This window comes from Allobosea sp. 05T438 (assembly GCF_056396025.1).
Genome location: NZ_JBFTKQ010000009.1, coordinates 109,924 through 167,594, shown reverse-complemented (window position 1 = coordinate 167,594; position 57,671 = coordinate 109,924). Strand labels below are relative to the sequence as shown.

Below are 57,671 nucleotides of genomic sequence, written 5' to 3'. Positions count from 1 at the left end.
GTAGAAGATCGAGAGGATGTAGGCCGGCAGAAGCGCGATGAAGACGGTCACGTTGGGGTATCCGCTTTGGCTGCTAAGCCGGTGACGCCCGGCTCGCCCGGAACCACACGCCATCCCCGGTTCGACCCGGTATCCATGCCGGAGCACCGCCGAAGCAGGTTCAGGCATGGATCCCGGCTCTTCGCTTCGCTACGGCCGGGATGACGCAAACTTCCGGGCAGACCGAACAAGCACCTGCCCGAGGTGACTCACTTGATCCGTTCGAGCACGGAGACGTAGTTCGCGACTGCCGCCCCGCCCATGTTGAAGATGCCGCCGAGGCGGGGATCGCTGAGCTGCATGCCTTCCGGTGCCTCGCCAGTGAGCTGCATGGCCGAGAGCACATGCATCGAGACGCCGGTCGCGCCGATCGGATGGCCCTTGGCCTTGAGACCGCCGGAGACGTTGACCGGCAGCTTGCCGTCCTTCTGCGTCCAGCCTTCCTTGATGGCGCGGGCGCCGTCGCCTTCCTTGGTCAGGCCCATCGCCTCGTATTCGATCAGCTCGGCGATGGTGAAGCAGTCATGCGTCTCGACGAAGGAGAGGTCGTCCAGCGTGACGCCGGCCTGAGCCAGTGCCTTCTGCCAGGCGAGCGCCCCGCCTTCGAACTTCAGGATGTCGCGCTTCGACATCGGCAGGAAGTCCTGGACATGGGCCATGCCGCGGAAGCCGACGGCACGGCGCAGCTGCAGCGCGGTCTCCTCATCGGCCAGCACGAGCGCGGCGGCGCCGTCCGAGACCAGCGAGCAGTCGGTGCGCTTCAGCGGCCCGGCGACATAGGGGTTCTTCTCGCTTTCCTCGCGGCAGAACGCGTAGCCGAGATCCTTGCGCATCTGCGCATAGGGGTTCTCGACGCCGTTCTTGTGGTTCTTGGCCGCGATCATCGCGAGCGCGTCGGACTGGTCGCCGTGACGCTGGAAATAACCGGCGGCGATCTTGCCGAAGACGCCGGCGAAGCCGCCCTGCGTCTCGCCCTCCTCGGGCAGATAGGAGGCTTTCAGCAGGTTCTTGCCGATCTCGGGACCGGGCGTCTTGGTCATCTGCTCGACGCCGACGACGAGGACGATCTTGGCGGCACCGGTCTTGATCGCGCGCACGCCCTGATGCACGGCGGCGGAGCCGGTGGCACAGGCGTTCTCGACACGGGTCGCGGGCTTGAAGCGAAGGGCCGGATCGGCCTGGAGCACCAGCGAGGCGGTGAAGTCCTGGGCCGAGAAGCCGGCGTTGTAGTGGCCGAGCACGATCTCATCGACCTGGTCGGCGGTGATGCCGGCATCGACCAGCGCGTCGGTCGCAACCCGCACGATCAGGCTTTCGACGGTTTCGGCATCCTGCTTGCCGAACGGCGTATGCGCCCAGCCGACGATTGCAGCGCTCATGACGGTTCTCCCTATAATGTGTAGCTACACGTTATCTTGGCAGCCTTGCGCCGTCCGGCAAGCCCGTATCCTTGCATGATCGCCGTGCGCGGATCGGCTGGCTAGCTCTGCCTCCAGCACTAGCCGCCCCCAACACTCACTGCAATGCCACCGAGAGCAGCAGCCCCACGCCGCCGACGATCATCGCCATGCCCAGCATCTCGCGCCAGCTGGTGCCTTCGGAAAAGAGGCGGCGCGAGGCAATCTGCGCCAGCGGCACCTCGATCAGCGCCAGGGTGCGGACATTGGCGGCCGTGGTCAGCGAGAAGCCGATGAACCAGAACTGCGAAGCGGCGGCTCCGAGGAAGCCGGCGGAGAGTGAGCGGCGCCAGTTCTTGAGGCTCCGGAACAGGGCCTCGCGATTGGCGGCGAGCAGGTAGACCGTGAGGATCAGCGTCTGCAGGCCGAGGCCGAGCACGAGAATGGTCGAGGCGCGGATCAGGAAGCCGCCCTCCGGCAGTGCCTGGATGCCGCCACGGAAGCCGATCGCCGACAGTGCGAAGAAGGCGCCCGAGACGATGCCGAGCACGGCCGGGCGCAGGCCGGCGCGGGTCAGCTTCTCGCCGGGCTTCCATGAGACGACGATCACACCGGCCGTCGCGATCGCGATGGCGAGGAATTTCAGCGGCGTCAGCGCATCGCCGAGCAGAGCCGCGCCGAACAGCGCCACCTGCACCGGCTCGGTCTTGGTGTAGGCGGTCGTCACTGCGAAAGAGCGCTCGCGCATCGCCGCCAGCATCAGCGCCGTCGCCGCGATCTGTGCGAGCGCGCCCCAGAGCGTATAGCCGAGGGAAGCCGTGCCGATGGCCGGCGGCAGGCGCTCGAGGCCAATGCAGGCCAGGATCAGGAAAAGTACCGCGAAAGGCAGGCCGAAGAGGAAGCGCACCTGCGTAGCACCAACGACGCCGATGATGTCGGTGAGGGAACGTTGCGCCAGATTGCGGGCAGTCTGCAGCAGCGAGGCGAGAATCGTCGCCGGAATCCAGAGAAGGCCGAAAGCCACGGTAAACTCCGGGAAAGAATGAGCGCCTAGGGTTGCTTGCAGCTTTTGAACCGACGCCCCCGTCTAGGCAAATCGCTCGGCAGAGGGTAGGTATGCATCTGCTGGCTGGCGACTGCGTCGGCCGTCTCGAAAATGCCGCATGCGTCGCGTTGAAAGCTGCGCGTCCCGCTTGGTCCAGACTGCCCGCCTCCTCTTCGTCCCGCCAGTTTCATCCAGACAGGTTCAAAGCCCGCCCGATGACCCCCTCCCGCTTTGCCGCCGCCCTCGCCCTCAGCTTCGTCGCAACGGGCCCCGCCCTCGCCGGCGCGAGTCTGGTCGTCGATGCCGCGAGCGGTGCAGTGCTCTCCAGCGAGAACGCGACGCAGGCCTGGCGGCCGGCCTCCACCACGAAGATGATGACGATCTATCTCGCGCTGAAGGCGGTGCGGGAGGGGCGCCTCGGACTGGAGACCGCGATCCCGGTTTCGAAGCTCGCCGCCAGCCAGCCGCGCGTGAAGGTCTATGCCCGGCCCGGGCAGGAGATCACGCTCGACAACGCGCTGCGCATCATGATGGTGAAGTCGGCCAACGACATCGCCTATGTCGTGGCCGAGGGCGTCGGCGGCGATGTCCCGACCTTCGTCGGCATGATGAATGCCGAGGCCCAGCGCCTCGGCATGCGGGACAGCAATTTCGTCAATCCCAATGGCTGGGACCATCCCGACCAGCAGACCAGCGCGCGTGACCTCGCCGTGCTCGCCATGGCGCTGATTCACGACTTCCCGCAGTATTCGGACTACTGGAACACCTCGGCCGTCCAGCTCGGCAAGCAGGTGATGCAGAACACCAATGGCCTGGTGGGCCGCTATGCCGGCATCGAAGGCATGAAGACCGGGTTCACCTGCGCCTCGGGCTTCAACGTCGTCGCGACGGCCAGCCGCGGCGGCAAGACCCTGATCGCCGTGGTGCTCGGCTCGGTTTCCGGCGTCGAGCGCACCGTCAAGGCCGCACAGCTCCTCGACGACGGCTTCAGCCGTTGGGGTGGAGGAGGCCTCACTGTCGCTTCCATGTCGCCCAGCGGCACGCGCGCGCCCAACATCTGCGACGATGTTCGCCATCGCGGCGGCGGCGTGGCGCTGGCCGACGATGCCGATATCTCCGGTCCGCTCACCGCGTCCGCAGCCGCCGGTGGCAATGATTCCGATGGCGGCCGGTTCGGCACCTTCGCGACCCAGTCGGCAGGCCCGGTCGCGACACGCTCGCCGCGTGGGCGTATCGTTCTCGGCCAGCGCGCGCAGGTCGCGCCGATTCAGGTCTCCTTCGGCCGCACCGCGGGCTCCGCTGCTGCTCCGCTGGCCGCCAACGCCACGGCCCAGCCGGAGTCGCGCGTCGCGCGCGGCACCGCCCCGACGATCGAGCCGGGCGCACCCGTTACCGCCGGGCTCGCCATGCCGCCGCGCCGCACGGCGTCGAGCAATGGCGCGATCCCGCGTGGCACCACGGCCTTCGCCCCGGCCGACGCCCCGATCCAGCCGTCCTCCGATGCGTTCGAGGCCGGCCCGCTGCGGCTTCAGGGCGCGGTCCAGCGCGGTGCGGCGAATGCCGCGAGCCTGCGTGCGGGCGCTGCCGCCGGCATCAAGCCCGCTCCCCGCAACGCCAAGGCGCAGGCGGCCAAGCCCCAGCCCGCAAAGACCCCGGCAGCCAAGCCCCAGTCCGGCAAGGCGCCCGCCAGCACGAGCGCATTGCCCAAGCCGCGGCCATCGCAGGCCGCCGCGAAGCCGCAGGCCGACAAGCCCGCGGCGAAGGCGAAGGCCAAGCCGGCCAGCGACGCCTGAGGCCTGATTGGACGCGGGGCCGGCCAGCGCACGCCAGGGTTTGCTGCTGGCTTTTGCCTCGGCAGCCGCCTTCGGTACCAATATCGTCAGCGCGCAGATCGCCGGGCAGGCCGGCCTCAGCGGCCCGTTGCTCGTCTTCTACCGCGTCCTGCTGATGCTGATCCTGGTCGGCGGTGCGGCGCTGGCCTGGCGCAGTTCCCTCAGTCTCACCCGCGACGAACGGCAGCCCGTCCTGCTCTTCGGTCTCGCGACCGCGCTGGTCGGCACCGCCTATCTCTCCTCGGTCAGCTTCGTGCCCGTCTCGGTCGCGGCCGTGGTGTTCTACACCTTTCCGATCCTGATCGTGCTGACCGAGCCGCTGTTCACGCCAGCGCCCTTCCGGGTCGACCGGTTCGCTGTCGCGCTCCTGGCCTTCCTCGGCGTCGCGCTGGTCGTGGGCCCCGATCTGCAGGGGCTCGATCCGCGCGGGCTGGCCCTCGCCTTCATCGCCAGCCTCAGCGCCACCGCGCAGTTCTTCGCCGCCGCACGCTGCGCCCAGGTCGCGACGCTGCCGAAGCTGTTCTGGTCGCATATCGTCATCCTGCCGGTGACGCTGGCGATCCTGCTGATCACCGGCGGCTTGCTGCCGCCGCAGACCTTCCTGCTCGCGCCGATCGCCGTCGCCGTCACCTATGGCGGCTACATCATCGGCTTCCTCTTCCAGATCCTGGCGCTCGCCCGCATTGCGCCCGGGCCGGCCGGCCTTGCCTTCTGCGCCGAACCGGTCTTCGCCGTGGCCATCGCCGCCATCGTGCTCGCCGAGCGGCTCGGTCCGCTGCAATATGCCGGCGGCGCCCTTGTCATCATCGCGCTGGTCATTAATGTAATAGTAGAACATTCGAGGCGGGCCGTGGTGCCTGCCTAGAAGCTGGAGCGCCCTGCGTCCCGAAACGCATCGTGGCGATCCAGCCCTTTGACGAAGCATCGGATTTTCCCGGAGGGTGGGTTCCATCTTTCGGTCCGATGCCCTGAGACCGGACGACTGATCATGACCGGCGCCAACGCCCGCCCCGCTCCCATTCCGCTGTCGCTGCTCACCGGCTTCCTCGGCGCCGGCAAGACGACGCTGCTCAACCGGCTGCTGAAGGACCCGGCGCTCGCGGACACCGTTGTGCTCGTCAACGAGTTCGGCGAGGTCGGGCTCGACCACCTGATGGTGGAAGGCGTCGAGGAGAACATGATCCTCCTCGAATCCGGCTGCCTGTGCTGCACCATCCGGGACGACCTCATCGTGACGCTCGAGGATCTGCTGCGCCGGCGCGACAATGGCCGGATCGGCGCCTTTTCGCGCCTGGTCATCGAGACGACCGGCCTCGCGGACCCGGCGCCCATCCTCAACGTGCTGATCAACCACCCGTATCTCGCCATGCGCTTCCAGCTCGACGGCGTCGTCACACTCGTCGACGCCGTCAACGGCATGGCGACGCTCGATGCCCATGAGGAGGCGCGCCGGCAGGTCGTCGCCGCCGACAGGCTTATCCTGACCAAGACCGACCTCGCAGGCTCGGCCAATGCGCTGCGAGCACGCCTCGCCGCTCTGAATCCGGGTGTCGAGATCCTCCTTCCGGATGCGGCGGCAAGCGCGCTGATCGGTGCGGGCCTCTACGATCTGGCGCGGCGCCCGGCGGCGCTACGCCGCTGGCTGGCGGAAACCGAAGTTCCGGATCACCGCCACGGCCATCATCACGACCATGGCCATCACCACCATGGTCATGGGCACGGGCATCACCATCACGGAGAGGACCCGCATGACGTCAATCGTCACGACGAGGCGATCCGTGCATTCGCGCTGACGGCCGACCGACCTGTCGCCCGAAGCACCTTCGATCTGTTCTGGACCCTGCTGCGCTCGATCCATGGGCCGCGCCTGCTACGGCTGAAAGGTCTGGTCGACGTGGCCGAGCAGCCGGGGCGTCCGCTGCTCGTGCACGCCGTGCAGCAGATCCTGCATCCGCCCGTCACGCTCGACTCCTGGCCTGATGCCGACCGGCACTCTCGCCTCGTCCTGATCGTCAAGGACATCGAGGAGGAGACCGTTCAGCGCCTGTGGTCGGCCTTCCTCGGTCAACAGGCGGAGCGCGCCGGAACTGCGCGCTCCTAGATCGTATTTTCTTCACGCGGACCGGTATCCACCTCGCTCGAGAATGTTCTGACACGTCCGCTGCGGCCCGCTTCTTGAACCCGCCCTCCTGCATGGCGAGGCACAAGCCTGTGTCTCGCCGTTCCGGTACAGCCTTGCACCGGAACGATACATCGGGAGCGGGACCGGATGAGCGAGTTCATAGCCCTGGCTGGCATGGGCGGCACGGCGTCGATGGTGCCCGCCGGCCGGCGATCGCACCCCGGCACTGCCGTCCACTGCGAAATCCGCCCGCTCGCCTCCTGTGACGGGATCGCCGCGGAATGGGCAGATCTCGCGGCGCGCGCGATCGAGCCCAACCCCTTTCTCGATCCCGGATTCGCGCTCACGGCCGCCCAGCATCTCGTCTCGTTCCGCGACGTCGCGCTCATGCTGCTCTGGCAGGGCGAGGCCGGACGGCAACCGCGCCGGCTGATCGGCCTCGTGCCGTTCCGCCGACGCCAGCGCTTGTTCGCAGCCGAGGCTCTCGACGAATTCGCCGATCCCCGCCTGTTCAACGGCACGCCCCTGATCGACAGCACCTTCATGGCGCCGGCCCTGTCGGCGCTGCTCCGCGCCTGGCGCCGGGAAGCGGGGCCGACCGCCGGCCTGACCTTCCCGGCCGTCGATCCGGCCGGACCGTTCGCGGCGGCACTCATACGCATCGCCCGCCGGCACGGCTTCGTGGCGGACTGGCAAGGTCTCGGCATGCCTGGTCCGCAGCTGGCGGACATGGCCGTCGTCGCGGAAGCACGGACGGCTTTGGAGGCGCAGGGAACGCTGCGCCTGGAGGAACCGTCGACCCTCGCCGACCGGCGCGACGCCGTCGAGATGCTCCTTGCGCTCGAAGCCTCGGGCCGGCGCGGGCAGACAGGCCGCGCAACCCTTCAGGACATCCGTGAGGCCGCCTTCCTGCGCAGCATGACCCGCAGCCTCAGCCGGCAGAAACTATGCCGGATCGCGCTGCTGATGCTGGACGAAAGACCGATCGCGGCAGCACTGACGCTCGGCCGCGCTCCGACGAACTGGCTCTATCTGGCGGCTGGCGACGACAGCCTGGCTCCGGCCGAGCCGCTGGCGCTGCTCCTGGCGATGATGAACAAGGCGGCTCCCGCACGACAGATCAGGCTGGCCGGCGGCTTGCCGATCTTCGGAGCCGAGAGCGACGGCTTCGGCACGCTTCGTCTCAGCCATCGCCGGGCCGGCACTCCGGCCGATCTGGCAGCCCGCATCCAGCGCCGGATCGGCCAGTCGCTGTTCAGAACCCGTTCCGATCAGCCTGCGCCGCAAGCTGATCGGTAAAGCGGCCCGCGGTTTGAAGTGAGAGACAGATTCGCCGATCAGGTTGCCTCAACCTGATCGGATCCGGCTCTAAGCCTCGGCCCGCAGCACACGGCGGATGATCTTGCCCGTCGTGGTCAGGGGCAATTCGCCGCGAAACGCGATCTCGCGCGGATATTCATGTGCCGAGAGCCGTGAGCGCACGAAGTTCTGAAGCTCGGAGACCAGCGACGGCGAGCCGTCCCGACCCGGTTTCAGCACGATGAAGGCCTTGACGATCTCGGTGCGCAGCACGTCGGGCTTGCCGACCACCGCAGCGAGCGAAACCGCAGGATGCTTCAGCAGGCAATCCTCAATCTCGCCCGGCCCGATACGATAGCCGGAAGAGGTGATGACATCGTCGTCGCGGCCGATGAACCGGACATAGCCATCGGCATCCTGCACGCCCTCGTCGCCGGTGATCATCCAGTCGCCGACGAACTTAGCCGCCGTCGCCTCCGGGTTGCGCCAATATTCGAGGAACATCACCGGGTCGGGGCGGCGCACGGCGATCTGCCCCTCCTCTCCCGGCGCGCAGACCGAGCCGTCCGGCCGGATGATCGCGACGTCATGACCGGGAACCGCCTTGCCGATCGAGCCGGGCCGGCTCACGCCGATGGCGGCGCTGGAGGCGAGCACGAGATTGCATTCGGTCTGGCCATAGGCCTCGTTGATCGTAAGACCCAGCGCCTCGCGCCCCCAGGCCAGGGTCTCAGAGCCGAGCGCCTCGCCGGCCGCCGCGACCGTGCGCAGATTCAGCTGGTAACGCCCACGCGGACTGCCGGCGCCGCGCAGCATCCTCAGCGCCGTCGGCGGCACGAAGGCGTTGCGGATGCCGAGGTCCTGGATCAGGCGATAGGCCTCGTCCGGCTCGAAGCGCGTCACCGGCCGGGCGACCACCGCCACGCCGAAATGCAGCGCCGGCAGCAGCATGTTGAGCAACCCGCCTGCCCAGGCCCAGTCGGCCGGCGTCCAGGCGAGGTCGCCGGGCTGCGGCATGAATTCGTGCGGCATCTGCACGCCCGGCAGATGGCCGGGCAGGACGCGGTGGCCATGCAGCGCGCCCTTCGGATTGCCCGTCGTGCCGGAGGTATAGATCATCAGCGCCGGATCGTCCGGAGTGGTCTCGACCGGCGTGAAATCGGGACTACCCTCGGCGAGGAGATCGTTCCAACCCTCCGCGCCGCGATCCGGCCCGTCGGTCGAAACCCGCAAAGCGAGTTCAGGCAGAGGCTGCGCGATCTGGCTGAGCTTGGCGAGGCCGGCTTCGTTGGTCATCACGACCTTCGCGCCGGAATCCTCCAGCCGGTAGGCCAGCGCATCGACACCGAACAGCGCGGCCAGCGGCACGGCGATGGCGCCGAGCTTGTAGGCGGCGAGATGGGCGGTCAGCACCTCCCGCCCCTGCGGCAGCAGGATCGCGACCCGGTCGCCACGGCCGACGCCGCGGGCGCGCAGGGCATTGGCGAGACGGTTGGAATGCTCGCGGAACCAGCCGAAGCTGACCGGCGTCACGCGCCAGTCCTGCGAAACCTCGATGATGGCGGACCGCTCCGGCGCGCTCGCCGCCCAGCGGTCGCAGACGTCGACGGCGATGTTGTAGCGATCCGGAATGCGCCAGCGGAAAGCGTCACGCGATGCGGCGTAGTCGGTCAGGTCTGACAAAATCAAGAGATAGAGGTCCGGTGGGAGGCGCGGCACGATAGGCAGGCGCTCAGCCCCTGTCACCTCCCCTCGGCGCGGCCTTTCCGTGCGTCATGATGCGCTCAGAACATGCGTTCGCCGGCCGGCGGCAGGAATGCCTCCGAAAATGCATCGCCCGCGCGCGCCTTGTCCCGGAAGCTTCCCGCCAGGGTGAGCTGATCCAGCGCCCGCGACCAGCGCTCGCCATCGATCCCGCCCAGGCCGTGCGCCCGCACATAGGGCGTCAACACGTTCCGCTCGTTGACCATGCCGAGCTTCTCGCGCTCGATCTCGAGCTGAGCGTCCTCGTTGCGGCGAACCACCAGCTGCGCGCTGGCGCCGGGGTTCGTGACGGTATCGCGGACCCCGTGCATGACCGCGCGCACAAGACCGCGCACCGCATCCGGCTTGCTGGCGGCGAACTTGGCGGCCACGATGACCGCGCTGCCGTAGAGCACGAGGCCGTGGTCGGCCATGTCCATCAGCACGATATCTTCGGCCGGCACGCCGCGCCCCTTGAGGGAAACATAGGTCGACGCGCCGAAGCCAAAGGCGGCATCGAGTTCCCCGGAGGCCAGCATCGGCTCCCGCACCGGAAGACCCACGATCTCCAGCTTGATCTTGCTGTCGTCGATCTTGTTCAGGCTCTTGAAGATCGGCCACTGCGCAAAGCTGGCATCGGTGCTCGCCGTGCCCAGCTTGCGGCCCTCCAGGCTCACCGGCTCAGCCGTGATGCCCCGGCTCTTGCGGCCGACGAGTGCGAAGCCCGGCCGATCGTGCATGATCATCACCGCCGTCAGATCGGCACTCGGATTCTCGTCGCGGAAGCGGATCAGCGCGTTGACGTCGCCGAAGCCAGCATCCTGCGCGCCGGTCGCCAGTCGCTGCAGCATGGGACGCGAGCCGCTGCCCGGCTCGATGGTGACATCGAGCCCCTCGGCGCCGAAATAGCCCTTGTCCTGCGCGACCAGGAAGGGTGCCGACAGCCCATCGAAACGCCGGTCCAGAGCGAAGCGTATCGGGGTATTGCCCTGCGCCCGGGCAGCGCCGCCGCCAGCGATACAGGCCGCCACAGCGCCCACCGCCAGCTGCCCGAACCCGCGCCGACACAGGACTGGGGAACGAGGGGGCGGAACGATGGGCATGGCAGGCCTCCGGGCGCCTTGCTGACCGCGATACGGCATCTCCGTATCGTCCACGCTTCTTGACATCATAAGATGTTGAAATGGCGTCAACGCGGCACAAGTTTCGTCACAACGGCAGCGCGCCGTCGGTCTTGACCTCCTCCATCACCGCATAAGTCCGCGTCTCGCGCACCGCCGGCAGCGCCAGCAGCACCTCGCCGAGGAAGCGGCGATAGGCGTTCATGTCGGCGACGCGCGTCTTGACCAGATAGTCGAAGCCGCCCGCGACCATGTGGCATTCGAGAACCTCCGGCGCCCGCTTCACCGCTGCGGCGAAGCGTTCGAAGGCGTCGGGCGTCGTCTTGTCGAGATAGACCTCGACGAAGACGAGCAGGTGCAGGCCGAGCTTCATCGGATCGAGCGTGGCGCGATAGCCGGTGATGTAGCCGTCGCGCGTCAGCCGCTTCAGGCGCTCGCCCGTGGCGGTGGGAGAAAGCCCGACCTTCTCCGCAAGCTCGACGCCGGCGATGCGACCATCGCCCTGCAGCAAAGCGAGGATACGGCGGTCCGTCCTGTCGAGCATGATAAATCTCTATTAAGTCGCCCTTTGACTGAGATTGATACTGGAACGGGAGAGGAAATGCCAATTGATATGCGGTCTATGATCCATCATCCTTCAGATAATCCAGCCTGATCCATTCCGGAGCCCTCCATGGCCGCCTCTGCCCCGCGTACCGCCATGCCGCCTTTCCGCGCACCCTTCGCCGAGGATGATGGTGCCATCGCCGGCCGGCTGCTTGCCGCCGCGCGCCGCGACCCCGCGGCCAAGGCGCGGATCGACGCGCGTGCGACCGGGCTGATCGAGGCGATCCGCACCCGCAAGGTCGGGCTCGGCGGCATCGAGGAATTGCTGCGCGAGTATTCGCTCTCCACCAAGGAGGGCCTCGCGCTGATGGTGCTGGCGGAGGCGCTGCTGCGCGTGCCGGACGCCGCCACCGCCGACCGGCTGATCGAGGACAAGCTCGGCCAGGGCGATTTCGCCCATCACGAATCGAAGTCAGACGCCTTCCTGGTCTCCGCTTCGGCCTGGGCGCTCGGAATCACCGCCCGCGTCATCCAGCCGGGCGAGACGCCGACGGGCATCGTCAGCAGCCTCGCCAAGCGCCTGGGCGTACCGACCGTGCGTACCGCAACCCGCCAGGCGATGCGCGTCATGGGCAACCATTTCGTGCTCGGCCAGACGATCGAGGAGGCGCTGAAGCGCGCCCGCTCCGGCACCGGCAAACTCTACCGCTATTCCTTCGATATGCTCGGCGAGGGCGCGCGCACTCAGGCCGATGCCGACCGCTATTTCGCCTCCTACGCTGCCGCGATCGACGCCATCGGCCGCTCGGCCGGCAACGACAAGCTGCCCAATCGCCCCGGCATCTCGGTCAAGCTCTCGGCGCTGCATCCGCGCTATGACGCCACCAACCACGAGCGCGTGCTTTCCGAGCTCGTGCCGAAGGTCGTCGACCTCGCCCGCCAGGCCAAGGGCTATGACCTCAACTTCACCATCGATGCCGAGGAGGCCGACCGGCTCGAACTCTCGCTCGATGTCATCGACGCGATCTTCGCCGATCCGTCGCTCGATGGCTGGGACGGTTTCGGCCTCGCCATCCAGGCCTACCAGAAGCGCGCCTCGGCCGTGATCGACCATATCGGCCGGCTGGCGGAGACCTATAACCGGCGCATGATGGTGCGGCTGGTCAAGGGCGCCTATTGGGACACCGAGCTGAAGCGCGCCCAGGAGCGCGGCCTGGCCGACTACCCCGTCTTCACCCGCAAGGCGATGACGGACCTGAACTACGAGGCCTGCGCCGCGCAGCTCCTGAAGCTCAGGCCCCGCATCATCCCGCAATTCGCCACGCATAACGCGCTCACCGTCGCGGCCGTCGCGGAGATGGCTGGAGATGCCGAGGGCTTCGAGTTTCAGCGCCTCCACGGCATGGGCGAAGCGCTCTACGAGAAGCTGCTGCGCGAGAACGAGGGCTATGCCTGCCGCACCTATGCGCCGGTCGGCGGGCATCAGGATTTGCTCGCCTATCTCGTCCGCCGCCTGCTCGAGAATGGCGCCAACTCCTCCTTCGTCAGCGCCTCCGGCGACCCCGACGTTCCGGTCTCGCAGCTCCTGCTACCGCCGGCCGATATCATCGGCACGCCGGGTGCCGCGCGTCACCGCCGCATCCCGCTTCCGGCCGATCTCTATGGCCCGTCGCGCAAGAACTCGGCCGGCACCGAGCTCGGCCATGAGGCCAGCCTCGACGCGCTGGTGAAGGAGATCGCGGCCGCGAAGAGCTTCCCGGACGCCGCGCCGATCATCGACGGCAAGCCGCAACCGGGCGCGACCCGCGACGTGCGCTCGCCGATCGACAACAAGCCGATCGGCAAGGTCACCGAAGCCGACGCGGCGACGGCCGAGCGCGCCCTGCTGGCCGCGAAGGCCGGCTTCCGCGCCTGGAGCGAGACGCCCGCCCGCATCCGTGCCGCCGCCCTGCGCAAGGCCGCCGACATCATGGAGGCCCGCCGCGGCCTGCTGATCGCGCTGCTGCAGTGCGAGGCCGGCAAGACCATCGACGACGCCATTTCCGAGGTGCGCGAGACCGTCGATTTCTGCCGCTACTATGCCGCGCAGGCCGAGGAGCAGTTCGCCACCCCGACGATGCTGCCCGGCCCGACCGGCGAGGAGAACCGGCTGATCCTGCGCGGACGCGGCGCCTTCGTCTGCATCGCGCCCTGGAACTTCCCGCTTGCGATCTTCACCGGCCAGGTCGTCGCCGCGCTCGTTGCCGGCAACAGCGTCGTGGCCAAGCCGGCGCCGCAGACGCCGATCATCGCGACCGTCGCGGTGAAGATCCTGTACGAGGCCGGCGTTCCGGTCAGCGCGCTGCATCTCGTGCCGGGCGGCACGGAGGCCGGTGCGGCGCTGGTCGCGCATAAGGATGTCGCCGGCGTCGCCTTCACCGGCTCGACCGCCACTGCGCGGGGCATCAACCGGGCGCTCGCTGCCAAAGACGGCCCGATCGTGCCGCTGATCGCCGAGACCGGCGGCCTCAACGCCATGATCGTCGACGCCACCGCCCTGCCCGAGCAGGTCAGCGACGACGTCGTGATGTCGGCCTTCCGCTCGGCCGGCCAGCGCTGCTCCGCGCTGCGCCTGCTCGTGGTGCAGGACGATGTCGCCGACAAGATGATCGAGATGATCGAGGGCGCCACCAAGGAGCTCAAACTCGGCGATCCCCGCAAGCTCGACATCCATATCGGCCCGGTGATCGATGCCGCCGCCAAGCAGCGCCTCGACGCCCATGTCGCCGCGATGCGCCAGCAGGGCCGCGTCGCCTGGTCCGGGCAGGCGCCCGATCTCGGCGGCACCTTCATCGCGCCGCATGTCATCAAGCTCGACCGCGTAAGCGACCTCACCGCCGAGCATTTCGGCCCGATCCTGCATGTCGTGCGCTGGAAGGCGGGCGAGCTCGACAAGGTGATCGACGAGATCGACGCCACCGGTTACGGGCTGACGCTCGGCGTCCACTCGCGCATCGAGACGACGGTCGAGCGCGTGGCGGAGCGCCTCTCGACCGGCAACATCTATGTGAACCGCAACATCATCGGCGCGGTGGTCGGCGTGCAGCCCTTCGGCGGCCACGGGCTGTCGGGCACCGGCCCCAAGGCCGGCGGCCCGCACTACCTCGCCCGCTTCGCCACGGAGCAGACGGTGACGATCAACACCGCGGCGGCCGGCGGCAATGCCAGCCTGATCGCGATGGGCGAGTGAAGCGAGGGGCCATTCGGCCCCTCCTGAGCATTTTCTCCACGCGAACCGGTGTCGACTTCGCTCGAAAATGCTCTGCTTCACGCCGCGCGGTAGCGCGACAGCCAGTGGGCGTAAGGCGCCGGCAGGGTCTTCCAGGCGGCGTCCTCGACGCCCAGGGCCTTTGCCGCCGCGTAGGGCCAGTGCGGGTCGGCCAGCAACGGCCGGCCCAGCGTTACGAGATCGACCTTGCCCTCGCGCACCAGCGCATCGGCCTGCTCGGGCTGGCTGATGTACCAGCTCGTCGAGGCCGGCAGGCCGGCCTCGCGGCGCACCCGCTCGGCCACCGGCGCCAGGAAGGCCGGCCCCCACGGAATCTTCGCCTCGTTGGTGGAGAAGCCGACGCTGACATCGATGAAGTCCAGCCCCTCGGCCTTCAGGCGCTTCACCAGCTCGATCGCCTCAGCCAGCGTCTCCTCGTCCTGGCCGTCATATTCGATCACGCCGAGCCGGGCGGACAGCGGGCGATCCTCAGGCCAGACCTTGCGCACGGCGGCCAGTGTCTCGATGAGGAAGCGGCTGCGGTTCTCGAAGCTGCCGCCATAGGCGTCGTCGCGCCGGTTGGCGTGGCGCGACAGGAAGCTCTGCGCGAGATAGCCATGGGCGAAATGCAGCTTCAGCCACTCGATGCCGATGTCACGGGCGCGCTCGGCGGCCGCAACGAAATCGGCACGAACGCGCGCGATATCGGCCTGCGTCATTGCTCGCGGCACGCGCGAGAGACCGCCGCCCTGGGCGATCGCCGACGGCGCGATCGTCTCCCAGCCGCGCGGGTCGTCCGCCGGGATATGGTCGTCGCCTTCCCAGGGGCGGTTGGCGCTGGCCTTGCGGCCGGCATGGCCGATCTGAATGCCGGTGACGGCGCCGGCCTTGCGCATCTCGGCGACAATCGGCGCCAGCGCCTCGGCCTGGCCGTCGTTCCACAGGCCGAGGCAGGCCGGCGTGATCCGGCCCTCCGGCGAGACGCCGGTCGCTTCGATGACTACGAGGCCGGCACCGCCACGCGCCAGACCGGCGAGATGGGCGCGGTGCCATTCATTGGCGACGCCCTCATCCGCCGAATACTGGCACATCGGCGAGGTCACGATGCGGTTGCGAAGTGTGACGTTCTTCAGGCTGAAGGGGTCGAACAGACCGGGCATTGAGCGGCTCCGAACTATAGGGAACTGGGACGGGATTTGATTGTTCGATAGTTCGATATTTTTCGAACTTTGGCAACATCAAAACCCTGTGATAGGCTGCTCATCATGCGACATGCCCGCCTGCCCGCTTCGGAAGAGATCGCGCTCGAGGACGTCTTTCACGCACTGAGCGACCCGTTTCGCCTGGAAATCGTGCGTCGGCTAGCGGTCGAGGGCGAGGCGAGCTGCCAGGCGCTCGAAGGCGACCGGCCGAAGTCCAGCGTCTCCCATCATTTCCGCGTCCTGCGCGAAGCCGGGTTGATCCGGACCCGCAACGAGGGCGTGACCCGGATGAACGCGCTGCGCCGGGAGGACATCGAACGCCGCTTTCCCGGGCTGCTCTCCTGCGTGCTCGCCAAAGGCGAGGACTGAGCTTTCTTTGCCGGCTGACAGCCGCCGATTCGCGTAACGCCGTTTTCGGCCAGCCGGCTGGTTTCGCGACATGCTGCTGCGTCCTATGCTCTGACGATGAGTCTCCCCTACCGCCCCAATGTCGGGATAGCCCTGTTCAACGCCGAAGGGCTGGTCTTCGCCGGCCATTCGCATAGTGCCGGGCCGGAGGTCGTGCTCCCCGGCTTCGACTGGCAAATGCCGCAGGGCGGCATCGACCCGGATGAGGACATCGTCGCCGCCGCCCGCCGTGAGCTGGACGAGGAGACCGGCGTCACGCAGGCCGAACTGCTTGCGGTAACCGACGAGTGGTGGAGCTACGATTTCCCGCCCTATGACGGACCGCCGCACAAGCTGACCGCCTTCCGGGGCCAGCGCCAGCGCTGGGTCGCCTTCCGCTTCACCGGGCGCGAAGACGAGATCGATATCGGCAAGCCGAACGGCGACGAGCCGCCCGAGTTCAGCGAATGGCGCTGGCGACCACTGAACCAGATGCCGGAGATCGTCGTTCCCTTCAAACGACCGGTCTACGCGCGCGTGGCTGCGGCTTTCGCGGCCTTCGCGTTGCCTGTCATGGCAGAGGGAGCAGCCGGATGAGCATCGTCGAGCTCGATCATTGCGTGATCCATGTCTCCGACTGGGAGCGCTCGAACGCCTTCTACCACGACGTCATCGGGGCCGAGATCTTGCCCAACGGGGAAGGCTTCGTCTACCGCATCGGGCGGGCGCAGCTGAACTGCCATGGGCCAGGTCTCGATCCGACACCGGTGGCGCGCCTGCCGGTGCCGCCGGGTGGCAGCGATCTCTGCTTCGTCTGGCCGGGACCGATCGCAGAGGCTATCAGCCATCTCGAACGGCAGAAGGTCGCGATCGAGCTGGGGCCGGTGCAGCGTTTCGGCCGGAGCGGCCATGGCACCAGCGTCTATTTCCGCGATCCCGACGGATCGCTGCTGGAGTTCATCAGCTACGCATGAAAAAGGGCCGCTCTCGCGGCCCTTCGAAACTCCAGCCCCTGACGGCGCGTCACGCCGCCTTGCGCTGCTCGAAGACGTGCTTGAACTCGTGCAATTGCACCAGCATCTCACGCAGGCGGCGCTCCTCGACCTCGCTCGGCGCCGCGGCAAGGCGGGTCTCGGCCGAGAGGATCGCCGCCTCGAGGACCTCGTTATTGACGTCCTCGAGGAAATTCGCACGTTCGGCCAGGATCGTGACAGAGGTCTGGTTGACCTCGACGAGGCCGCCTCCGACGAAGAATTCCTTGCCATTATCCGCGCTGGTCTGGGCCAGCACGATGCCCGGCTTAAGCCCGGCGACGGTCGGAACGTGACCGGCAAGCACGGTCATCTCGCCCTCGACCGAGGGGATGATGACGCTGATGACCTCGCCCGAGAACAGGATGCGCTCCGGCGAGACGAGTTCGAAATTGAAGGTGGCCATCGCCCTTACTTTCCTCCGACGTCATCCCGGCCGCAGCGAAGCGGAGAGCCGGGATCCATGCCAGAACCTCTAACGTCCATGCTCAGGCATGGATCCCGGGCCGGCTGGTGGCCGCCCGGGATGACCCGCTGAGGCGGTGAGTTACGCGGCCTCGGCGGCCAGGCGCTGCGCCTTCTCGACGGCTTCCTCGATCGAGCCGACCATGTAGAAGGCCGCTTCCGGCAGGTGATCGTACTTGCCCTCGACCAGGCCCTTGAAGCCCTTGATCGTGTCTTCGAGCGAGACGAGCTTGCCGGGCGAGCCGGTGAAGACTTCAGCGACGTGGAAGGGCTGCGACAGGAAGCGCTCGATCTTACGGGCGCGCGCCACCGTCATCTTGTCGTCTTCCGAGAGCTCGTCCATGCCCAGGATCGCGATGATGTCCTGCAGCGCCTTGTAGCGCTGGAGCACCTGCTGCACCTGACGGGCAACGCCGTAGTGCTCCTCGCCGACGATGTCGGCCGAGAGCATGCGCGAGGTCGAGTCGAGCGGGTCGACCGCCGGGTAGATGCCCTTTTCCGCGATCGAGCGCGAGAGCACGGTCGTGGCGTCCAAGTGGGCGAAGGAGGTCGCGGGCGCCGGGTCGGTCAGGTCGTCCGCCGGCACGTAGATCGCCTGCACCGAGGTGATCGAGCCCTTGTTGGTGGTGGTGATGCGCTCCTGCAGGTTACCCATGTCGGTGGCGAGCGTCGGCTGATAGCCCACCGCCGAGGGGATGCGGCCGAGCAGCGCGGACACTTCCGAGCCGGCCTGCGTGAAGCGGAAGATGTTGTCGACGAAGAACAGCACGTCCTGACCCTTGTCGCGGAAGTCCTCGGCGACGGTCAGGCCGGCGAGAGCGACGCGCATGCGGGCACCCGGGGGCTCGTTCATCTGGCCGTACACCAGCGCGCACTTGGAACCAGCGGTCGAGCCACCGTTTTCCTTCGGGTCCTTGTTGACGTTGGACTCGATCATCTCGTGATAGAGGTCGTTGCCTTCGCGGGTGCGCTCGCCGACGCCGGCGAACACGGAGTAGCCGCCGTGGGCCTTCGCGACGTTGTTGATCAGCTCCATGATCAGCACGGTCTTGCCGACGCCGGCGCCGCCGAACAGGCCGATCTTGCCGCCCTTGGCATAGGGAGCCAGCAGGTCGACGACCTTGATGCCGGTGACGAGGATCTGCGCCTCGGTCGCCTGCTCGGCATAGGACGGAGCGGGCTGATGGATGCCGCGGGTATGGCTGGTCAGGATCGGACCGGCTTCGTCCACCGGCTCGCCGATGACGTTCATGATGCGGCCGAGGCACTCGTCGCCGACCGGGACGGCGATCGGGCCGCCGGTGTCGGTGACCGACTGGCCGCGGACGAGACCCTCGGTCGAGTCCATCGCGATGGTGCGGACCGTGTTCTCGCCGAGGTGCTGCGCGACTTCGAGAACGAGGCGATTGCCGAGGTTGTCGGTCTCCAGAGCGTTCAGGATCTCCGGCAGGGCGCCGTCGAACTGCACGTCGACGACCGCACCGATGACCTGGACAACGCGGCCGGTGCCGGTGTTGGCGGGCTTCTCGTCGGCGGTCTTCTTGGTGGTCTTGGTAGCGGCTTTGGCCATGGCGGAACCTCGGGACTAGCGCATTCGGATGTTTCGGCAGCCGGCGGAGAGCACCGCCGGCAAGAGTCTAGGCGGTTAGAGCGCTTCCGCGCCGGAGATGATCTCGATCAGTTCCTTCGTGATCATCGCCTGGCGCGAGCGGTTGTAGAGCTGCGTCTGCTTCTTGATCATCTCGCCGGCGTTGCGCGTGGCGGAATCCATCGCCGACATGCGCGCGCCCTGTTCGGAAGCGGCATTCTCGAGCAGCCCGCGCAGGATCTGGACGACCAGATTGCGCGGCAGCAGCGCCTCGAGAATCTCGCCCTCGTCCGGCTCGTAGTCGTAGACGGCGTCGGTCTGCTTCGTCCCTTCCGGGATCTCGGCCGGGATGATGCGCTGCGCCGTCGGGATCTGGGCGATCACCGAGCGGAACTTCGAGAAGAACAGCGTCGCGACGTCGAACTCGCCCTCGTTGAAGCGGGCCAGAACGTTCTGGGCGATCGCCTCGGCGTTGACGAAGCCGACCTGCTTGAACTCACGCAGATCGATGAACTCGATGATCTCGCTGGCGAACTGACGACGCAGAATGTCGTAGCCCTTCTTGCCGACGCAGATGATCTTGACCGTCTTGCCCTCGGCCTTGAGCGCATTCGCCTTGTCGCGGGCGAGGCGCGCGATCGAGGAATTGAAGGCGCCGCACAGGCCGCGCTCGGCGGTCAAGACCAGCAGCAGATGCACCTTGTCCGAGCCCGTGCCCGCGATCAGGCGCGGCGCGCTCGACCCGGTCACGCCGGAAGCGAGGTTCGCCAGCACCGTCTCCATGCGCTCGGCATAGGGGCGCGCGGCCTCGGCGGCAGTCTGCGCGCGGCGCAGCTTGGCTGCCGCGACCATCTGCATGGCCTTGGTGATCTTCTGCGTCGCCTTCACGGAGGCGATGCGATTACGTAGGTCCTTAAGGGACGGCATCCGGTCTCTATCCCCTACCCGTCAGCCGCAAACGGCGACGAAGCAATCCAGAGAGGCGGCGCGGCGGAGCCTCGTCGGCTCGCCGCGCCCGCGGTCACGATCAGGCGAAGGACTTCGCGAAGTTCGTCACGATGTCCTTGAGCTTGGCGGCGTTGGCGTCCGACAAGTCCTTGCTCGTACCGACCTCGTTGAGGAAATCAGCATGCTTCGAGCGAACCAGCGACAGCAGGCCGTCCTCGAAGGCGCGAACCTTGTTGACCGGCAGCGCGTCGAGATAGCCGTTCACGCCGGCATAGATCACGACGACCTGCTCTTCCATCTTCAGCGGCGAGAACTGCGGCTGCTTCAGGAGTTCGGTCAGGCGGGCGCCGCGGTTGAGCAGGCGCTGCGTGACCGCGTCGAGGTCCGAACCGAACTGGGCGAACGCGGCCATCTCGCGATACTGGGCGAGCTCGCCCTTGATCTTGCCGGCGACCTTCTTGGTCGCCTTGGTCTGCGCTGAGGAGCCGACGCGCGACACCGAGAGACCGACGTTCACGGCCGGGCGGATGCCCTGGTAGAAGAGGTCCGTCTCGAGGAAGATCTGGCCGTCGGTGATCGAGATCACGTTGGTCGGGATGTAGGCCGAGACGTCGTTCGCCTGGGTCTCGATGACCGGCAGCGCCGTCAGCGAGCCGAGGCCGGCGGCCTCGCCCATCTTCGCCGCGCGCTCGAGCAGGCGGGAGTGGAGATAGAACACGTCGCCCGGATAGGCCTCGCGGCCCGGCGGGCGGCGCAGCAGCAGCGACATCTGGCGGTAGGCGACGGCCTGCTTGGAGAGGTCGTCATAGATGATGACGGCGTGCATGCCGTTGTCGCGGAAGAACTCGCCCATGGCGCAGCCGGCGAAGGGCGCCAGGAACTGCATCGGGGCGGCGTCCGAGGCGGTGGCCGCCACGACGATCGAGTACTCCAGCGCGCCGCGCTCTTCGAGCACCTTCACGAACTGGGCGACGGTCGAGCGCTTCTGGCCGACGGCGACGTAGACGCAATAGAGCTTCTGGCTCTCCGGGGCGCCTTCGACGTTCAGCGACTTCTGGTTCAGGATCGTGTCGAGCGCGACGGCGGTCTTGCCGGTCTGGCGGTCGCCGATGATGAGCTCGCGCTGGCCGCGGCCGATCGGGATCAGGGCGTCGATCGCCTTGAGGCCGGTCGCCATCGGCTCGTGCACCGACTTGCGCGGGATGATGCCGGGCGCCTTGACGTCGACGCGGGCGCGGGTCTTGGCCTTGATCGGGCCCTTGCCGTCGATCGGGTTGCCGAGCGCGTCGACGACGCGGCCGAGCAGCTCCTTGCCGACGGGAACGTCGACGATGGCGCCGGTGCGCTTGACGGTCTGGCCTTCCTTGATCTCGCGGTCGGAACCGAAGATCACGACGCCGACATTGTCGCTCTCGAGGTTGAGCGCCATGCCGCGCACACCGGACTCGAACTCGACCATCTCACCGGCCTGGACCTTGTCGAGGCCGTAGACGCGGGCGATGCCGTCACCGACGGAGAGAACCTGGCCGACTTCGGTGACCGAAGCTTCCGACCCGAAATTGGAGATCTGGGCCTTCAGGATGGCGGAGATTTCAGCGGGGCGGATGTCCATCAGCCGACCTCTTTCATAGCAAGACGAATTGAATTGAGCTTGGTTTTCAGCGAGGCGTCGACCATCCGCGAGGCCATCTTGACGATGAGCCCGCCGATCAGCGTCGGATCGACCTTGATCGAAACGTCGACATCCTTGCCGGCGACGCCCTTCAGCGCCGCGCGGATTTCGTCGACGCGCTTGGCCGTGGGCTGCTCGGCGACCGTCACCTCAGCGGAGACGATGCCCTTGGCCTCGGCGACCAGGCGCTTGTAACCGGTGATCATGCCAGGCAGCGCGAAGAGACGGCGCTTGCTGGCGACCAGACCGATGAAATTGGCGGCGATGCCGGTGATGCCGGCCTTCTCGAGCACGGCCTTGATCGCCGCGACCTGCTCCTCGGCAGTGAAAGCCGGGCTCTCGATCAGGCGCGTGAGATCGGCGCTCTCGGCGAGCAGGCCGTTGAAGGCGTCCAGAGCGGCGGCGACGGTGTCGATCGCGCCCGTCTCCTCAGCCAACTCGAACAGAGCGGTGGCATAGCGCTGAGCTACGCCCGACACCAATGTCCCCTGCGATCCGCCTTCAGCCACGCTTCCCGTCTCTCGTTTCAAGGGACCACACCGGCGACCTTCCGGAGAAGGTGGAGTGCATGGTCCCGACGCTGCGAGTATCAAAGGCCCGAAGTCGGCAAGACGACTTCGCGACCGAAATGTGGCGGTGCACTAGCATGCGGTTCCGGGCCACGCAATCGCTAGTTCGCCATCATAAGCGGCGATTTCGCCACGGCTTTCAGCAATTCAAAGGAAGCTCTGTGGATCGACGTCGACCGCGACCCTGACCGAGCCCTTGGTCCGCGGCGCCCGTTTCAGCCAGCCGCGCAGGTAATCCTGCAGATTGACCTCGCGGGCCGTCTTGACGATCAGACGCATGCGATGACGCCCCCGCAACACCGCAAGCGGCGCTTCCGCCGGTCCCAGCACCATGATTCCGTCGCCAGCGTCAGCGCAGCGCGCCAGGGCGCGGGCATGGTTTTCGGCCTCTCCTTGCGTGTTCGCCGAGACGATCAGCGCCGCCAGACGGCCGAAGGGCGGCAGGCCCGCCGCCTCCCGCGACGCCTCCTCTGCGGCATAAAACCGCTCCGGGTCGCCCGAGATCAGCGCCTTGAGCACGGGATGCTCCGGGTCATGCGTCTGAAGCAGGGCGCGGCCCGGCTTCTCGCCCCGCCCTGCGCGACCCGTGACCTGCCGCAGCGCCTGGAAGGTCCGTTCGGCTGCGCGCGGATCGCCGGAGGTGAGGCCGAGATCGGCATCGATCACCCCGACCAGCGTCATGCCGGGGAAATTATGGCCCTTGGCCACGAGCTGCGTGCCGATGACGATGTCGAACGCGCCTTCGGCCACTGCCATCAGCTCCTGCTTCAGCCGCTCGGTGCCGCCCGGAAAATCGCTGGAGAGCACGATCGAACGTGCCTGTGGAAAAAGCGCCGCAACCTCCTCCGCCAGCCGTTCGACGCCCGGCCCGCAGGCGACGAGGCTCTCGGGCTTGTGGCAGGCGGGGCATTCATGCGGCCGACGCTCGACATGGCCGCAATGGTGGCAGACCAGCGCCCGCCGGAAGCGATGATCGACCAGCCAGGCCGAGCAGTTCGGACATTGGAAGCGGTGCCCGCAATCACGGCAGAGCGTCAGCGGCGCATAGCCGCGCCGGTTGAGGAAGAGCAGTGACTGCTCCTTCGCCTCGAGATTGGCTTCGACCGCCTTGATCAGCGCGCCGGAAAGCCAGCGCCCCCGTTCCGGCTTGTCGCGGCGCAGATCGACAAGGCCGAGTTGCGGCAATTCACGCCCGCCAAAGCGTTCGGGCAGCTTGAGATGCGTATACCGACCGCGCTCGGCATTGACGCGGGTTTCGAGGGAGGGTGTCGCCGAGGCCAGCACGACAGGTGCGTTCTCGATCCTGCCCCGCACCACCGCCATGTCGCGGGCATGGTAGGAGACGCCGTCCTCCTGCTTGTAGGCGCTCTCGTGCTCCTCATCGACGACGATGAGGCCGAGATCGCTGTAGGGCAGGAACAGGGCCGAGCGGGCGCCGGCCACCACCCTCGCCTCGCCCCCCGCGATCGCCGCCTGCAGCCGCTCGCGCCGCCGCCCGCTTACCGCCGAATGCCAGAGCCCCGGCTTGACGCCGAAGCGCGCCTCGAAGCGGTCGATGAACTGCGCGGTGAGTGCGATCTCCGGCATCAGGATCAGGCTCTGCCGGCCCTGCCGGATCGCCTCGGCCACCGCCTCGAAATAGACCTCGGTCTTGCCCGAGCCAGTGACTCCCTCCAGCAGCGAGACACCGAAGCTCTTCGCCTGCACGGACGCCACGAGCGCCTGCGCAACCTCCGCCTGCCCCTCGGACAATTCCGGCACGGCGTGTTCGGGATCGGGCAAGGCCGCGATCGCCTCGCGCGGCAGCGGCTCGACCACGAAGGTGCCGGCATCGACGAGGGAATCGATCACGGCAGCGCTGACCGAGGCGGCCTCGGCCAGCGCCGATTTCGCGATCAGCAATCCGCCCTCGGCCGCCGCGATGGCCCGCGCCCGCGCGGGGGTCATCCGTCCCGGCGGCGGCCCGGCGAGCCTGACGCCAAGCTTGGGGCGCTCCGGCGTATCGTCAGGCTGGCGGCGCAACGCCAGCGCCAGCACCGAGCCCTTCGGCGCGAGCGTGTACCAGGCGACCCAGTCGACGAGCTTGCGCAGCGCCGGGTCGAGCGGCGGCATGTCGTATTTGCCGGTGACCTTCTTGAGATTGCCGCCGCGTCCCGAGCCGACGTCCCAAACCACGCCGACCGTCTCGCGCGGGCCGAGCGGCACCTGCACGACATCGCCCGGCTTCAGCGAGAGCCCGGCCGGCACGGCATAGCTGTAGGCCTGGTCGAGCCCGAGCGGGATCAGCACGTCGACCGTGCCGCCTTCCAACATGTCCGCCGTCTCGTCCATGGCGCCAGTGTCTAGCATCGATTCGGCTGCTGTTAAGGCAGGAGAGTCATGGTGCCCGTATGAGCGATTTCGACAGCTTCCGACGGGACTGGCTTTCCCACCTCTCGGCCGAGCGGCGTCTCTCGCCGAAGACGCTGGAGGCCTATGGCCGCGACCTCGGCCAGTTCACGGCCTTCCTGACCGAGCATCTCGGCGGGGCGCCGTCGCTGGCCGACATCGCCGCGCTCAAGCCCGCCGATCTGCGCGCCTTCCTCGGTCAGCGACGGCGCGATGGCGTCGGCAACCGCACGCTGATGCGCCAGCTCGCGAGCTTGCGCTCCTTCGCCCGCTTCGGCGAGCGCAACGGCAAGCTCACGGCGGCCGCCTTCTCCGCGACACGCGGGCCGCGCCTCGGCAAATCCCTGCCGCGCCCGCTCGAACCGAGCGCCGCCAAAGCCGTCACACAGGCGGATACCCGCGCCGGCGAGGAGCGCGAGCAATGGATCCTCGCCCGCGACGCCGCCGTGCTCGGCCTGCTCTACGGCAGCGGGCTGCGCATCTCGGAGGCCCTCTCGCTCGCGCGCAGCCAAGCGCCGCAACAGGCCGGCGACACGCTCACCGTGATCGGCAAGGGAAGCAAAACCCGCATGGTGCCGGTGCTGCCCGTCGTGGTCACCGCAATTGCGGAATATCTCAAGCTCTGCCCCTGGCGCCTGCCGCCGGAAGGGCCGCTCTTCGTCGGCGCCAAGGGCGGGCCGCTGTCGCCCCGCATCATCCAGCTCGCTGTAGAGGGCCTGCGCGGGGCGCTCGGCCTGCCCTCCTCGGCGACACCGCACTCCCTGCGCCACTCCTTCGCGACACATCTGCTCGGCCGCGGCGGCGACCTGCGCGCCATCCAGGAGCTGCTCGGCCACGCCTCGCTCTCGACGACGCAGATCTATACCCGCATCGATTCAGCCCGGCTGATGGCCGCCTATGACGCCGCCCATCCGCGCGCAGGCCGGTAGCAGCACCGACATCTTGCTGCCTCAACGGAAAGCCTTAAACAGCGCCCGCCGATAGCGGCCTGCGAGGTGATTCGTGTCCGGTTCCATCGAAACGCCCGAGGGTGGCAACAAGCGCATCGCCCTCTTGATCGCGCTGCTGGCGCTGATGCTCGCCTTCTCCGAGATCGGCGGCAAGAATGCCGAGCAGGAGGCCGTCGCCAAGAACATCGAGGCCTCCAATCTCTGGGCTTTCTTCCAGGCCAAGACGATCCGCGGCACGACCGTGCGCACCGCCGCCGAGGCGATGGAGGTCGAACTTGCCGGCATCACCGACGAGGCCGCCCGGCAGCGCCTGGGCAAGCGCATCGAGAGCTGGAAGCAGACGGTCGCGCGCTACGATTCCGAGCCCGAGACCAATGAGGGCCGCAAGGAACTCGCCGCCCGCGCCAAGGCGGCCGAGGCACAGCGCGATATCGCCGCCGCCCGCGACGACAAGTTCGACATCGCCTCCGGCCTGATCCAGATCGCGATCGTGATCTCGTCCGCCGCGATCATCACCGGCGTCGGCCTGCTCGCCGTCACCGGCGGCCTGCTCGGCCTCACCGGTCTTGCGCTGATGGCGCTGGCACAGTTCGCTCCGACCGCGCTGTTCTAGTCTGGACGACCCTCAATAGTGGATCGCGCCGCGAATGCCGCCGCCGCAGGCGATGGCATCGCCATTGATCGCGACGCTGCGCGGCGAGGCGAGGAAAGCGACGATGTCGGCGATCTCCGCCGCATCGACCAACCGCCCGATGGTGTTGTTCGCGGCCATGCCGGCTTCGACCTGCGCCTCGCTCTTGCCACCGGCCGCCGCCCGCGCCGCGACGACCGAAGCCGTCTTTTCAGTCCGCGTCAGTCCGGGATGGACGACGGTGACGTTGATGCCCTGCGGGCCGAGCTCGTCGGCGAGGTTCTTGGTCAGCGCCGAGACGGCGACATTGCGGATCGAGCCGATGGTCGAGCCGGTCGAGCGCGCGGCGAGCCCGCTGATGTTGATGATGCGGCCCCAGCCGTTAGCCGCCATATGCGGCGCCGCTTCGCGCGCCATGCGCAGATAGCCCATCACCTTGACGTTGACGTCGTCCCAGAACAGCGCGTCGGTGATCTCGGCGAGCTTCGGCGGGGGCGCCTGCCCGCCCGGCTTGGCAGCGGCGTTGACGAGGATGTCGAGCCCGCCCAGCACCGCGACGGTATCGGCAACCAACGCCTTCACCGACGCATCATCGCTCGTGTCGACCGTGCGACCGACCACCTTGCGCCCGCTCTCCGCGGCAAGGGCCGCAGCCGCCTCGTCAAGCTCCTTCGGATTGCGCGCGGCGATGACGACATCGACGCCTTCCAGCGCGAGCTGCCGCGCGATCGCGCGGCCGATGCCCTTGCTGCCACCCGTGATCAGCGCGCGCTTGCCTTCAAGCTTCAGGTCCATGCGATGCTCCTCTACGACTCTGTGTGTCAATGCGACGGCGGAGAAGGCCAGGCGACCGCGCCGCGCATCTTCTCCCAGGCCCGCGCCATCCTGAGCACGCCGAGATCGTCGAAGCGCTTGCCGGTGATCTGCAGGCCGATCGGCAGGCCGCCCGCCGTCAGCCCGGCATGAACCGAGATCGCCGGCTGGTCGGACATGTTCGCCGCCACCGTGAAGCAGATATGCTCGAAGGGCTGCGCGGGATCGTTGACCGGCGAAGCCCATTCGGCCGGGAAGCTCGGCACCGGCGAAACCGGCGAGAGGATGAAGTCGTAAGGCAGGATCGCCTTCAGCGCCGCGTCGCGCATCGCCATCATCTGGCTCATGCCGCGATAGACGCGTTCGCCCGGCAAATCCCTGCCGCCCTCCGCCCAGGCGAAGATGTAGGGCAGCACCTTCGCCCGCTTCTCCTGCGGCAGCGCGCCGATGTCGACCCAGGCGCGCTGGCGCCAGAAATCATCGAGCCCGTCGAGCATTTCGCGGGTTATATGAGGCGCCACCGGCTCGACAATCGCCCCCGCTGCGGCGAAGGCCTTCGCCGCAGCCTCGATCGCCGCCTTCGTCTCCGGCTCGACGGCGAGCCCGATCCCGGCATCGAGCTGGAGGCCGATGCGCAGCCCCTTCAGGTCGATATCAAGCGCCAGCCAGTCGATATCCTGCGACGGCAGGCTCATGCCGTCGCGCGCATCGGGCTTCGACACTTCCCGCATCATCAGCGCGGCATCCTCGACGGTCCGCGTCATCGGCCCGGCGACGCGGCCGTAATAGGTCGGGTCGATCGGCACGCGCCCGAAGCTCGGCTTCAGGCCGACCAGTCCGCACCAGCCGGCAGGCAGGCGGATCGAACCGCCGATATCGGTGCCGACATGCAGCGGTCCGTAGCCGGCCGCGCCCGCCGAACCGGCGCCGGCCGAGGAGCCGCCGGGGTTCTTGGTGATGTCCCACGGATTGCGCGCGGGCTTGTGGAAGCTCGACAGCCCCGAGGAGAGCATGCCGTAATCCGGCATCGTCGTCTTGCCGAGAAGGACGAGGCCGGCCTCGCGGAGCCGCGCGGCCGGGGGTGCATCGTCGGCCGCGGGGGAGAGATCGTTCGCGGCCGTGCCGAGCGGCACCGGAACGCCCTTCGTCCTGATGTTCTCCTTGATCGTGCCGGGCACGCCGTCGAGCGGCAGTGCCCGCCCGTTCAGCCAGCGCGCCTCGGAAGCCTTGGCCTGCGCGAGCGCACCCTCCGGATCATAGGCATAGAGCGCATCGAGCTTCGGCTCCCAGGCCCCGATCCGCGCAATCACCGCTTCCGCGACCTCCACCGGCGAGAGCCGGCGCGCCTCGTAGGCGGCGAGAAGCTCGGTGGCAGTCAGATCGGCAAGATCGGTCATTCCCACATCCCCGTTTCCCTTCAGCCCTCACCGAGCACGGCGCAGGCGCGGATCGACGGCATCGCGCAGGCCGTCGCCCAGCAGGTTGAATCCCAGCACGGTCAGCGCGATCGCGGCACCCGGAAAGATCGCAAGCCAGGGCTGCGTCGCCATGAAGGTCTGGGCTTCGTTGAGCATGCGCCCCCAGGACGGGTTCGGCGGCTGCGTGCCCAGCCCGAGATAGGACAAGCCCGCCTCGGCCAGCACCGCGAGCGCGAACTGGATCGTCGCCTGCACCACCAGAATGCCGGCGATATTGGGCAGGACATGGCGCAGCGTGATCTGCCGGTTGTTGAGCCCGGCCGCCCGCGCCGCCTGGATGAAGTCCTGCGCCCAGATCTGCAGCGCCGCCCCGCGCGCGAGCCGCGCGAAATAGGGCAGGTTCAGCACGCCGATGGCGACGACGGCGTTGAGCATGCCCGGCCCGGCGATCGCGGTCATCATGATCGCCGTCAGCACGGCCGGAAAGGCGTGGGTGAAATCGGCCGTGCGCATGATGACATGGTCGAGGAGGCCGTCGCGCCGCACCGAGGCGATCAGCCCCAGCGTCGTGCCCGCGACCATGCCGATGCCGACAGCGCCCAGCCCCACAGCGAGCGAATTGCGCGCGCCGACCATGATCATCGAGAAGACGTCGCGGCCGAACTGGTCGGTGCCGAACCAGTTGGCGGCCGAGGGCCCCTTGAGCCGGTTCAGGATCGCCATCTGGGTCGGCTGATAGGGCGTCCAGACATAGGAGACGAGCGCCATCGCCACGACGGCGAAGCTCAGGACCGCCCCGATCACGAAGGAAGGCGCCAGCCACCAATGCCTCTTGCCACCCGGCGCCTTGTCCGCGAGCGCGCTCATGCCTGCCTCAGTCGTGGATCGATCAGCCCGTAGAGCAGTTCGACCGCGAAATTGATCAGGATCGCCAGCCCCGCGAAGAGCATGACGAGGTCTTTGACCACGATGAGATCGTGCTGGGCGATGGCCTGGAAGACGAGCCGCCCCAGCCCCGGGAGGGCGAAGACGTTCTCGATGATGATGGCGCCGGCGATCAGCACCGAGAATTGCAGCCCCAGAATGGTGACGACAGGGATCAGCGCATTGCGCAGCGCATGCCGGCGCATCGTCACGCCCTCGCTGAGCCCCTTGGCGCGGGCGGTGCGGACGAAATCCTCCTGCAGCGTGTCGAGCATGGCCGAGCGTGTCACCCGCGCGATGATCGCCGCCTGCGGCAGCGCCAATGCCAGCGCCGGCATGAGGAGCGCCTTCAGCGCCGCGCCGAAGCCTGCCTGCCAGCCCGGAAAGCCACCGGCGGGCAGCCAGCCAAGCCCGACCGCGAAGACCAACACGAGCAGCAGGCCGAACCAGAAATTCGGGATGGCGAGCCCCGCCTGTGCGAAGGCCATCACCCCGGCATCCGCGAGTTGGCCATGGCGGGACGCGGCGAGCACGCCGAGCGGAATGCCGATCGCCATGGCGAACCCGATCGCCATCAGCGCGAGCGGCAGCGTCACCGCCATGCGCTCGGCGATGAGTTGCGCCACCGGCACGCGATAGGTGTAGCTCAGGCCGAGATCGCCGGTGACGAGCCCTCCTAACCAGAGGAGGAAGCGCAGCACCGCCGGCTTGTCGAGACCCATCTCGGCGTGCAGCGCCGCCAGCGCCTCGGGCGAGGCGTTGAGGCCGAGCGTCACCGCTGCCGGGTCGCCCGGCAGCACCTCCAGCACGACGAAGACGACCAGCGCCGCGGCGAGCAGGGTCAGGGCCAGCGCGACGAGCCGGCGCAGGATGTAGCCGATCACCTCGAACGTCCCGCCGTGGTCATCCCGGGCGACCGAAGGGAGACCCGGGATCCATGCCGGAGCATTTCCCATCGAGGCTCAGGCATGGATCCCGGATAAGCGCCGCTGACGCGGCTTGTCCGGGATGACGTCGACCGTGACAGGGGAACTTGGATCAACGCCAGCGCAGCTCCGCCAGCGGCGTCACCGGCAGCGGCCAGTCGGTCCACATGCCATCGAGCGCGGCGTTCGCGACCGTGATCTTCGGCAGGATGAAGAGGAAGCCGTTGACCGCGTCATCAGCCAGCATCCGCTGCGCCTGCTTGTAGAGCTCGTTGCGGGCCCCCTCGTCCAGCGTCCCGGATATCTTGGCGATCAGCGCCTTGAACGCGGGATTGCGGTACTGGAAGTAGTAGTCGTCACGCGCGTAGATATCGATGTCGAGCGGCTCGGTATGGGCGATGATGCTGAGGTCGTAGTCCTTGTTGCGGAAGACGCGCTCCAGCCATTGCGGGAATTCGAGCGGCTCGATCGACGCGTTGATACCGATCTGCGCCAAGAGCGCCGCGACGATCTCGCCCGAGCGGCGGGCATAGGATGGCGGCGGCAGCTTCAGCGTGCAGTTGAAGCCGTTCGGAAAGCCCGCCTCCGCCAGCAGCGCCTTGGCCTTGGCGGGGTCGTACGGATAGGTGCCGGTGAGGTCGACATAGGCCGGATGCAGCGGCGAGAAATGGCTGCCGATCAGGCTGACGTCGAAGCCGTAGACGCCGAGCGCGATGGTCTTGCGGTCGAGCGCATGCGCGATGGCCTGCCGCACCTTGAGCTTGTCGAAGGGCGGCTTGGCGTTGTTGGTGGCGAGGATCGTCTCGCCCTCGGTGCCGCCGATCGTGACCTTGAGCTTCGGGTCGGCCCTGAGCTGCGGCACGGCCTCGGGCGCCGAGAGATTGGTATGCGCGTCGACATCGCCGGCCCGGAGCGCCGCGACCTGCGCCTGCGGATCGGACATGAAGCGGAAGATCGCCTTGGCCAGCGCCGGCTTCTCGCCCCAGTAGCCGTCGAAGCGGGCGAGGTCGAGCCGGTCGCCGCGGTTCCAGCGCACGAACTTGAACGGGCCGGTGCCGACCGGATTGGTCTTGTTGTTGGCGGCCGTCGCCGGCGCGACGATCACGGCATCGCCCCAGCTGAGGCCGTAGAGGAAATTCGCGGTGGGCTGCTTGAGCTTGATCACCACCGTCGCCGGGTCCGGGGTCGCGATCTCGGCGATCGGCGCGAAGAGCTGGCGCTGCGCGTTGGTGGAATCGGGCGCGACCGCGCGCTCGAAGGAGAACTTCACCTGCTCGGCAGTGAAGGGCGTGCCGTCATGGAAGGTCGCGCCCCGCCTGAGCTTGAAGCTGTAGGTGACATTGTCCTCGCCGATCGCCCAGCTCTCGGCGAGGCAGGGCTGCAGCTTGCCGGTCCGGTCCATCTTCACCAGACCCTCGAAAATGTTCTGCAGCGTCACCTCGCGGATCGCCTGGGCGGCGCCCGAGGTTGGATCGAGCGTCGGCGGCTCCAAAGTCTGGGCGATGGTGACGCTGTCCTTCGCCTGCGCCAGCGCGACGACGGGAAGCTGCGCCGCCAGCGCCGCCAGTCCCGCCCCAGCCAGGAGTTCACGCCGCGTCGTCATATCCATCGCTCCGATGCCGTTGCGGCGCGAGGATGACGCGGGAGGCGCGGCGAGCGCAAGCCCGCTCAGCCCGCATTACAGCTCTCTTTCCAGACCTCCGTCATTGCGAGGAGCGAAGCGACCAAGCAATGCAGGGCGGACTGGGTCAGCCCTTCCGCCCAGCCCCCTGAATTGCTTCGCTACGCTCGCGATGAGGGCGAAGCACGAGCCGCATCTGGCGCACTAGTATACCAGACAATTGACCCCCGTCGCGGCCGGCTCTAGAGCGGGATATGAAAAAGTGGGAAGCGGTCTTTCACATCGATCCCACACCGACATTGCGAAATCGATCACGCGACCGATGGAGATGCCCATGTTGCTGCACGACGATCGCCTCTTCCCCGCCGATCCGGTGACGCGCGGCATCGCGCGCCGCATCTTCGCCACCGTCCGCGACCTGCCGATCATCTCGCCGCACGGCCACACCGATCCGCGCTGGTACGCCGAGGACAACGCCTTCCCCGATCCGGCGACCCTCTTCGTCAAGCCGGACCACTACATCTTCCGCATGCTCTATTCGCAGGGCATCCGGCTCGAGGAGCTCGGCATCGCCCGCAAGGACGGTGGCGAGGTCGAGACCGACCCGCGCAAGATCTGGCGCCTCTTCGCCAACAACTGGCATCTCTTCAGGGGCACGCCGACCCGGCTCTGGTTCGAGCATGCCGCCTCGACGGTCTTCGGCATCAACGAGCGCCTCACGCCGGAGAATGCCGACAAGATCTACGACAAGATCGCCGCCAAGCTGGAAGAGCCCGAGCTTCGGCCCCGCGCCCTGTTCGAGCGCTTCAAGATCGAGGCGATCAGCACGACCGAAGGCGCGCTCGACGATCTCAAATGGCACGACATGATCCGCAGCTCCGGCTGGGGCGGCAAGGTCGTGACCGCCTACCGGCCCGACAGTGTCGTCGACCCGGAATTCGAGGGCTTTGCCGACAATCTCGAAAAACTCGGCGAGCTGACCGGCGAGGATATCGGCAGCTGGACCGGCTATCTCGCCGCCCATCGCCAGCGGCGCGCCTATTTCAAGGAGCGCGGCGCCACGTCCTCCGACCATGGCCATGCCACGGCCCGCACCGCCAATCTCTCGGATACCGATGCCGAGAAGCTCTACGCCAAGATCCTGAAGGGCAAGGTTTCGGCCAAGGACGCCGACCTGTTCCGTGGCCAGATGCTGACCGAAATGGCGAAGATGAGCCTCGATGACGGGCTCGTCCTCCAGATCCACCCGGGCTCCCATCGCAACCACAACGCGGCACTGTTCGCGCATTTCGGGCGCGACATGGGCTGCGATATCCCGACCGAGACCAACTATGTCGAAGCGCTGAAACCGTTGCTCGACGCCGTCGGCAACGAGCCGGGCCTCACCGTCATTGCCTTCACTCTCGACGAGACCGCCTATTCGCGCGAGCTCGCCCCGCTCGCCGGGCATTATCCGGCGCTTCGCCTTGGGCCGGGCTGGTGGTTCCTCGATGCGCCGGAAGCGATGCTGCGCTTCCGCGAACTCACCACCGAAACGGCCGGCTTCTACAACACCGTCGGCTTCAACGACGACACCCGCGCCTATCTTTCGATCCCGGCCCGGCACGACGTCGCCCGCCGGGTCGACTGCGCCTATCTCGCCAAGCTCGTCGCCGAGCACCGGCTGGAGGAGGACGAGGCGGTGGAAGTCGCCCACGATCTCGCCTACCGCCTCGCCAAGGAGGCCTACAAGCTGTGACCCGTCTCTCCGCTTCCACCCTCGCCGGCCTGCCGGCCGCCGTCCGCCGGCCGGCCTATGATCGCTCGGGCCTCAAGTCCGGAATCGTTCATCTCGGCCTCGGCGCCTTCGCCCGCGGCCATCTCGCCGAGTATACCGAGGACGCGCTGGAGAAGCGCTTCGGGGCCTGGGGCATCGTCGGCGCAAGCCTGCAGCGCCCCGACCAGCGCGACCGCCTGAAGCCGCAGGACGGGCTTTACACCCTGCTCAAGCGCGCCCCGGCGGGACCGGAGCTGCGCATCATCGGCTCCGTGCTCGATGTGCTCGTCGCGCCCGAGAGCCCTTCCGCTCTCGTTGCGCGGCTGGCTGCGCCGGAAACCCGCATCGTCTCGCTGACGGTGACGGAGAAGGGCTATTGCCACGACCCGGCGACCGGCCGGCTCAAGGCCGACCATCCCGACATTCTGCACGACCTCGAAAACCCCGATGCGCCGCGATCCGCCGTCGGCATCCTGGTCGCGGGCCTGCGGGTCCGCCGGGCCGAAGGTCGCGGCCCGTTCACCGCGCTTTGCTGCGACAACCTCCCCTCCAACGGCCATGTCCTGCGCGGCCTCGTCCGCGACTTCGCCGCGCTGACCGACGACAAGCTGGCGGCCTGGATCGAGGCCAACGGCGCCTTCCCGGCGACGATGGTCGACCGCATCGTTCCGGCCACGACCGATGCCGACATCGCCGAGGTGGCGAAGCTGATCGGCGCCGAGGATGCCGCCCCGGTCATCGGCGAGCCCTTCAGGCAATGGGCGATCGAGGATGTCTTCGCCGCCGGCCGCCCGGATTGGCACGAAGTCGGGGCGCAGATGGTTTCCGAGGTCGCGCCCTTCGAGTTCATGAAGCTCAGGATGCTGAACGGCGCGCATTCCTCGCTCGCCTATCTCGGCTATCTCGCCGGCCACGAGACCGTCGCCGAGGCCAGCGGCGATCCCGTCCTCGCGCGCTTCCTCGAAGGACTCTGGGCCGAGATCATCCCGACCGTGCCTGCGCCGCAGGGCGTCGTGCTGGCGGATTATGCCACGGCCCTGCTCGCCCGCTTCCAGAACCCGGCGATCCGCCACCGCACCTGGCAGATCGCCATGGACGGCTCGCAGAAGCTGCCGCAGCGCCTGCTCGGCACCATCCGCGAGCGGCTGAAGGCCGGCGCGCCGATCGACCATCTCGCGCTCGGCGTCGCCGCCTGGATGCGCTACGTCACCGGCAGCGACGAGAAGGGCGGCGCCATCGACGTCCGCGATCCGCTGGCAGCCGAACTCAAGCGCCGCGCCGAGGCGGCCGGGCGCGACGCGACGGCGCTGGTCGAGGCGCTCGTCGGCATCGAGGCGATCTTCGGCAGCGACCTGCCGGGCGAGCAACGGTTTAGGAAACCGGTGGTCGCTCATCTCGCCTCGCTGTTCGACAAGGGCGCGAAGGCGACGGCGGCAAGCGTCGGCTAAGGTCGCTCCGTCATTCTCGGGCGAAGCAAAGCTTCGACCCGAGCGCTTCTTGCACGAGGCACACATCCTCCGCGTCATGCTCGCCCTTGTGGCGGGCATCCACGTCTTGAACAGCGCTCTCGCGAAACGAAGACGTGGATGGTCGGGACAAGCCCGACCATGACGCAGCAAGAGGACCATGCCCCCCGCCCCTTGATCCGCCGCCCCATCCGGCGCCAGATGCGCAGGATGCTTCGTGCGCTGACCGTCCTTGCCGCCTCGATCCTGCTGGCCGCGACCGCCGTGGCGCAGGAGCCGCCGCGCATCGCGATTCCCAATCTCTGGGACCCGCGCATCCGGCTCGACCGGCCGGAGCCCGGCCCGCCGCGCGTGGTGCGCTTCCTCACCGACGACGACTATCCACCCTTCCATTTCGCCGGGCCGGACGGGGCGCTGACCGGCTTCTCGGTCGAGCTCGCCCGCGCCGTCTGCGACAGGCTGGCCTGGACCTGCACGATCCAGCCGCGCCGTTTCGACACGCTGCCGGATTCGCTGGCCGAGGGCCGCGGCGACGTGCTTGCCGCGGCGATGAACCTGACGCCGGCGCTGCGGCAGCGCTTCGCCGCCAGCCATCTCTATTTCCGCGCTCCGGCCCGTTTCGCCACCACGCGCGGCAATGCCCGCCCGGCGCTCGACAGCACCGCTCTGCAGGGCCGCCGGGTCGCGGTGGTCTCCAACTCCGCGCATCAGGCTTTTCTCGAAAGGCTCATGCCCTTCGTGCAGCGGCGCGAGAGCACCGATCTCGGCGCTGCCATCGCCGCCTTGCGCAGCGGCGAGGCCGAATATGTCTTCGCCGACGGCGTGGCGCTGTCGCTGACGCTCGCCGGCAGCGGCGGCGAGTTCGCCTTCTCCGGCGGCCCTTATCTGGAAAGCCGCTATTTCGGCGAAGGCGTCGCCTTTCTGCTGCGCAAGGACGACCCCGCCCTGAAGCGCGCCATCGACTACGCGCTCCAGGGCCTGTGGGACGACGGGACCTATGCCCGTCTCTATCTGCGCTTCTTCCCGGTCAGCCCGTACTGAGCGCCTCGACTTCTCCGTGAGAGCATGCCGCGTCTTCATCGAAACGCGAGTCATCCCGGCCGCAGCGAAGCGCAGAGCCGGGATCCATGCCCGAACCTTGATCGGTGAGGCCCCGGCATGGATCCCGGGTCAAGCCCGGGATGACCGCGAGGTTCCGCGGAAAATCAGCAGACTCTAAGCCTCAGGGCGCGTTGCTGGCCAATGCCTGCTTCGCCACCGCGGCAAGCCAGCCCGAGGTCGCGGGTAGGATCGCGTCGTTGAAGTCGTAGCGGTCGTTGTGCAATTCGCCGCCATTAACGGCCGGGCCGTTGCCGACCCAGACATAGGCGCCGGGCCTGTCCTGCAGGAAATAGCAGAAATCCTCGGAGGTCGTGCTGGCGGAGATATCGCGACGGACCTTTAGCCCGGCGGCCTTGCCCGCATTGGCCGCCATGTCTTCCTCTGCCGGCGTGTTGATCGTCGCGAGCCCACCCAGCGAGAAATCGACATCCGCCTGCATCTCGAAGGTGGCGGCGATGTTGTTGGCGATGTCGCGGATGCGCTGCACGACACGCTCGCGCACCGGCACGGTGAAGACGCGATAGGTGCCCTCGATCCAGACATTGGTCGGGATCTGGTTCGAGGCGAGGCCGCCATGGATCTGGCCGATCGTGACGACGGCGTTGTCCATCGGGCTGACATTGCGCGAGACGATCGTCTGCAGCGCCACGATCAGATGACCCATCGCCGTGATCGGATCATGGGTCAGCTCGGGCTTGGCGGCATGGCCGGCCGTGCCGGACAGGGTGATCTTGAACTTGCCGGGCTCGGCCATCACCGGGCCGCGGTGCACGGCGACGGTCCCGGCCTCCAGCCCCGGCCAGTTGTGCAGGCCGAAGACGCGCTCCATCGGGAAGCGCTCGAAGACGCCGTCCTTGATCATCGCCTTGGCGCCGCCATAGCCTTCCTCGGCCGGCTGGAACAGGAACTGCACCGTGCCGCTCCAGCTCTCGTCGCTCTTCAGCAGCGCCGCGGCACCGAGCAGCGAGACCGTATGGCCGTCATGGCCGCAGGCATGCATGACGTTGGTCTTGCCGGATTTGTAGGGCAGCTCGTTCACCTCCTGGATCGGCAGCGCATCCATGTCGGCACGCAGGCCGACCGAGCGCTCGGAGGAGCCGCGGGTCAAGGTCGCGACGACGCCGTGGCCGCCGACATTGGCTGTGAAGGGGATGCCGAGCTCCTTCAGCTTCTCCTGCACGAAGGCGCTGGTCTGCGCCTCCTGCAACGACAATTCGGGATTGGCGTGGAGATGTCGTCGCCACGCGGTCAGCTTGTCGAGCAGGTCGCGGTCCAAGGCGGCATCCTTTCAAGGCATGGTCTAAAGTAAAAAATGGCAGCGGCGACCCTATACCGCCATGGCAAGCCGGCAAGCCGCTTCGGCGAGGGGCCGCACCCTCGTTTGCCGCATTTCAACCGTGTTCGCGCATTGACGGCGCCCTTCGCAATCTGCGAAAGCCCCTCTTTCGCTTTTGCGATATGGTTTTCCCGTTCAGGAGAGGACACCGCCCCTCATGCCCGCCTTCGACGCAGCCCTCGTTGACGCCGCCCAGCGTTCGGCCTCCTGGCCGTTCGAGGAGGCGCGCAAGCTCGTGGCCCGCATCGAGAAATCCGGCAAGAAATCGGTGATCTTCGAAACCGGCTACGGCCCCTCGGGCCTGCCGCATATCGGCACCTTCGGCGAGGTCGCCCGCACCTCGATGGTGCGCCACGCCTTCCGCGTGCTGACCGGCAACACCATCCCGACGCGTCTCATCGCCTTCTCGGACGATATGGACGGCTTGCGCAAGGTGCCGGACAACGTGCCGAACAAGGATGTGCTCGCCGCCAATCTCGGCAAGCCGCTGACCGAGGTGCCGGACCCGTTCGGCACGCACAGCTCGTTCGGCCGCCACAACAATGCGCGGCTCTGCGCCTTCCTCGACAGCTTCGGCTTCGACTACGAGTTTAAGTCCTCGACCGACTCGTATCGCGCCGGCGAGTTCGACGCGACGCTGCTCAAGATGCTCGCCCGCTACGATGCGGTGATGAAGATCATGCTGCCGACGCTGCGCGAGGAGCGGGCCGCGACCTATTCGCCCTTCCTGCCGATCCACCCGAAGACGCGGGTCGTCATGCAAGTGCCGATCGACGAGGTCGATGTCGAGGCCGGCACCATCGCCTGGGCCGATCCGGCAACCGGCGAACGCTTCGTCACCCCGGTCACCGGCGGCAACGTCAAGCTGCAGTGGAAGCCGGACTGGGCGATGCGCTGGGTCGCGCTCGGCGTCGATTACGAGATGGCCGGCAAGGACCTGATCGACTCGGTCAAGGTCTCCTCGCAGATCGCCCGCGCGCTCGACGGCACGCCGCCGGAAGGCTTCAACTACGAGCTCTTCCTGGACGAGCAGGGCCAGAAGATCTCGAAGTCGAAGGGCAACGGCCTGACGATCGAGGAATGGCTGACCTACGGCCCGCCGGAGAGCCTGGCGCTCTACATGTTCCAGCGCCCGCGCGAGGCCAAGAAGCTGCATTTCGACGTGATCCCGCGCGCGGTCGACGAGTATCTCCAGTTCCTCAACGGCTATGAGAAGCAGGACTGGAAGAACCGCCTGGGCAACCCGGTCTGGCACATTCACAACGGCAACCCGCCTGCGCCGGAAGTCATCGCCTCCGGCGAGGGCGACAACGCGGTGAGGACGCAGGTCACCTTCGGCCTGCTGATGAACCTCGTCGCCGTCGCGAACTCCGAGGACAAGGCCGTGCTCTGGGGCTTCCTCCAGCGCTATGCGCCCGGCATGTCGCCGGAAACCCATCCGCGCCTCGATGCGCTGGTCGGTTACGCGATCGCCTATTTCCGCGACTTCGTGAAGCCGGCGAAGAACTACCGCCCGGCCGACGAGGTCGAGCGCGACGCCTTCGCCAAGCTCGACGCCGCGCTGGCAGCCCTGCCGGCCGATCCCACGCCCGAGATGGTGCAGGACACGGCGCTCGACGTTGCGCGCGCGATCCCGCGCTACCAGAACCTCACCGCCAAGAACGCGACGCCGGAGCGTCCGGGCGTCTCCGGCGACTGGTGGAAGGCGATCTACCAGGTGATGTTCGGCGAGGATCAGGGCCCGCGCTTCGGCTCCTTCGCGGCGATCTACGGCCTGCCCAACACCCGCGCCCTGATCGCCAAGGCGCTGGCCGGCGATCTGGTCAAGGAACACGCCGCCTTCCTCGCGGCGCGCAAAGCCGACTGACGAGCCTACGGAGCCTGCCATGATCCTTCCCGACGACGCGCTCGCGGCGCTGGCGGAGGTGGTTGGCCCCGGCGACCTGCGCAGCGGGGAGGCGATCCCCGCCCGCAACCGCAAGGACGCCTCCGACACGCCGGAGGGTCTGCCGGCCCTCCTCGTCGCCCCGCGGACGACCGAGGAGGTCGCCGCGGTGCTGGCGATCTGCTCGCGTTTCTCGCTGCCCGTCGTCGTGCAGGGCGGCATGACCGGGCTTGCCGGCGGCGCCACGCCGCAGGCAGGCGAAGTCGCGCTCTCGCTCGAACGCATGAGCGGCGTCGAGGACATCGATCCGGTGACGCGAACGATGACCGTGCTCGCCGGAACGCCGCTCGCGGTCGTTCAGGAAAAGGCGGCGGAAGCGGGCTTCCTCTACGGCGTCGATCTCGGCGCGCGCGGGACCTGCACCATCGGCGGCAATGTCGCCACCAATGCCGGCGGCGTGCAGGTCCTGCGCTACGGCATGACTCGGCGCAGCGTGCTCGGCCTCGAAGCGGTGATGGCCGACGGCCGCATCGTGGGCCATCTCAAGAAGGTGGTGAAGAACAATGCCGGCTATGACTGGACGCAGCTCTTCATCGGCAGCGAAGGCACGCTGGGCGTCGTCACGCGCGTGCTGCTCGCCCTGCAGCCGGCAGTGACCGGCGTGCAGACCGCGCTCTGCGCCGCCGGCAGCGTCGGCAACGCGCTCGCGGCGCTCAACCGTCTCGAAGCGCGGCTCGGCGGCGGCCTGCTCGCCTTCGAGGCGATGTGGTCCGAATACATGAAGGCCGCGATTGACAAGGGCGGCCTGCCCGCTCCCTTTGCCGGGGAGCCCGAGGTCACGCTCGTCGTCGAGGCCGCGATGGGCTCCGGCTCCACCGGCGAGGAGACCTTCGCCGAGGCGCTTGCCGAACTGGCGGAGGAAGGCCTGCTGGACGATGCCCTGATCGCCCAGTCCGGCCGCGACCGGCAGCGCTTCTGGGCCTATCGCGAGGCGAATTACGAGTTCTACCGCGACCTGCCGCCGGGCATCCATTTCGACGTCAGCATTCCCCTAGGCGCCATGGCGGATGCGGTCGCGCTGCTGCGCCAGCGGGTCAAGGCCCGCAGCGGCACGGCCTTCCCCATCGTCTTCGGTCATCTCGCCGACAGCAACCTGCATCTCTCGATTCATGACGAGACTGCGGATCTCTCCGGCTTCGCCGATATCGTCTACGAGTTGGTCCGCGAGAAACAGGGCAGCATCTCGGCCGAGCATGGCGTCGGCATCCTCAAGCGGCCCTATCTTGGCATGAGCCGCTCGGATGCCGAGCTCGCCCTGATGACATCGCTGAAGCGGACGCTCGACCCGGGCAACATTCTCAACCGCGGGCGCATCCTGCCGGCCTGACCGGCAACTATCGGTCTATGGCGCCCGGCCAACGGCTCTGGCAGAACGCAAGGGAGAGCGCGGGCCGGGAGCGGAGCATGATCGACGAGATGACGCCTATCGAAGCCGTCGAGCACGCAATCCGCACACGCCGTGCCATCCGCGCCTTCCTGCCCGACCCGGTCGACCCCGGACTGCTGCGCCGCCTGATCGATCTGGCCGCGCAGGCCCCTTCCGGCACCAACATGCAGCCCTGGAAGCTCAGGGTGATCGGCCCGCAGACGCGGGCGCGGCTTGAGGCTGCGCTGCTCGCGGCGCTCGAAGCCGGCGAGCGGCCGGGCGTCGAGGAGTACCGCTACTATCCCGAACGCTTCCGCGAGCCCTATCTCTCGCGCCGCCGCAAGGTCGGCTGGGATCTCTACGGCCTGCTCGGCGTGGTGAAGGGCGATACCGAGGGCATGAAGCGGCAGACCGCCGCCAATCTACGCTTCTTCGATGCGCCGGTGGCGCTGATGCTGACGATCGACCGCGATCTCGAGATCGGCTCCTGGCTGGACCTCGGCATGTTCATCCAGAACCTGCTGATCGCCGCGCAGGGCCACGGCCTCGATTCCTGCCCGCAGGCGATCTTCGCGCAGTTCCACCCGATCGTGCGGCGCGAACTGGCCATCCCCGACGACCAGATCGTGGTCTGCGGCATCGCCATCGGCAAGGCCGATCCCGATGCCCCGGCCAACCGGCTGGTGCCCGAACGCGAGCCGGTCGAGGCCTTCACCAGTTGGCTGGATTGAGGCTGGGTCAAACGCTCGTCATGGTCGGGCTTGTCCCGACCATCCACGCCTTCCTTCGGCGAGGGCGGTGTTCAGACGTGGATGCTCGCCACGAGGGCGAGCATGACGGGCTACGAGCCGTGCCCGCCATCGTGCACGGGCTTATCGGCATCTTTCCGGAAGAGCTTCAGCAGCGGCTCGACCAGCCAGCGCATCGCAACGATCGCGATGCCGCCGACGACCAGCCCGAAGACTGCCGCCAGCGCCGCACCGGACAGCCATTCGCCAATCGCGGCGATTGCACGTGGCAAGGCACGGCCGGCAGCCACGGCAAGGTCATGGACGCCGTGGCCGAGGCCTGAGAGGCCGTAACCCTCCAGCCCGTGGATGATGATGCCGCCGCCGACCCAGAGCATCGCCGCCGTGCCGACTGCGCCGAGCAGGTTGAGGAAAGTGGGCATGCCGCGCACGAGGCCACGCCCGAGCGGCTGCGTCAGCCAGCGCAGCGCACGGTCGAGCCCGCCCGCTTCGCCCGGCTCCAGCCGCCTGAGGCCCAGCAGGCTCGTGCCGGGGCGCTGGTTGGCGGCAAGCGCAACGCCGACATCATCCGCCTTCACGATCAGCGCGACGACGCCGTAGACGGCAACGGTGATGCCGATGCCGACGATGGCGAGCACCGCCGCCTTCATCCAGAACGACTGGTCGGAGACGCCGGCGAGCGTGATCGCCATGATCTCGGCCGAGAGGATGAAGTCTGTCTTGATCGCACCGGCGACCTTCTGTTGTTCAAGGGCCGCGGGATCTCCCGCCGACTCGCCCGCCTTCCCGGCGCCATGCGTGCCATGCGGCAGCATCAGCTCCAGCACCTTCTCGGCGCCCTCGAAGCACAGAAAGGCGCCGCCGGCCATCAAGAGCGGCGTGATCGCCCAGGGCGCGATCAGCGCGAGCAGGAGCGCGCCCGGCAGCAGGAAGATGAGCTTGTTGCGCAGCGAGCCCAGCGCGATCCGCCAGATGATCGGCAGCTCGCGCGAGGCCGCGAAGCCCACGGCATAGCGGGGTGTCACCGCCGCATCGTCGATGACGACGCCCGCCGCCTTGACCCCCGCCTTTCCGGCCTGGGCCACGACATCGTCGACCGACGCCGCCGCGACCTTGGCGATGCCGGCGACGTCGTCGAGCAGCGCGAACAGACCCGAAGCCAATCGCCTCTCCTGAGATGATGCCAACGGTCGCGACCCTAGCCCGCTTTCCGCGAGCCGTCATTCTCGGGCGGAGCCCAGCACAAACCCGAGGATCTCACGCAGAGGAGGCTCCCGGAGCCTCTCGTCGGAGAGATGCTCGGATCAAGTCCGAGCATGACGAGCCGCAATCCGACTCAGCCCTTCAGGCTTGCGAAGCCCTTGCCGTCTGCGGCGAGGCGCTTCAGCAGCGGGGCCGGCTGCAGCGCCTTGTCGCCGGTCTCGGCCGCCTGCGCTTCCAGCCGCTTCGCGATGACGTCGAGCCCCACCGTATCGGCCCAGAACATCGGCCCGCCGCGCCAGGCCGGCCAGTTGTAGCCGTTGATCCAGACGACATCGATGTCGCCCGGCCGCGCCGCGATGCCCTCTTCCAGGATGCGCGCACCCTCGTTCACCATCGGATCGAGCAGCCGCGCCAGGATCTCTTCCTGCGTGAAAGAGCGCCGCGTCACGCCCTGCTCGGCCGAGATGCGGGCGATCAGCGCCTCGACCTCGGGGCAGCGCTGCCCGGCGCGCGCGCCTTGCGGATAGATGTAATAGCCGCGCCCGGTCTTCTGGCCGAACCAGCCGGCCTCGCAGATCGCATCCGCCACGGGGGCCTTGAGGCCGCGCGCCTTGCGCGAGCGCCAGCCGATATCGTTGCCGGCGAGATCGGCCATGGCGAAGGGGCCCATCTTGAAGCCGAAGCCCACCAAGGCCGCATCGACCTCATGCGGCAGTGCGCCCGCAATCAGCAGACGCTCTGCGGCGCGGGTGCGCTGCTCAAGCATGCGGTTGCCGACGAAGCCGAAGCCGTTGCCGACCACGACCGGCACCTTGCCGAGCTTGCGCCCGAGCGCCACCGCGGTCGCGACCGCATCGTCCGCCACGCCCTTCGGCCTGACGATTTCCAGCAGCTTCATGACGTTGGCGGGGCTGAAGAAATGCATGCCGAGTACATCCTGCGGCCGCTTGGTCGCCGCCGCGATGGTGGGCACGTCGAGATAGGAGGTGTTGCTGGCGAGGATGGCGCCGGGCTTGGCGACCTTGTCGAGCTCGCCGAAAATCTGCTGCTTGACGCCCATCTCCTCGAAGGCGGCCTCGATGACGATATCGGCACCCGCCGCAGCGGCGATGCCGACGGCCGGCCTGATCAAAGCCATGCGCCGGGCTTTCGCTTCAGGCGCCAGCGAGCCGCGCGACACCGAGATGTCGTAGATCGCACCGATGCGATTGATGCCGTTGTCGAGTGCAGCTTGCGTGGTCTCGATCAGCGTCACCGGGATGCCGGCATTGGCGAAGCACATGGCGATGCCGCCGCCCATCGTTCCCGCGCCGATCACCGCGGCGTGGGCGATCTCGCGCGGCTTCACCTCCGGGCCGATGCCCGGCACCCTCGCGACCTCGCGCTCGGCGAAGAAGACATGGCGCAGCGCCTTCGAGCGTTCATCGGCGATCAGCGAGAGGAAGAGCCTGCGCTCGACGGCCACGCCCTCGGCGAAGGGCAGCTCGAAGGCGGCCCGCACCGCCTCAACCAGTGCCGGCACGTTCGGCATGCCGTCGGCCTTCTTCAGCGCGTCCTTGGCGAGTGCTTCGAAGGCTTCGCGATCGGCGTCCGTCAATGTCTCATCATCGGCGCTCGTGACGGGACGGCGCCCCTCGGCGGCAAGCCCCGCGGCCAGCCTGATCGCCGCCTCGACGAGATCGGCGGAGACGACCTCGTCGAGCAGCCCGTATTCGAGCCCCTGCCCTGCGGAGATCGGCTCGCCGGAGAGCATGATCGGGAAGGCCTTCGACGCACCGATCAGCCGCGGCAGGCGCTGCGTGCCGCCGGCGCCGGGGATGAGGCCGAGCTTGATCTCGGGCATGCCGAGTTTGGCAGCGGGCAGCGCGACACGGCCATGGCAGGCGAGCGCGACCTCGAGACCCCCGCCCAGCGCCACGCCCTGGATCGCCGCGACGACGGGCTTGGCCGAGCCCTCGATCGCGTCGAGCAGGTCGGGCAGGAGCGGCGGCGCCGGCGGCTTGCCGAACTCGCTGATATCGGCGCCGGCGATGAAAGCCTTGCCAGCGGACGCCATCACGATCGCGACGACGGAAGCGTCGGCATTTGCCTTTTCGATTGCGGCCGCGAGCCCCTCGCGCACCGCAGCACCGAGTGCGTTGACCGGAGGATTGTCGATGGTCGCGACCGCGACCCGGCCGCGCACCTCAAGCTGAACCTTCGTCATCGACGGCCTCCGCAATCCCTGTCCCGCGCGCCCCGACTCGCAGCAAGGCAGCGAAGCGTCCATACGGTTAGGGAGAACCCGGCCAGCGCGATGTCAAGCTCGGGGCGGTGACGAAAGACGCATCCGGCCTCGCTTGACCCCTTGCGAAAGGCCATGCCATCCCGACACCTCCATCAGGAGCGGACCGATGAGCGAAGTGCTGAGCGAAACCGTCGCAGCTGGCGTCGTGCAGATCACCATGAACCGGCCCGACCGCAAGAACGCGCTCGACCGCGCCAGCTACTCCGGGCTGATCGCGGCGATCGGCGCCGCCGAAGCCGACGCCTCGATCCGCGCCATCCTGCTGACGGGCGCCGGCGGCTGCTTCACCAGCGGCAACGACATCAAGGATTTCGCCATAGCCGCCGCCTCCGGCGAAGGCCCGCGCGTCGCCATCGACTTCCTCGAGGTGATCTCGACCGCCCGGAAGCCGATCGTCGCGGCAGTGGAAGGTTTCGCCGTCGGCATCGGCACGACGATGTTGCTGCATTGCGACCTCGCCTTCGCCGCCCGCTCCGCGACCTTCCGCCTGCCCTTCGTCACGCTCGGCCTCTCGCCCGAGGGCGGATCGAGCCTCCTGCTGCCGCTCGTCGCCGGCTCCAAGAAGGCGGCCGAGTTGCTGATGCTGGGCGAGGCCTTCAATGCGGAGGCCGCCGCTGCCGCCGGCCTCGTCAACGCCGTGGTCGAGGACGGCACGGCACTGGAAGCCGGACTTGCCAAAGCCAAGGCGCTGGCGGCTCTCCCGCCGGAATCGCTCGCGCTCACCAAGATGCTGCTGAAGCGCGGCTCGGCCGAGGCCGTGGCCGAAACCATCGCGACGGAAGCCCGCCATTTCGGCGAACGCCTGCGCTCGCCGGAGGCGATGACGGCCTTCGCCGCGTTCCTGAAGAAGTGAGCCGCAAGGCTCGTCATGCTCGGGCTTGACCCGAGCATCTCCCGCCGAAGAGCGCTCCGGGGAGCTTTCGCGGCCTGAGATTCTCGGGTCGACCCTGCGGTCGCCCGCGAATGATTTGCTGCCGCCTCCTCAGGCCGCCACCGTCCGGCCGCGCCCTCTCAGCCAGTCGCGCGTCCAGGAGAAGACCGGCCAGAGCAGCGCGGCGAAGGTCATCGCCGCCAGCACCGACGAGACCGGCCGGTCGAAGAAGGGCAGCACCGATCCATCGGACTTGATCAGCGAGGTCACGAAGCTCTGCTCCACCATCGTGCCCATGACGATGCCGAGCACCATCGCCGCGACCGGATAGCCGTTCTTCTCCATCACGAAGCCGAACAGGCCGAAGAAGGCGACGCACCAGACCGCGAACAGGTTGTTGCCCGCCGTCGCGAAGGCACCCACGGCGCAGAAGATCATGATCACCGGCATCACCGCCGAACGCGGCGCCCCGACGACCTTGCTCGCCAGCCGGATCATGATGATGCCGAAGGGGATCATGATGATGTTGCCGAGGATGAAGATGATGTAGAGCGCATACATGCTCTCGGCCTGCGTGGTGAACAGCGTCGGCCCCGGGTTCAGCCCCTTCATGTAGAGCACGCCGATGGCGATCGCGGTGATGGTGTCGCCGGGAATGCCGAAGAGCAGCGCCGGCACCCAGCCCGAGGCGAGCGAGGCGTTGTTGGAGGCGCCGGCCTCGATCAGCCCTTCCGGGTGGCCGGTGCCGAACTTCTCCGGCGTCTTCGAGAAGCGCTTCGACATCGCATAGCTGACCCAGGCCGCCATGTCGGCGCCGGCGCCCGGCAGCACGCCGATGATGATGCCGACGATGTTCCCGCGCGTCTGCTGCTTCGGATATTCCTTGGTGAGCTGCCACTGACCCTTGAGGATCGAGCCGAGGCGGCGGTTCTCGATCTTCGGCGGCTCGCGCTCGGTCAAAGCCCGCATCACTTCGGCCAGCGCGAAGACGCCGACCAGCGCCGGGATCGGCTCGATGCCGCCGAGCAGGTCGGTCGAGCCGAAGGTGAAGCGCGGCACGCCGCCTGGGTTGTCGATGCCGATGCAGGTGATGAGCAGGCCGAGCAGCATCGCCGCGATCGCCTTGATCGGCGAGGAGCGGGCGACCAGCGTCGAGCACATCAGGCCGAGCATGGCGAGCCAGAAGTTCTCGTAGGTCGAGAAGGACAAGGCCATCTCGGCGAGCAGCGGCGCGATCAGCATCAGCGAAAGCGTGCCGGCGATGCCGCCGAGCGCCGAGAACCACAGGCAGATGCCGAGCGCCGTCTCCGCCTGGCCCTTGCGCGTCATCGCATAGGCCTCGTCGGTATAGGCGGCCGAGGCCGGCGTGCCGGGGATGCGCAAAAGGCAGCCCGGAATGTCGCCGGAAAAGATCGCCATCGCCGAAGCCGTGATGATCGTCGCCACCGCCGCGATCGGCGAGAGGTAGAAGGTGACGGGCACGAGCAGCGCCGTCGCCATGGTGGCGGAGAGACCGGGCAGCGCGCCGACCGTCAGCCCGTAGAAGGCCGAGGCGACGACAGCGATCATCACGTCGAACTGGAAGACAAGCCCGAAGGCCTTGATGACGGTGTCCATCGTCAGGCCTCTCTCACCAGGGGAACGGCAGGATGCCGCCGGGCAGCGGCACCCGCAGCAGCTTCAGGAAGATCAGGTTGATCGCGAAGGGCGCGATGATCGCGAGCGGCACCGCGAGCTTCGGCTTCGCGCCGAAGGCGAGGCTCGCGACGAGCACCATGATCGCGGCCGTCGGCAGGAAGCCGAGCGTCTCGGAGACGAGCGCGTAGAAGGCGAGCAGCGCGGGCGGCAGCAGGGCCAGCCAGTTGCGCCAGGCCGGCAGCGGCGCCAGCTCCTCAGGCGTCGCATGGCTGACGACATCAGCCTGGGCGACTTCCTCGAAATGACGGCCGATGCCGAAGACGGTCAAGCCGCCGCAGAGTACGAGGCCCGCACCGACGACCATGGGAAAGGCGGACGGGCCGACCTGCTGGCCCGGAACGGGCGGCAATCGCGAGCCATAGACGAAGGCGACGGCCCCCAGCGCGGCGAGGGCGGAGCCGGAAATACGGTCTGACAACAACATGCTGGAGCGTCCCGCAACTCGCGCTTTCGGGGTTGCACGGAAACGCTCCGTCATCCCGGGCTTGACCCGGGATCCATGCCGGAGCGTTTCCGATCAAGGTTCAGGAATGGGTCCCGGGTCTCCCTTCGGTCGCCCGGGACGACCTGTGCTTGTAAGCTCAGCCCTTGGCGAGCCCCGCCGCCTTCATGGCGGAGGCCATCGACTTGTCGCTTTCGGCCATGAAGGAAGCGAAGCCCGGACCGTCCGCGAACTTCATGCCGAAGCCGCGCGCGTTCATGAAGTCCTGATAGTCCTTCGACTCGAAGGCCTTCTTCAGCGAGGCCGTCAGCTTGGACTGGAGCTCGGCGGGCAGCCCCTTCGGCGCGCCGATACCGCGCCAGGCGCCGATCGAGTAGTTGACGCCGAGCGTCTCGTTCAGCGTCGGCACGTCCTTGAACTGCGGGTTGCGCGCGTCAGACATGATCGCCAGCGACTTCGCCTTGCCGGCATCGATCATCGCCCGTCCCTCGGGCACCGAGCAGGTGACGATGTCGAGGCCGCCGGCAGCGAGGTCCTGCATCGCCGGCGCCGCGCCGTTCGACGGCACCCAGGCGACATGGTCAGGCTTCAGGCCCATGGAAACGAGCCAGCCGATCAGAGCGAGATGCCAGATGCCTCCCTGGCCGGTGCCGGAGGCCTTGAGCTTGCCGGGAGGCGCCGCCTTGATGGCGTCGGCCAGCGCCTTGATGTCCTTGTACGGGCCGGAGGCCGAGACCTGCACGCCCGGCGGGTCCTCGTTCATCAGCGCGAGCGAGGTGTAGCTCGTCGACTTGAGATCGGTCAGGCCCTGATGGTGCATCATGGCGATCTCGACCGTCAGCATGCCGATATTGTAGCCGTCCGGCGCCGCCGTCGCGATCGCGGAATGGCCGACCACGCCGGAACCGCCCGTGCGGTTGACGACGTTCACCGGCTGGCCGAGGTCCTTCTCCAGAAGCTGCGCGACGATGCGCGCCGTGGCGTCCGTGCCGCCGCCAGCGCCCCAGGGGCAGATCAGGGTGATCGGCCGCGAGGGATAATTCGCCTGCGCGATGGCGGGCGCTGCAATCAGGCTGGCGGCGCCGGCTGCGGCCGCGCCCTTGAGCACACTACGCCTGTCGATGAAATCGGTCATTCCCCAGTTCCTCCCGCTAAATCGATTTAGTGCCTGGGCGCTCCTCGTCCGCGACGGGGCTCCCTTGATATGACGGGCCATCTGAGCCGATCACGCGGCGGGTGACAACCTCTCATTTTGGCCGATGCGGCACGCCTTGCTGCGATCTGCACCACCCGTCATTGCGAGCGCAGCGAAGCAATCCAGGGAGACTGGGCGAAACATCTCACCCAGTCTCCCTGGATTGCTTCGTCGCTTCGCTCCTCGCAATGACGGCTTGGCTACAGTCCGCAGACGATGGGCTGGACCGCGCTGGAGACCCGCTCGACCACCGCGCCGGTGCTGAGGTCTGATCCGGCCGCAGCCGGCGGCAGCGAAGCGCCGGCCCTGCCGAGCATTGCCTGAATGGCCGCGGCGTCGGCGAGCGCGTAGCTGCGCTGCGGCGCGACGCCGGCGATCAGGACCTTGTCGGAAGGGTTGTCGATCACGATCCCCACCAGGCGCCCCTGCCGGTCGAAGGCCGGCGCGCCCGCCTGACCGGGCTGCAAGGGCGCCCGCAGTGCAGGCTTGCCGCCGGCCGGCACGCTTTGCCCCGGCAGCGCCATGGCAACCCTTTTGCCGGCATCGTTGCCGTATGCGACGAGCACCAGCACCTCATCGGCGCGCGGCGCCTCAGCGCGCAGGCCGGTCGGCTTCGCGGCGCCAGCGCCGTCGAGATCGAGCAGGACGAGCCCGCTCGCGTCGTCCCTCAAGCGCAGCTTGGCAGCGCGATTGCCGACACGCAGGCTGCGACAGGCGTCGACGGCCGGCGCTGCGCTCAGCGCCGTCCGCTCGTCGAGCACCAGCGCGACGCCGTAGCGCTCGTTGCTGCGCGCCGCAGGTTGCAACGGCGACGACACCCCGGGCTGCGCGACGGCTCCACCTGCGACGGCCGAGGGCGCCGTCGGGAGCGGCCCGGTCGGGAAGGGCTCGAAGCTCGCCGCGATCGCGATCACCAGCCTGTCGACCGTCGGTGCCAGCGCCTTGTCATAGCCGATCGAGAACCCCCTCAGCCCCTGCGGTCCGGCAGAGAGCCGGCGATAGAAGCGCCCGGTCGGCGTCTCGCCGGTGACGACGAAGAAATCCGGGCGGAGCAGCTTGTAGGTGACCTTGCGGGGACTGTTCGGATTGACGGCGGTCGCCTTCTCGAACAGCGCGGCGAGGTCTTCGCCCGGCGGCGAGGCGGTGGTGTCGAGCGTGACTTTCTCGTCGGTGCTCTGCCAGCGACTGCCGCCGGAAGGCGTCGCATCCCGTCTCGGGAGGAGCTTCGTCGGGATGCCGATCTGCACGCCGGTCTTCTCATCGACCAGGATGCGGAAGCCGGCCAGGTCGCGCGCCGCTTGCGCAGTCCTCGCGAGCGCGACCCGCTCGGTCGGAAGAAGCACGCCGTCGGCCAGTCCACGCGCGCCCTTGAAGGTATTGATCGCCCGGAAGGTCAGAGGGCCGAAGGCGCCGCTGACCGCGCCGTTGAACTGGCCGGCCCAGATCAGGTCGCTCTGGATCGCCTTGCGCTCGGCCTCGGGCATCGCCTCGAAGCTCGCCTGCGCCGCCGCCATCTGCGGATTCGCAGCCTGCGCCTGCGCACCCGGAGCTTGCGCCCAGGCACCCGCGTGCGGCGCACCCAGCAGCGCGAGCGCCAGCGCGGCGGCGCGGGCTCGTCCGATTCGCAGATGGGTCTGGCAGGCGCGGGGCATCATCTCGTCCTCGAGCGGGGGCGGAGCAGCTGCATTGAGCGTCAGAACGCGCTGCGCCGCAACCGTGGCAAGGCAGGTCCGATACGAGTTGTGCCGACTTGCGTCCCGCCGGCGCAACCTGCATTCGCATGACTTGAACGCCGACGGCGCGGTGATAGCCTGCCGGCCCCGTCTCACGCCGTCATCGGCCTGAAGCCTTTGCCGCCGATCCTGGCGGACAGGCCGACGAAGAGGAACGACGATGACCCTGCTTTCCCGTCTCGTGCTCGCCCTCTGCCTGACCTTCTCGGCTGCGCCCGCCTTCGCCCAGAAGGCCTATGTCCGCAACGACCTGCTCGCCGACGGGCAGCGACTGGAGGAGCGGCTGAAGCGCGAGGTCGCCGCCGGGAATCGTTCTGCCCCTGACGCCGTCCGCGCCGGCGAGATCGCGCTCGCCCGCGGCGATGCCCGCTCCGCGCTGCCCCAGGCCAATGCCGCGATCGTCGCGGATGCCGGCAATGCCGCAGGCTGGCGCCTGATGGCGCGCGCCGCCAACGCGATCGAGCCGCGCGACTATCGCGAGCGCTGGGAGCTGCGCGAGCGCGCCATCGCCGCGGCCTATCTCGCCTACAGCCGAGCGACCACGCGCAATGACGAGGCGGCCTCGCTCGGCGTGCTCGCCCAGACCTTCGAAAAGAACGAGTTGTGGCGCCCGGCGCTGACCACCTATCGCCTCAGCCTCGATCTTGCCGCCAACGCCTCGCTGCAAACAGCCTATGAGAGCCTGCGCGAGAAGCGCGGCTTCCGTCTGATCTCCAACAAGACCGATTCCGACGCCGCGAGCCCGCGCGCCTGCTTCGAGTTCTCGGAAGCCCTGGCGCGCGGCCGCGTCGATTTCGCGCCCTATGTCGCGATTTCCGGCGGCAGGAACGCGCAAGGATCGGGCGATTTCGCTGTCAGCGCCGAGGACCGCCAGATCTGCGTCGACGGGCTCAAGCATGGCGAGCGCTATGCCATCGTCATCCGCCAGGGCGTGCCCTCGGCCATTCCCGACGAAACCCTGCTGAAATCGGCCGATTACGAGATCTATGTCCGCGACCGCACGCCCTCCGTGCGCTTCACCGGCAAGAACTACGTGCTGCCGCGCAGCGGCCAGCAGGGCATCCCGGTGGTCTCGGTCAACACCGGCAAGCTCGACCTCGAGGTCATGCGGATCGGCGACCGCAACCTGATCAACTCCGTCCATTCCGACGATTTCCTCGGCCAGCTCGGCTCCTGGTCCGCAAAGCAGATCTCGGGCGATAAGGGCCAGAGCGTCTGGACCGGCACGATGGACGTGAAGTCCGAGCTCAACCAGGACGTCGTCACCGCCTTCCCGGTCGGCGAGGCCGTGGGCGCGCTCAAGCCCGGCGTCTATGTGATGTTCGCCAAGCCCGCGGGCGGGCCGGCCGCAGCGCCTGCCAGCGACGACGGCGATTCCTATGACGACGGCTCGACGCGGGCGACGCAGTGGTTCGTCGTTTCCGATCTCGGGCTGACCTCGTTCACCGGCGCCGACGGCGTGCATGTGCTCGCCCGCTCGCTCGCCGATGCCAAGCCCGTCGCCAATGCGGAACTGCGACTGATCGCCCGCAACAACGAGGTGCTGGGTACGGCGAAGACCGATGGCAACGGCTATGCCCGCTTCGACGCAGGGCTTGCCAAGGGCCAGGGCGGCAATGCACCCGGCCTCGTCACCGCCTCGTTCGCCGAGGATTACGGCTTCCTCGACCTGAAGCAGACCGCGTTCGATCTCTCCGACCGTGGCGTGAAAGGCCGCGTCGCCCCCAGCGGGCTCGACGCCTTCCTCTACACCGAGCGCGGCGTCTACCGCTCGGGCGAGACGGTCTATCTCACCTCCCTGCTGCGCGACGCCAAGGGCGCCGCTATCACCGGCTTGCCGCTGACCATCGTCGTCAGGCGGCCTGATGGCGTCGAGTATCGCCGCCGCCAGGTCGAGGACCAGGGGGCCGGCGGGCGCGCTCATTCGATCCCGCTGATTTCGGGCGCAGCGACCGGCACCTGGCGCGTGCTCGCCTATTCCGACCCGAAGGGGCAGGCGATCGGCGAGACCTCCTTCCTCGTCGAGGACTATGTGCCCGAGCGGCTGGAGCTGACGCTCTCGCCCAAGACGCCGCTGCTGCAGGCGGGCGAGCCGGCGGAGCTCGACGTCGCCGCGCGCTATCTCTACGGCGCGCCGGGCTCCGAGCTCGATGTCACCGGCTCGATGACGATCCGCGCGGCGGGGGCGAGCGCCATCCCCGGCTTCAAGGACTATCAGGTCGGCCTGACCGACGAGGCGTTCGAGCCGGTCCAGAGCGAGTTCGAGGAGAGCGCCGAAACGGACGCCGCCGGCAAGGCGGTGATCACCAATCCCGTCCAGCAGCCCGACACCAACCGCCCGCTCGAAGTCGAGATGACCGTGCGCGTCGGCGAGCCCGGCGGGCGCGCCATCGCCCGCTCCGTCACCCTGCCGATCGTGCCCAAGGGCGCCGCCATCGGCGTCAAGAAGCTGTTCAGGGACGGCGATCTCGGCAACGGCCAGACCGCGAATTTCGAAGTCATCATGGCCACCGGCGACGGCAAGCGCATCAGCCGCGCGAATGTGAAATGGGTGCTCTCGAAGGTACGCCGCAACTACCAGTGGTTCTTCCAGGACGGCCGCTGGAACTACGAGGGCGTCAAGACCACCCGCCGCGTCGCCGATGGCGAGATCGCGGTGGCGGAAGCTGCCGGCGCCAAGATCGCCGCGCCGGTCGAGTGGGGCAATTACCGGCTCGACGTGACCTCCGACGGCAACGAGGCCGCCGAGACCTCGGTCTCCTTCAGCGTCGGCTATGAGAGCGACAAGACGGCGGATACGCCGGATGTGCTCGACGTCGCGCTCGACAAGGCCGCCTATGCCGATGGCGAGAGCCTTCAGGTCCGCCTCTCGCCGCGCTTCGGCGGCAAGGCGACGCTCGCCGTCGTCACCGACAGGGTGGCGGATATCCGCACTATCGACATCACTGATGGCGGCACCACCGCCTCGATCCCGGTGAAGGCGGAATGGGGTGCGAGCGCCTATCTCGTCGTGCTCGCCCATCGCCCGATGGACACCGCTGCCAAGCGCCTGCCCGGCCGCGCCATAGGCCTCGCCTGGTTCCAGATCGGCAAGGAACAGCGCACGCTGTCTGTTGATCTCGGCGCCCCGCAGCTGGTGCGCCCGCTCTCGACGCTGTCGCTGCCGGTCAAAGTGACCGGCATGAAGCCGGGCGAGGATGCCTTCGTCACGCTGGCCGCCGTCGATATCGGCATCCTCAACCTCACCCGCTACGAGAGCCCGGACCCGAGCAAGTTCTTCTTCGGCCAGCGCCAGCTCGGCCATGAGTTGCGGGACCTCTACGGGTATCTGATCGACGGCATGCAGGGCACCCGCGGCGCGATCCGCACCGGCGGCGACGCTGCGCCGCAGCTCGAGGGCGAGAAGCCGACGCAGGAGCCGCTCGCCCGCTATTCCGGCGTGGTCAAGGTCGGGGCCGACGGCACGGCGAAGATCGATTTCGACCTGCCGGCCTTCAACGGCTCGGTCCGCGTCATGGGCGTCGCCTGGTCGGCCGGGCGCACCGGCCAGGCCAGCGCCGACGTGATCGTGCGCGACCAGATCGTCGCGCAGGCGACGCTGCCGCGCTTCCTCGCCATCGGCGACCAGTCGCGCTTTCATCTCCAGGTTGACAATGTCGAGGGACCCGCCGGCGCCTATACCGTCGATCTCGACGTGAAGGGTCCGGTGCTCGTCGCCGCCGACGCGACGCGCCGCACGATGCAGCTCGGCGCCGGCGCCAAGACGCAGATGACGATCCCGGTCACCGCCGCCGGCCTCGGCCGCGCCGAATTCGACGTCCGGGTCAGCGGGCCGAACGGCATCGGCACGGTGCAGAACCTCGCCGTGCGCGTGCAGCCCTCGGCCGCGACGATCGCGCGCCGCATCGTCCGCACCATCCCCGGCAATGGCGGGGCGATCACCGTCTCCTCGGACCTGCTGGCCGATCTCGTGCCGAATTCCGGCCAGGTCTCGGTGAGCGTCTCGCCCTTCGGCTCGCTCGACGTGCCCGCTTTGCTCAAGGCGCTCGACCGCTACCCCTATGGCTGCACCGAGCAGACCGTCTCGCGCGCGCTGCCGCTGCTGGCGGTCAACCAGCTCGCCTCGCTGGAACAGCTCGCGCTCGACGACAAGGCCGACGAGCGCGTCGTCAACGCGATCGAGCGCGTGCTGGCCCGCCAGGGCGGCAACGGCTCCTTCGGGCTCTGGGGCGTCGGCGGCGACGATCTCTGGCTCGACGCCTTCGTCGCGGACTTCCTGACGCGCGCCCGCGAGAAGCAGTTCGCCGTGCCGCAGATCGCCTTCAATCTCGCGCTCGACCGCCTGCGCAACCAGGTCGTCAACACCAGCGAGATCAACAAGGAAGAGGCGGCCGGCATCGCCTATGCGCTCTATGTGCTCGCCCGCAACGGCCGGCCGGTGATGGGCGATTTGCGCTATCTCGCCGACAACAAGCTCGGGGATTTCGCGACGCCGCTCGCCCGCGCCCAGATCGGCGCCGCGCTCTCGGCGCTGGGCGATCGCGGGCGCGGCCGCGCCGCCTTCGGCAGCGCGCTCGCACTGCTGCAGCAGGCAGGCGATGACGGGCTGTCGCGGCCCGATTACGGCTCGCGCCTGCGCGACGGCGCCGGCGTGCTCGCGCTGATCGCCGAGTCGAATGGCGAGCGCGCCGACATCACGCGCGCCGTCTCGATCCTCGACGCCACCCGCAACAGCGCCCGCTACAGCTACACCTCGACGCAGGAGCAGATGTGGATGGTGCTGGCGGCACAGGCCATGGCCAAGGACGCCGAGGGCATGACGCTGACCGTCGACGGCGCGGCCCGCAAGGGCGCCCTCTACCGCACGATTCCCGCCGGGGCACTGGAGGCGAAGCCGCTCACCATCACCAATCCCGGCGCGGCCAGCGCACAGGCCGTCATCACCGTGGCGGGCATCCCGACCGCGCCCGAGCCGGCGCTGAACCAGGGTTTCGGGCTGGAGCGCGTCATCTACACGATGAAGGGCGAGCGGGCCGATCCCGCGCGCCTGCGCCAGAATGAGCGCTATGTCGTGGCGCTGACCGTGACGGAAGGCGCGCCGCGCTATGGCCGGCTGCTGCTGGTCGATCCCGTCCCGGCCGGGCTGGAGATCGAGAACGCCAACCTGACGGAGGGCGCCTCGGTCGCCGGGCTCGACTGGCTGAAGCAGGAGGTCTCGCCGGTGCATACCGAAGCGCGCGACGACCGCTATGTCGCGGCCTTCGAGCGCTCGGGCGCGAAGAGCGACAAGCTCTCCTACACCGTCGCCTATATCGCGCGAGCGGTCTCGCCCGGCCGCTACGTCTCGCCCGCCGCCGTGATCGAAGACATGTACCGGCCGGACCGCTTCGGCCGCACGGGCTTCGGCACGGTGGAGATCAGTTCGGCACGGTGATGACCGGCCCCGGACCAGACCGCCCGTCATTCTCGGGCGAAGCGAAGCGCAGACCCGAAAATCTCGATCAGGAGATGCTCGGGTCAAGCCCGAGCATGACGGCTGACATTCCCGTCATCGCGAGCGCAGCGAAGCGATCCAGGGGCGGCAGGGCGGCGCGCTGGATTGCTTCGTCGGTGGCGCTCCTCGCAATGACGGGCGCCGCTGCCCTCATCCTCTACGCCCGCTCGCTGCCCCCGCTCGACCTCTCGGCCGCAGCCGATCGCTCGACCGTCGTTCTCGACCGCGAAGGCAAGCTTCTCCGCCCCTTCCTCACCAATGACGGGCGCTGGAAGCTGCCGGTCACCTCCGAGGACGTGGACCCGCGCTACCTCGCCATGCTCAAGGCCTTCGAGGACAAGCGCTTCGACGATCATCGCGGCATCGACCCGCTCGGGCTGCTGCGCGCCGCCGGCCAGATGCTGGCGAATGGCCGCATCGTCTCGGGCGGCTCGACGCTGACCATGCAGGTCGCACGCCTGCTGGAGCCGCGCGAGGACCGCACGCTCGCGGCCAAGCTTCGGCAGGCCGTGCGCGCCATCGAGCTGGAGCGGCGCTTCGACAAGGCTGGCATTCTCGACCTCTACCTCACGCTCGCGCCCTTCGGCGGCAATCTCGAAGGCGTGCGCGCCGCGAGCTTCGCCTATTTCGGCAAGGAGCCGAAGCGGCTCTCGACGGCCGAGGCCGCCCTCCTCGTCGCCCTGCCGCAATCGCCGGAGACGCGCCGGCCGGACCGCTTCACCGAGGCCGCCCGCAAGGCGCGTGAACGCGTGCTGGAACGGGTCGAGCAGGCCGGCTTAGCCACCCGCGACGAGGTTGCCACCGCCCGCGCCGAGCCGATCCCGACCGCCCGTCGCCCCTTCCCGAACTTGAGCCCGCATGTCGCCGAGCAGGCCGTGGCGGAGGCGCCGGCCGAGCGGGTCCAGAAGCTCTCGCTCGACGCGCGGCTGCAAGCGTCGCTCGAAGGTCTTGCCCGCGAGCGCAGCCTGGGGCTGGCGCCGCAGGTCTCGATCGCGATCCTTGCCGTCGACAACGACACCGGCGAAATCCGCGCCTCGGTCGGCGGCGTCGACTACTTCGCTACGGAGCGGGCGGGTTCGCTCGACCTGACGCGGGCGCTGCGCTC

44 protein-coding genes (2 of these 44 only partly in view) are annotated in these 57,671 nt (G+C 68.2%); 19 read left to right on the top strand and 25 right to left on the bottom strand.

All coding sequences use genetic code 11. The annotated features are described in order from the left end of the window. From AC1DIN_RS18850 to AC1DIN_RS18840, 3 genes are all read right to left on the bottom strand, one after another. Nucleotides 1-51: the 5' end (the start) of an MFS transporter gene (locus AC1DIN_RS18850; RefSeq protein WP_476810897.1), read on the bottom strand. The gene continues 1,146 nt to the left of window position 1, outside the view; 51 of the gene's 1,197 nt are visible here — the first part of the coding sequence; its start codon is at nucleotides 49-51; the stop codon falls past the left edge of the window. Nucleotides 52-248: 197 nt separating this feature from the next. After that, on the bottom strand, nucleotides 249-1,418 hold the full coding sequence (locus tag AC1DIN_RS18845; protein WP_441472364.1) for an acetyl-CoA acetyltransferase: 1,170 nt from the start codon (nucleotides 1,416-1,418) through the stop codon (nucleotides 249-251). Between the two features lie 136 nt (nucleotides 1,419-1,554). Then, nucleotides 1,555-2,460, bottom strand: a complete 906-nt coding sequence (locus tag AC1DIN_RS18840) for an EamA family transporter (RefSeq protein WP_476810896.1) — start codon at nucleotides 2,458-2,460, stop codon at nucleotides 1,555-1,557. Nucleotides 2,461-2,696: 236 nt separating this feature from the next. On the opposite strand from AC1DIN_RS18840, the gene AC1DIN_RS18835 reads away from it, so the two are divergent. From AC1DIN_RS18835 to AC1DIN_RS18820, 4 genes are all read left to right on the top strand, one after another. Beyond that, on the top strand, nucleotides 2,697-4,274 hold the full coding sequence (locus tag AC1DIN_RS18835) for a D-alanyl-D-alanine carboxypeptidase family protein (protein WP_476810895.1): 1,578 nt from the start codon (nucleotides 2,697-2,699) through the stop codon (nucleotides 4,272-4,274). 7 nt (nucleotides 4,275-4,281) lie between these two features. Beyond that, nucleotides 4,282-5,178 carry a DMT family transporter gene (locus tag AC1DIN_RS18830; protein WP_476810894.1) on the top strand — a complete coding sequence of 299 codons (897 nt, stop codon included), beginning with the start codon at nucleotides 4,282-4,284 and terminating at the stop codon, nucleotides 5,176-5,178. Between the two features lie 117 nt (nucleotides 5,179-5,295). Continuing rightward, nucleotides 5,296-6,414: a CobW family GTP-binding protein gene (locus tag AC1DIN_RS18825; protein ID WP_476810926.1), complete on the top strand. Its 1,119-nt coding sequence runs from the start codon at nucleotides 5,296-5,298 to the stop codon at nucleotides 6,412-6,414. Between the two features lie 168 nt (nucleotides 6,415-6,582). Then, nucleotides 6,583-7,734 carry a GNAT family N-acetyltransferase gene (locus AC1DIN_RS18820; protein ID WP_476810893.1) on the top strand — a complete coding sequence of 384 codons (1,152 nt, stop codon included), beginning with the start codon at nucleotides 6,583-6,585 and terminating at the stop codon, nucleotides 7,732-7,734. A gap of 69 nt (nucleotides 7,735-7,803) precedes the next feature. Here the strand turns inward: AC1DIN_RS18820 and AC1DIN_RS18815 are convergent, their stop codons facing one another. From AC1DIN_RS18815 to AC1DIN_RS18805, 3 genes are all read right to left on the bottom strand, one after another. Further along, nucleotides 7,804-9,420: an acyl-CoA synthetase gene (locus AC1DIN_RS18815; RefSeq protein WP_476810925.1), complete on the bottom strand. Its 1,617-nt coding sequence runs from the start codon at nucleotides 9,418-9,420 to the stop codon at nucleotides 7,804-7,806. A 98-nt stretch (nucleotides 9,421-9,518) separates the two neighbouring features. Further along, nucleotides 9,519-10,634, bottom strand: coding sequence for an ABC transporter substrate-binding protein (locus tag AC1DIN_RS18810; protein ID WP_476810892.1), 1,116 nt, complete (start codon nucleotides 10,632-10,634; stop codon nucleotides 9,519-9,521). A 52-nt stretch (nucleotides 10,635-10,686) separates the two neighbouring features. After that, nucleotides 10,687-11,145 carry an Lrp/AsnC ligand binding domain-containing protein gene (locus tag AC1DIN_RS18805; protein ID WP_441472414.1) on the bottom strand — a complete coding sequence of 153 codons (459 nt, stop codon included), beginning with the start codon at nucleotides 11,143-11,145 and terminating at the stop codon, nucleotides 10,687-10,689. 126 nt (nucleotides 11,146-11,271) lie between these two features. Here AC1DIN_RS18805 and putA point away from each other — a divergent pair, with 126 nt between their 5' ends. Then, nucleotides 11,272-14,373: a bifunctional proline dehydrogenase/L-glutamate gamma-semialdehyde dehydrogenase PutA gene (gene putA, locus AC1DIN_RS18800; protein WP_476810891.1), complete on the top strand. Its 3,102-nt coding sequence runs from the start codon at nucleotides 11,272-11,274 to the stop codon at nucleotides 14,371-14,373. A 77-nt stretch (nucleotides 14,374-14,450) separates the two neighbouring features. On the opposite strand, the gene AC1DIN_RS18795 is transcribed toward putA, so the two are convergent. After that, nucleotides 14,451-15,551 (bottom strand): NADH:flavin oxidoreductase/NADH oxidase, encoded by a 1,101-nt coding sequence (locus tag AC1DIN_RS18795; RefSeq protein ID WP_476810890.1) that lies wholly within the window; start codon nucleotides 15,549-15,551, stop codon nucleotides 14,451-14,453. Nucleotides 15,552-15,656: 105 nt separating this feature from the next. On the opposite strand from AC1DIN_RS18795, the gene AC1DIN_RS18790 reads away from it, so the two are divergent. From AC1DIN_RS18790 to AC1DIN_RS18780, 3 genes are all read left to right on the top strand, one after another. Next, nucleotides 15,657-15,962 (top strand): ArsR/SmtB family transcription factor, encoded by a 306-nt coding sequence (locus AC1DIN_RS18790; RefSeq protein WP_441472356.1) that lies wholly within the window; start codon nucleotides 15,657-15,659, stop codon nucleotides 15,960-15,962. A 96-nt stretch (nucleotides 15,963-16,058) separates the two neighbouring features. Then, nucleotides 16,059-16,577, top strand: a complete 519-nt coding sequence (locus tag AC1DIN_RS18785) for an RNA pyrophosphohydrolase (protein ID WP_476810889.1) — start codon at nucleotides 16,059-16,061, stop codon at nucleotides 16,575-16,577. Next, nucleotides 16,574-16,954, top strand: a complete 381-nt coding sequence (locus tag AC1DIN_RS18780) for a VOC family protein (RefSeq protein ID WP_476810888.1) — start codon at nucleotides 16,574-16,576, stop codon at nucleotides 16,952-16,954. Before AC1DIN_RS18785 ends, AC1DIN_RS18780 begins: the two co-directional genes overlap by 4 nt. A gap of 49 nt (nucleotides 16,955-17,003) precedes the next feature. On the opposite strand, the gene AC1DIN_RS18775 is transcribed toward AC1DIN_RS18780, so the two are convergent. The 6 genes from AC1DIN_RS18775 to AC1DIN_RS18750 all read right to left on the bottom strand — a co-directional run bounded on the left by AC1DIN_RS18775 (nucleotide 17,004) and on the right by AC1DIN_RS18750 (nucleotide 24,602). After that, nucleotides 17,004-17,417 carry a F0F1 ATP synthase subunit epsilon gene (locus AC1DIN_RS18775; protein WP_441472353.1) on the bottom strand — a complete coding sequence of 138 codons (414 nt, stop codon included), beginning with the start codon at nucleotides 17,415-17,417 and terminating at the stop codon, nucleotides 17,004-17,006. A 141-nt stretch (nucleotides 17,418-17,558) separates the two neighbouring features. After that, a complete protein-coding gene (gene atpD / locus AC1DIN_RS18770) occupies nucleotides 17,559-19,046 on the bottom strand; it encodes a F0F1 ATP synthase subunit beta (protein ID WP_441472352.1) in 1,488 nt (495 codons plus the stop codon). A 75-nt stretch (nucleotides 19,047-19,121) separates the two neighbouring features. Continuing rightward, the gene (locus AC1DIN_RS18765; protein WP_441472351.1) at nucleotides 19,122-19,991 is read right to left on the bottom strand and encodes a F0F1 ATP synthase subunit gamma; all 870 of its coding nucleotides are present in this window, start codon (nucleotides 19,989-19,991) and stop codon (nucleotides 19,122-19,124) included. 100 nt (nucleotides 19,992-20,091) lie between these two features. Beyond that, entirely contained in the window at nucleotides 20,092-21,624 is a 1,533-nt protein-coding gene (gene atpA / locus AC1DIN_RS18760; protein WP_441472350.1) for a F0F1 ATP synthase subunit alpha, read from the bottom strand. Continuing rightward, nucleotides 21,624-22,193: a F0F1 ATP synthase subunit delta gene (locus AC1DIN_RS18755; RefSeq protein WP_441472349.1), complete on the bottom strand. Its 570-nt coding sequence runs from the start codon at nucleotides 22,191-22,193 to the stop codon at nucleotides 21,624-21,626. The genes atpA and AC1DIN_RS18755 overlap by 1 nt, the downstream gene beginning before the upstream one ends. Nucleotides 22,194-22,400: 207 nt before the next feature. After that, complete coding sequence (locus AC1DIN_RS18750; RefSeq protein ID WP_476810887.1) at nucleotides 22,401-24,602, bottom strand: primosomal protein N'; 2,202 nt, start codon at nucleotides 24,600-24,602, stop codon at nucleotides 22,401-22,403. 41 nt (nucleotides 24,603-24,643) lie between these two features. Between AC1DIN_RS18750 and AC1DIN_RS18745 the strand changes: the two genes are divergently transcribed. Both AC1DIN_RS18745 and AC1DIN_RS18740 read left to right on the top strand, forming a co-directional pair. Then, entirely contained in the window at nucleotides 24,644-25,570 is a 927-nt protein-coding gene (locus AC1DIN_RS18745) for a tyrosine recombinase XerC (protein WP_441472347.1), read from the top strand. A 73-nt stretch (nucleotides 25,571-25,643) separates the two neighbouring features. Continuing rightward, nucleotides 25,644-26,204 (top strand): DUF4337 family protein, encoded by a 561-nt coding sequence (locus AC1DIN_RS18740; protein WP_441472346.1) that lies wholly within the window; start codon nucleotides 25,644-25,646, stop codon nucleotides 26,202-26,204. Nucleotides 26,205-26,216: 12 nt separating this feature from the next. Here AC1DIN_RS18740 and AC1DIN_RS18735 read toward each other — a convergent pair whose 3' ends face one another. The 5 genes from AC1DIN_RS18735 to AC1DIN_RS18715 form a co-directional block, all read right to left on the bottom strand. After that, complete coding sequence (locus AC1DIN_RS18735; protein ID WP_476810886.1) at nucleotides 26,217-27,017, bottom strand: SDR family NAD(P)-dependent oxidoreductase; 801 nt, start codon at nucleotides 27,015-27,017, stop codon at nucleotides 26,217-26,219. A gap of 26 nt (nucleotides 27,018-27,043) precedes the next feature. Continuing rightward, nucleotides 27,044-28,432, bottom strand: coding sequence for an amidase (locus tag AC1DIN_RS18730; RefSeq protein WP_476810885.1), 1,389 nt, complete (start codon nucleotides 28,430-28,432; stop codon nucleotides 27,044-27,046). Between the two features lie 27 nt (nucleotides 28,433-28,459). Beyond that, nucleotides 28,460-29,320, bottom strand: a complete 861-nt coding sequence (locus tag AC1DIN_RS18725) for an ABC transporter permease (protein WP_476810884.1) — start codon at nucleotides 29,318-29,320, stop codon at nucleotides 28,460-28,462. Then, nucleotides 29,317-30,261: an ABC transporter permease gene (locus AC1DIN_RS18720; RefSeq protein ID WP_476810883.1), complete on the bottom strand. Its 945-nt coding sequence runs from the start codon at nucleotides 30,259-30,261 to the stop codon at nucleotides 29,317-29,319. Before AC1DIN_RS18720 ends, AC1DIN_RS18725 begins: the two co-directional genes overlap by 4 nt. Before the next feature lie 154 nt (nucleotides 30,262-30,415). Then, nucleotides 30,416-31,906, bottom strand: a complete 1,491-nt coding sequence (locus AC1DIN_RS18715) for an ABC transporter substrate-binding protein (RefSeq protein WP_476810882.1) — start codon at nucleotides 31,904-31,906, stop codon at nucleotides 30,416-30,418. Nucleotides 31,907-32,258: 352 nt separating this feature from the next. On the opposite strand from AC1DIN_RS18715, the gene uxaC reads away from it, so the two are divergent. From uxaC to AC1DIN_RS18700, 3 genes are all read left to right on the top strand, one after another. Next, complete coding sequence (uxaC, locus tag AC1DIN_RS18710; RefSeq protein ID WP_476810881.1) at nucleotides 32,259-33,662, top strand: glucuronate isomerase; 1,404 nt, start codon at nucleotides 32,259-32,261, stop codon at nucleotides 33,660-33,662. Further along, complete coding sequence (locus AC1DIN_RS18705; protein WP_476810880.1) at nucleotides 33,659-35,128, top strand: mannitol dehydrogenase family protein; 1,470 nt, start codon at nucleotides 33,659-33,661, stop codon at nucleotides 35,126-35,128. The genes uxaC and AC1DIN_RS18705 overlap by 4 nt, the downstream gene beginning before the upstream one ends. A gap of 159 nt (nucleotides 35,129-35,287) precedes the next feature. After that, entirely contained in the window at nucleotides 35,288-36,187 is a 900-nt protein-coding gene (locus AC1DIN_RS18700) for a transporter substrate-binding domain-containing protein (protein ID WP_476810879.1), read from the top strand. Between the two features lie 181 nt (nucleotides 36,188-36,368). On the opposite strand, the gene AC1DIN_RS18695 is transcribed toward AC1DIN_RS18700, so the two are convergent. Next, the gene (locus AC1DIN_RS18695) at nucleotides 36,369-37,523 is read right to left on the bottom strand and encodes an amidohydrolase (protein WP_441472337.1); all 1,155 of its coding nucleotides are present in this window, start codon (nucleotides 37,521-37,523) and stop codon (nucleotides 36,369-36,371) included. Between the two features lie 217 nt (nucleotides 37,524-37,740). Here AC1DIN_RS18695 and AC1DIN_RS18690 point away from each other — a divergent pair, with 217 nt between their 5' ends. The 3 genes from AC1DIN_RS18690 (at nucleotide 37,741) to AC1DIN_RS18680 (ending at nucleotide 41,625) form a co-directional block, all read left to right on the top strand. After that, nucleotides 37,741-39,450 (top strand): lysine--tRNA ligase, encoded by a 1,710-nt coding sequence (locus tag AC1DIN_RS18690; protein WP_441472336.1) that lies wholly within the window; start codon nucleotides 37,741-37,743, stop codon nucleotides 39,448-39,450. 19 nt (nucleotides 39,451-39,469) lie between these two features. Then, complete coding sequence (locus tag AC1DIN_RS18685) at nucleotides 39,470-40,855, top strand: FAD-binding oxidoreductase (RefSeq protein WP_476810878.1); 1,386 nt, start codon at nucleotides 39,470-39,472, stop codon at nucleotides 40,853-40,855. Between the two features lie 77 nt (nucleotides 40,856-40,932). Beyond that, nucleotides 40,933-41,625, top strand: a complete 693-nt coding sequence (locus tag AC1DIN_RS18680; protein WP_476810877.1) for a nitroreductase — start codon at nucleotides 40,933-40,935, stop codon at nucleotides 41,623-41,625. Nucleotides 41,626-41,735: 110 nt separating this feature from the next. On the opposite strand, the gene AC1DIN_RS18675 is transcribed toward AC1DIN_RS18680, so the two are convergent. Beyond that, nucleotides 41,736-42,806, bottom strand: coding sequence for a DUF808 domain-containing protein (locus AC1DIN_RS18675; protein ID WP_476810876.1), 1,071 nt, complete (start codon nucleotides 42,804-42,806; stop codon nucleotides 41,736-41,738). 173 nt (nucleotides 42,807-42,979) lie between these two features. After that, the gene (locus AC1DIN_RS18670) at nucleotides 42,980-45,052 is read right to left on the bottom strand and encodes a 3-hydroxyacyl-CoA dehydrogenase NAD-binding domain-containing protein (RefSeq protein ID WP_476810875.1); all 2,073 of its coding nucleotides are present in this window, start codon (nucleotides 45,050-45,052) and stop codon (nucleotides 42,980-42,982) included. Between the two features lie 187 nt (nucleotides 45,053-45,239). Here AC1DIN_RS18670 and AC1DIN_RS18665 point away from each other — a divergent pair, with 187 nt between their 5' ends. After that, nucleotides 45,240-45,986 carry an enoyl-CoA hydratase-related protein gene (locus tag AC1DIN_RS18665; RefSeq protein ID WP_476810874.1) on the top strand — a complete coding sequence of 249 codons (747 nt, stop codon included), beginning with the start codon at nucleotides 45,240-45,242 and terminating at the stop codon, nucleotides 45,984-45,986. A gap of 129 nt (nucleotides 45,987-46,115) precedes the next feature. On the opposite strand, the gene AC1DIN_RS18660 is transcribed toward AC1DIN_RS18665, so the two are convergent. The 4 genes from AC1DIN_RS18660 to AC1DIN_RS18645 form a co-directional block, all read right to left on the bottom strand. Further along, complete coding sequence (locus AC1DIN_RS18660; RefSeq protein WP_476810873.1) at nucleotides 46,116-47,621, bottom strand: tripartite tricarboxylate transporter permease; 1,506 nt, start codon at nucleotides 47,619-47,621, stop codon at nucleotides 46,116-46,118. A gap of 13 nt (nucleotides 47,622-47,634) precedes the next feature. Beyond that, nucleotides 47,635-48,126 (bottom strand): tripartite tricarboxylate transporter TctB family protein, encoded by a 492-nt coding sequence (locus AC1DIN_RS18655; protein WP_476810872.1) that lies wholly within the window; start codon nucleotides 48,124-48,126, stop codon nucleotides 47,635-47,637. Nucleotides 48,127-48,283: 157 nt separating this feature from the next. Beyond that, nucleotides 48,284-49,279 carry a tripartite tricarboxylate transporter substrate binding protein gene (locus AC1DIN_RS18650; RefSeq protein WP_476766955.1) on the bottom strand — a complete coding sequence of 332 codons (996 nt, stop codon included), beginning with the start codon at nucleotides 49,277-49,279 and terminating at the stop codon, nucleotides 48,284-48,286. A gap of 260 nt (nucleotides 49,280-49,539) precedes the next feature. Next, nucleotides 49,540-50,994: a peptidoglycan-binding protein gene (locus AC1DIN_RS18645; protein ID WP_476810871.1), complete on the bottom strand. Its 1,455-nt coding sequence runs from the start codon at nucleotides 50,992-50,994 to the stop codon at nucleotides 49,540-49,542. 238 nt (nucleotides 50,995-51,232) lie between these two features. On the opposite strand from AC1DIN_RS18645, the gene AC1DIN_RS18640 reads away from it, so the two are divergent. Further along, nucleotides 51,233-56,506 carry an alpha-2-macroglobulin family protein gene (locus tag AC1DIN_RS18640; RefSeq protein WP_476810870.1) on the top strand — a complete coding sequence of 1,758 codons (5,274 nt, stop codon included), beginning with the start codon at nucleotides 51,233-51,235 and terminating at the stop codon, nucleotides 56,504-56,506. Between the two features lie 95 nt (nucleotides 56,507-56,601). After that, nucleotides 56,602-57,671 carry the 5' end (the start) of a penicillin-binding protein 1C gene (pbpC, locus tag AC1DIN_RS18635; RefSeq protein ID WP_476810869.1) on the top strand. It continues 1,204 nt past the right edge of the window, so the window shows 1,070 of its 2,274 coding nt (coding positions 1-1,070); its start codon is at nucleotides 56,602-56,604; the stop codon falls past the right edge of the window.

Coding starts and splice junctions, on each gene's coding strand:
- AC1DIN_RS18790 (WP_441472356.1), top strand. CDS start 15,657: ATGCGACATGCCCGCCTGCCCGCTTCGGAAGAGATCGCGCTCGAGGAC.
- AC1DIN_RS18745 (WP_441472347.1), top strand. CDS start 24,644: ATGAGCGATTTCGACAGCTTCCGACGGGACTGGCTTTCCCACCTCTCG.
- AC1DIN_RS18775 (WP_441472353.1), bottom strand. CDS start 17,417: ATGGCCACCTTCAATTTCGAACTCGTCTCGCCGGAGCGCATCCTGTTC.
- AC1DIN_RS18640 (WP_476810870.1), top strand. CDS start 51,233: ATGACCCTGCTTTCCCGTCTCGTGCTCGCCCTCTGCCTGACCTTCTCG.
- AC1DIN_RS18765 (WP_441472351.1), bottom strand. CDS start 19,991: ATGCCGTCCCTTAAGGACCTACGTAATCGCATCGCCTCCGTGAAGGCG.
- AC1DIN_RS18680 (WP_476810877.1), top strand. CDS start 40,933: ATGATCGACGAGATGACGCCTATCGAAGCCGTCGAGCACGCAATCCGC.
- AC1DIN_RS18660 (WP_476810873.1), bottom strand. CDS start 47,621: ATGGACACCGTCATCAAGGCCTTCGGGCTTGTCTTCCAGTTCGACGTG.
- AC1DIN_RS18780 (WP_476810888.1), top strand. CDS start 16,574: ATGAGCATCGTCGAGCTCGATCATTGCGTGATCCATGTCTCCGACTGG.
- AC1DIN_RS18795 (WP_476810890.1), bottom strand. CDS start 15,551: ATGCCCGGTCTGTTCGACCCCTTCAGCCTGAAGAACGTCACACTTCGC.
- AC1DIN_RS18655 (WP_476810872.1), bottom strand. CDS start 48,126: ATGTTGTTGTCAGACCGTATTTCCGGCTCCGCCCTCGCCGCGCTGGGG.
- AC1DIN_RS18700 (WP_476810879.1), top strand. CDS start 35,288: ATGACGCAGCAAGAGGACCATGCCCCCCGCCCCTTGATCCGCCGCCCC.
- AC1DIN_RS18715 (WP_476810882.1), bottom strand. CDS start 31,906: ATGACGACGCGGCGTGAACTCCTGGCTGGGGCGGGACTGGCGGCGCTG.
- AC1DIN_RS18785 (WP_476810889.1), top strand. CDS start 16,059: ATGAGTCTCCCCTACCGCCCCAATGTCGGGATAGCCCTGTTCAACGCC.
- AC1DIN_RS18730 (WP_476810885.1), bottom strand. CDS start 28,432: ATGACCGATCTTGCCGATCTGACTGCCACCGAGCTTCTCGCCGCCTAC.
- AC1DIN_RS18725 (WP_476810884.1), bottom strand. CDS start 29,320: ATGAGCGCGCTCGCGGACAAGGCGCCGGGTGGCAAGAGGCATTGGTGG.
- AC1DIN_RS18845 (WP_441472364.1), bottom strand. CDS start 1,418: ATGAGCGCTGCAATCGTCGGCTGGGCGCATACGCCGTTCGGCAAGCAG.
- atpA (WP_441472350.1), bottom strand. CDS start 21,624: ATGGACATCCGCCCCGCTGAAATCTCCGCCATCCTGAAGGCCCAGATC.
- AC1DIN_RS18735 (WP_476810886.1), bottom strand. CDS start 27,017: ATGGACCTGAAGCTTGAAGGCAAGCGCGCGCTGATCACGGGTGGCAGC.
- uxaC (WP_476810881.1), top strand. CDS start 32,259: ATGTTGCTGCACGACGATCGCCTCTTCCCCGCCGATCCGGTGACGCGC.
- AC1DIN_RS18835 (WP_476810895.1), top strand. CDS start 2,697: ATGACCCCCTCCCGCTTTGCCGCCGCCCTCGCCCTCAGCTTCGTCGCA.
- AC1DIN_RS18820 (WP_476810893.1), top strand. CDS start 6,583: ATGAGCGAGTTCATAGCCCTGGCTGGCATGGGCGGCACGGCGTCGATG.
- AC1DIN_RS18670 (WP_476810875.1), bottom strand. CDS start 45,052: ATGACGAAGGTTCAGCTTGAGGTGCGCGGCCGGGTCGCGGTCGCGACC.
- putA (WP_476810891.1), top strand. CDS start 11,272: ATGGCCGCCTCTGCCCCGCGTACCGCCATGCCGCCTTTCCGCGCACCC.
- atpD (WP_441472352.1), bottom strand. CDS start 19,046: ATGGCCAAAGCCGCTACCAAGACCACCAAGAAGACCGCCGACGAGAAG.
- AC1DIN_RS18665 (WP_476810874.1), top strand. CDS start 45,240: ATGAGCGAAGTGCTGAGCGAAACCGTCGCAGCTGGCGTCGTGCAGATC.
- AC1DIN_RS18650 (WP_476766955.1), bottom strand. CDS start 49,279: ATGACCGATTTCATCGACAGGCGTAGTGTGCTCAAGGGCGCGGCCGCA.
- AC1DIN_RS18690 (WP_441472336.1), top strand. CDS start 37,741: ATGCCCGCCTTCGACGCAGCCCTCGTTGACGCCGCCCAGCGTTCGGCC.
- AC1DIN_RS18750 (WP_476810887.1), bottom strand. CDS start 24,602: ATGCTAGACACTGGCGCCATGGACGAGACGGCGGACATGTTGGAAGGC.
- AC1DIN_RS18685 (WP_476810878.1), top strand. CDS start 39,470: ATGATCCTTCCCGACGACGCGCTCGCGGCGCTGGCGGAGGTGGTTGGC.
- AC1DIN_RS18645 (WP_476810871.1), bottom strand. CDS start 50,994: ATGATGCCCCGCGCCTGCCAGACCCATCTGCGAATCGGACGAGCCCGC.